Here is a 57671-nt window from a genome sequence, read left to right as displayed (position 1 = left end):
GACCATGATGTGCGTGACCCACGAAATGGGCTTCGCCCGCAAAGTGGCGGATCGGGTGATCTTCATGGACAAGGGTCAGATCGTCGAAGACTGCGAGAAGGAAGAGTTCTTCGGCGACGTCAACGCGCGTTCGGAGCGGGCTCAGCAGTTCCTCAACAAAATCCTGCAGCACTAAAAGCATTAGCCCTTCGAGGGCGTAAAAACCACCGGCCGCTCGTTCATGAATGATGAAACGAGCGGCTGGTCGGTCCAGGACGACTGTGATGAAATGCGACCCCCCTCTCTACCGCGCCGCGCCGCCATCACTCGCCGTGAAACCCCGACTGATCCGCCATCTGTTCGTGCCGCCGCTGATCATCCTGCTGATGATTGCGCTGGGTTACGTCACATATCTGTACAGCGAGAAGAACGCCATCAAGGCGTTGGGTGAAAACGGTCAGCGTCAGTTGGAGCTGCACGCGCGCACCGTCGAGAGCGAGATCAACAAGTACAACTACCTGCCCAGCGTGCTGGAGCTGGAATCCAATGTTTCCGACCTGCTCAACAATCCGTCTGCGGAGTTGCGCGCCAAGGTCAACGATTACCTCGAAGGCCTGAACCGGCGCAGCCGCAGTCGGGCCATCTATGTGCTGGACACCACCGGCCGGGTGCTGGCGACCAGCAACTGGCGCGATGCCGACAGCTACCTCGGTGAGGACCTGTCTTTCCGCGCCTATTATCAGGACGCGATTCGCGGTCTGCCGGGCCGCTTCTACGGCATCGGCAGCACCACCGGGGAACCGGGTTACTACCTGGCCCACGGGCTGGAAGAGAAAGGCAAGATTATCGGCGTCGCGGTGATCAAGGTCCGGCTCGAAGCCCTGGAAGAACGCTGGCAGCGCGCGCGCCTGGAAGCGTTTGTCAGCGACGAGAACGGCATCATCATTCTCTCCAGTGACCCGGCCCGACGGCTGAAATCAGTCCGCCCGCTGACCGCCGAGATCAAGGAGCGGCTGGCGCGCAGCCTGCAGTATTACTGGTGGCCGCTCAACGAGCTGGTGCCGCTGGAACGTGAATCGATTGCCGACGGGGTCGAGAAGCTGACCTTTCCTGCAAACACCAGCGTCGATCACGAGCACACGGTGGTGAGTTATCTGGCGCAGACCCGCGAACTGGCTGACACGCCCTGGCACCTGACCCTGCTGACGCCGCTGGAAGACTTGCGCCGGGAAGCCGCCAATCAGGGAATGCTGGTCGCCGTCGCCTGCGCGCTGGTGGCGTTTCTGCTGATTGCCTGGAACGAGCGCCGCAAGGTGATTTCTACCCGCCTCGCCGCCCGTGAAGCGCTGGAACAGGCGAACAACGAGCTGGAACGGCGCATCACCGACCGCACCGCCGACCTTCGCGCGAGCAACGAACGCCTGAAGGGCCAGATTCGTGAACGTCGCCAGGCCGAGGAAACCCTGCGCCAGGCCCAGGACGAATTGATCCAGGCCGGCAAACTCGCCGCCATCGGCCAGATGTCCACCAGCATCGCCCATGAACTGAATCAGCCACTGGCCGCGCTGCGCACGTTGTCGGGCAACACCGTTCGGTTTCTCGAACGGGGCGCGCTGGACACGGCGAGTGCGAACTTGCACACCATTAACGATCTGGTGGATCGCATGGGCCGCATCACGGCCAGCCTGCGTGCCTTCGCCCGGCGCGGAGAAGACAAAGGTCAGGCGTCGCTGACCAAGGCAGTCGAAGCTGCACTGCAGTTGCTGGCGGCGCGCCTGGACAATGCGTCATTGGAGCTGCATCAGCAGATCGACGATGTCGAACTGGCGATTGATCAGACCCGGCTTGAGCAGATTCTGGTCAACCTGATCGGCAACGCACTGGACGCCATGCAGGCGCAGCCGTTGCCGATTCTGTGGCTGGAAGGTGACGTGTTCGAGGGCCGCTATCGGCTGCGGGTGCGGGACAACGGCCACGGCATCGACGCCGAAGCGCGCAAGCATTTGTTCGAACCCTTCTTTACCACCAAGCCCGGCGAACAGGGACTGGGGTTGGGCCTGACGCTGTCAGCCAGCCTCGCCGCTGCGGCAGGCGGCACGCTCAACGCTGAAGACCCGGCCGAGGGCGGCACGATGTTCGTGCTGGTGTTGCCTCTGGTTGATCCCGGGGCGGCGGGTGTATGAGAGATCAACGCATTGCCGGACATTTTCGGAGCCTGTTTGCTCGGGAAAGCAGTGAGGCAGTCACCCTGTCCAAAAACCTGACACACCGCTTCGCGGGCACGCACTGGAATACACCATGAACACTGATCTGACGGTCCTCATCGTCGAAGACGACCCGCATGTCCTGCTTGGCTGCCAACAGGCGCTGGCGCTGGAAGACATTCACAGCCAGGGCGTAGGCAGCGCGGAAGAAGCGCTGGCGTTGGTCAGTGAGAACTTCGCCGGCATCGTCATCAGTGACATTCGCCTGCCGGGCATGGACGGGCTTGAGCTGCTCAAGCGCCTGAAAGAACGCGACCGGACCCTGCCTGTGGTGCTGATTACCGGCCACGGCGACGTGTCGATGGCCGTCGGCGCGATGCGCGATGGCGCCTACGATTTCATGGAAAAGCCCTTCTCCCCCGAGCGCCTGGTCGACGCCGCCCGCCGCGCCCTGGAGCAGCGCGGGCTGGCCCGGGAGGTCTGGTCGCTGCGCCGCCAACTGGCCGAGCGCAACTCCCTGGAAGGCAAGATCATTGGCCGCTCCCAGGCGATGCAGACCCTGCGCGCGCTGATCGCCAACGTCGCGGACACCTCGGCCAATGTGCTGATCGAAGGCGAAACCGGCACCGGGAAAGAACTCGTCGCCCGTTGCCTGCATGACTTCAGCCGCCGCCATGACCATCAGTTCGTAGCACTTAACTGCGGCGGCCTGCCAGAAAGCCTGTTCGAGAGCGAGATCTTCGGTCACGAGGCCAACGCGTTCACCGGCGCCGGCAAACGCCGCATCGGCAAGATCGAACACGCGCACAACGGCACGCTGTTTCTCGATGAAGTGGAAAGCATGCCCATCAACTTGCAGATCAAACTGCTGCGGGTATTGCAGGAGCGCACCCTGGAGCGACTGGGGTCGAACCAGAGCGTAGCGGTGGATTGCCGGGTGATTGCGGCGACCAAGTCGGAGCTGAACGCGCTGAGCAAAGCGGGCCAGTTTCGCAGCGACCTGTATTACCGGCTGAACGTGGTGACCCTCGAACTGCCGCCCTTGCGCGAGCGGCGCGAAGACATCCTGCAGTTGTTCGAACATTTTCTGCAGCAGTCGTCGCTGCGCTTTGACCGTGAAGCGCCGCAGCTGGATGCACAGACCCGCTCGGCCCTGCTGGCCCACGACTGGCCGGGCAACGTGCGCGAGCTGCGCAACGTCGCCGAGCGCTACGCATTGGGCCTGCCGGCGTTCAAGACCGCCGGTGCGGAAGTCGCCACCCAGAGCCTTGATTTCGCCGAAGCGGTGGAAGCGTTTGAGAAGAACCTGCTGGGCGAGGCGTTGCAGCGCAGCGGCGGGAATCTCAGTCAGGCCAGCCAGGAACTGGGCATGGCCAAGACCACGTTGTTCGACAAGGTGAAGAAATACGGGTTGGGGTGACTGCGTGGGCTCACCCCCAACTGCTGTCATCTAACGTGCCGACACTTCCGATCTTCCTGCCGATGCACGAACCGTGGGAGCGAGCTTGCTCGCGAAGGGGACGGGACATCCACCCCCTATGCAGCGGTTGTAATGGCCTCTTCGTGAGCAAGCTCACTCCCACAGAGTCCGCGTATATTCACCCATTCTTCAGTGGCTGAAATACCGTCTTCGTGAGCAAGCTCACTCCCACAAGGACCGCGTTATCTGCCCCACAAAGCGGCACATGGACGACCGGGTTTTAAAAGTCAGTGCGGCCCACTAGCGCATCCACCTCTGCCGCCGTCGGCGCAGTCGCCGGGCCCCAGCGGGTGACGGCAATGGCCGCAGCTGCATTGGCGCGCAGTGCCGCTTGCGACGCTGAAAGCCCTGATGCCAGCCCGGCCAGCAACACCCCCGCATGGGCATCACCGGCGCCGTTGGTATCGATGGCCGTCACCGGAAACCCCCGAACGTGTCGGACCTCGGAACCCTGACGGATCCAGCAGCCGTTCGGCCCGTCGCGCACAACAATCAGCGCGTCAGTGCGCAGCCAGTGCGCCAGCCTGTCGAGGGCTCCATCGATAGTCCCGCACCCGGTGAAGCGCAGCGCCTCTTCGGCATTGCTCGTCCACAGCGTGATCAATGGCAACACCGCCGGCATGCCGGACGCTTCCGGCGAATCGATCAGCGGCCCCGGATCGAACACCACGCCCGCCCCTGCCGGCAACTGCGCGAGCCAATCCAGCAGCGTCGACACCTTGCCTTCGTGCAGCAAGCTGTAGCCACTGACGAACACGAAATCCTCAGCCTGCACATCGACGCCGCGCAGATCCTCAGCCGACAAACCGCCCTCGGCACCAACGTAGGAAATGAACGAACGCTCGGCCGAAGGCTCGATGAGCGCTACCGACAGGCCCGTGTCCTGAGCCGTGGACGCCGCCGCCGCGATGTCGATGCCTTCCGCCGCCATGGCCTGCCGCGCCAGATCGCCGAAACGCCCCGCGCCGTGGCGACCGAGGTACACCGTCGGCATACCGCTGCGCCGTGCCGCGGCCATCACGTTGAATCCGCCGCCGGTTTCGAAAGCCGCCGAACGGGCGAGCACATCGCCGCCGGAACGTGGCAAAGCGTCAAGGGCCATGACCAGATCGACCACGACCTGGCCCGTGTAGAGCAATCTAGCGGGCATGAACAACCTCTTTTGCAACGACACGACGGTCACGGGCACCGCCGAGCAAGGCATACAGACCACCCGCCACCAGGAAGGTGACGATCCAGCCCAGCCCGTTATGGCCAAACCATGAGTCCGACAGCAAGCCCTTGAATATCACGTTCTGCGGCGTGGTGGCGACGGTGGTGAAACTGTAACCGAGCACGATGGCCAGGGCCCACGCACCCAGCGCACGCCACTCGATGCCGCCGCGATACCAATAGGCGCTGCGCGGCGAAACGTCCATCAAGTCAGCCGGTGAGTAGTAGTGGCGATGCATCAGGTCGACGACGAAGATCCCGACCCACGCGGTGATCGGCACGGCGAGCATCGAAATGAAGGTGATGAAGGGGCCGTAAAAACTGTCGGCGATCAACATGAAGTAAATCGAGCCGGCGAAGATGGCCACGATGTCGACAATCACTGCGTGTACGCGCTTGATCTTCAGGCCCAGGGTCAGCGTGGTCAGCCCTGCCGAGTACACCGACAGGTTATTCGAGAGCAGCAGCCCGCCGAACGCCGTGATCAGGTACGGCACGGCCATCCAGGTCGGCAGCAGCTCGCGGATCGCGATGATCGGATCGGTGGCCGACGCCAAGTGGTCGTTGCCTACCGACAGCAGCCCGCCCAGGGTGATCAGCAACACCAGCGGGATGCCGGCGCCGAAAGCCGCCGAGGCCACCAGCCGCGTCGCCTTGACGCTGCGATGCTGGTAGCGCGACATATCAGCGCCTGCGTTGGCCCAGCCGATGCCCGTGCCTGCCGCCATGGTGCCGATCCCGATGATCATCGCGCTCACCGGTGCAGGCGCAGCGTTGAACACAGCGGCCCAGTCGATGTGCGCGATCAGGAAGCCGCCGACGATGATGTTCAACGCGCCAAAGATGTACGTCGCCCATTTCTGGATGACCAGCAAAGTGGCATGGCCGAGGCCGGAAACGGTCAGCGTCATCAGCACGAAAATGGCGATGAACACCAGGGTCAGGCCCGGCGCACTCTTGGCCTCCACCGGTGTGGCGAAGAGGATCGAACACAGCGACAGCAGTACGAAAGCGGCGGTCGTGGTGTTCACGGTTTCCCAGCCCAGACGCGACATCAGCGAAACGATGGTCGGACCGATATTCCCGCGCACGCCAAAGATGGCCCGCGATAGCGTAAGACTCGGCGCCCTGCCCCGGCGGCCGGCAATGGAAATGACCCCGACCACCGCAAACGAGCCGCCCGCGCCGAGGATCGCCACGATGATCGCCTGCCCGATCGACAGCCCGCGAAAGGCCACGAGCGTCGCCCCCAGCGGCAGACCGAGGATGCTGATATTGGCCGCGAACCACACCCAGAAAAGCTGCAACGGGTGGCCGTTGCATTCGTTTTCCGGAACCGGTTCGATGCCGCGTGTTTCAAGCTGACCTGCGCCTTGAGCGGCGTTGGATGACGTCATGTGAATGCTCCTGTGCCATTTGTTCTGGTTGTGGGCAGTGCGCAAAGCAAACGACATCCGTGTCAGCGTGGGCTTTTGCAGGCTGCAAAAACCCTGGCTCGCCGCTGCATAAAGCCGCGAGGTAGGTCTTATTCGTTAAACGGGCTGGCGTTGGTCGGATCAGACCCCGCGCAGGGACAGCAACTGCTCGACAACCGGATACAGGTCGAGTCCGTTGACGGTCTGGATCTGTTTGATCAGCGGCTCAGGCCAGGCGCCCATGCCGGCGCAGGCACCGAGCATGGCCCCGAGAATGGCGGCGATGGTGTCGGTGTCGCCGCCCAGGCTGGCGGCCATGCACAGCGCATCGAATGCCGACACCTGCCCGCGAGCCACGTGATGCGCGAGGGCGAAGGCCGCGACCACCGATTCCTGGGAGGCGACCGATGTGCCGATCACGTCATAAATCAGATCGGGCAGCTGTTCGTTGCTGCACCCGGCACACAGGTCTCTGGCCCACTGGATGCGCGCGGCAATGCGGCCCCCGGCGATCCAGTAGCCGAAGCCCTCGGCCTCTCGGGCGATGCGCGCGCCGACCTCCAGGGCTTCGCCGAGGCTGGCACCGCTGATGCCCGCCGAGACCACCGCGGCCACCGCCGCTGCGCTGGAGATGCCGAGAGTGGTGTTGTGGGTGACCTGGCAGGCCTGTTTGACCGCCTCGATGAAGCGCGCTTCTTCGCGCACATCAAAGGCAATGCCCACCGGCGTGATGCGCATGGCGGCGCCGTTGGTGGTGCCGAAACGCCCGGCCTCCTCAGGGCTGTGCCCGGCCAGAATCATCTCGATGGCGCGCTTGGTCGACGGGCCCAGCAGGTCTTGCGACCCTTTGGCCTGCATCACCGCCTCCCAGTCAATCAGGTGTTGCGCCAGGTCCGAAGGCTCGATGCGCCCTTCTCCGGCAACCAGCAATTCGGCGACCAGGACCGCCTGCTCGGTGTCGTCGGTGATCGACCCGGCGGGCATGTTCGGCGCAATCGGCTGATCGGCACCGGCGGCCTGCAAGGTTGTGATGCGGTCGAATCGCTGCCTGATCTGCTCGCGACTGAGGGACTGCGTTGGCATGCCCAGCGCATCGCCCAGTGCCAGTCCGTAGAAAGCGCCGAGGCCTCGGTCGCGGGTGTCGATCAGTGCGGTCATGTAGACGATCCAAAAGCCAGATGCAGACGAAAATGCACGGGGTCCAGAAGACTTTCCACGTGCTCCATGAAACGTTCGCGGCGATCGAACGTGGTGCGCGTCGCCTTGAGAAACACCGAGCCCGGCTGCCGCAACATCAGTGCCGCGTCATCGTTGCTCAGGGGCTCGGCGCCGATCCACTGATCGCCCCGATCACCGACATAGCCGTGGGCGGCCAGCGTGACTGTCAGCGAATCTTCGATCAGCCCGTCGCGGGGCAGATTTTCCAGGCCGTCGCAGGCCGGAATCAGCACACGCTCCAGGGAAACCACGCTGCCATCCCCGGCAGTTCGACGGCGATCCAGCGCGATGAACTCGGCTGTGCCAAACCGGCCCGCCAGATCAGGCCGCTGCACCGCCACCAGACGCAGAATCTCGGTGCTGACCTTGGCGCCGGTGTCGGCCAGGGCCTGTGCCCACCCGGCACGCTGATCCAGCGAGATGCCGTCATAGGTCACGATCGAACCGACGCCGGTTTGCGTGGCGATGTAGTTGCGTCGCTTGAGCTCGGACAGCGCTTCCCGGAGCGTGCCACGGCTGACGTTGAATTCCTGCGCGAGCAAGTTCTCACCGGGCAACAATTCGCCCGACCCCATCTGGCCGCTCTCGATGCGTCGCGCCAGCTCATCCACCACGCGTTTTTTCTTGTCGAATCGAACCTGTCTAATCATGTACAAATTGATATCCGAAAGTGGCTGGGAGGAGCAAGTGTTTTTTGAAATGCAATGGTCGATGAGTAACAGCAGATGACGGTCAGCAGCGCGCGTGTTGATAAGTGTCCAAAGCCTGAGAGCCCGGAATACCCACAGGCGCGCTGCCCGTCATGGTCGACTACCCGCTTTAGTCGACCGGGTTAACCACGCTCGATTCTTCGCCCACGATCTGACGAATGGCGCTGACGAACACGTCGACAGGCTGCCCACCGGAAACGGCGTACTGGTCGTTGAAGACGATTGTCGGCACCGAGCTCACGCCCCGCGACACCCACAATTGTTCCAGTTCGCGAACTTCGCTGGCGTACTGGTCGCTGCCCAGCAAGGCCTCGGCGCGCACTCGATCCAGGCCCACTTTCTGCGCGACATCCGCCAGCACCTGATGGCTGGATACGTTGGCATGCTGGCTGAAATAGGCGGTGAACAGCGCTTCTTTCAGCGCGTGTTGCTTGCCTTCCAGCTCGGCCCAATGAAGCAGTCGATGGGCGTCGAAGGTGTTGAATATGCGTCGCTCGCCCTGCTTGAAGACAAACCCGAGTTCTGCGCCGCGCTCGCGAATGTTTTCGGCATTGGCCTGGAATTGCTCGCGGGTCGAGCCGTACTTTTCGGCTATGTGCTCGAAGATGTCCTGGCCTTCCGGCGGCATCTGCGGGTTGAGTTCGAAGGGCTGGAAGTGAATGTCGGCTTGAACTTCATCGCCCAGATGCTCGAGCGCCTGGTCCAGCGCGCGCAGGCCGACGATGCACCAAGGGCAGGACACGTCGGAGATGAAGTCGATTTTCAGCGGAATGCTCATGGCAGCCTCGTGCAAGAGAGGAAAAGCTGCACGATACGCCGATCACGACGGCGCTCACACCCTACACCGGCGCGCTTGTTCTCAAGCAGCGGATCAAGCCCGCCGCTGCATCAGAGCTGGGCGACGTGGGAAGCGTCCTCGCGATGCTCGCGTAAATACGGCAACACCGCCGCCAGCAACGGGGCTTTGAAGGCTTCCTGAAAACGGTGGGCCAAGCCGGGAATGAGCTTCAGTTGACTGCCCTGAATGTGCGCCGCTACATGAATGCCATGCATCACTGGCAACAGCGGATCCGCCGTGCCGTGCACGACAAGCGTCGGCACCCGCAGACGATTCAACAGCTCCACGCGGCTGGGTTCAGCGAGGATCGCCAGAATCTGCCGTTTCACGCCTTCAGGATTGAACGCCCGGTCGTAGGAAACCGCCGCCTGATGCAGCAGCATCTGTCGATCATCCTTGACCTCCGGGCTGCCCAACGCAGCCAGCAAATCAGCCTGCTGCTCGAGTGCGGTCTGCCGGTCCGGCGCGCCACGACGGGCGAGCAGTTGCAACAACGCCGGGCTGGGCATCGGCAGGCCGGGCGCGCCGGAGCTGGTCATGATCAGCGTCAGACTTTCCACGCGCTTGGGCGCCATGTCGGCCAGATGCTGCGCAATCATGCCGCCCATGCTCGCCCCCAGCACATGGAATTGCTGAACATGCAGCGCATCCATCAGGCCTAGCGCATCCTGAGCCATGTCGGTCAGGGAATACGGCGCCGACACCGGCAGGCCGATCTTGTAGCGCAGCACTTCATAGGTGAGGTTGGCGCTTGAGGGAGCCTGGACCCAGGTCGACAATCCGACATCCCGGTTGTCGTAGCGAATGACCCGGAAGCCCTGCTGACACAGGGCGACGACCACCTCATCCGGCCAGTGGATCAACTGCCCGCCAAGCCCCATGACCAGCAGCAGCGCCGGATCGGAATCACGGCCGATGCTTTGATACGCCAGGTGCACGTCATCGAGCTCGGCCACTTGCGTGGGAACGTCAACATCGCATCGAGAGGCCGCAAAAGACGGCAGGCTGCACAAGAGCGCAGCCAGAAAAAGTAAAACCCGCATGGAAAAACACCGACACACAGAACCCCAGTAGGCCGCGAGTCTGATGAAGTTTGCTCAAGCGCGCTGCCACAGTTGCGTGACAGTTTGATGAAGAGGGCTGAGCGGTAGCAAAACGGTCATCTGGGCCTGCATTCACGCGGCCGCTGTTGCCGGGGTGCTGATCGAATCCGAGACCCAGAGGTTGTCGGCGAAGCGCAACTGAGCTTCCTTCACAACTTCCAGCGCGGCTTCAGCGTTGGCGCTGGCCGCGTCCAGTTCACCCACAACGCCCAATGACAGCACTTTGTAGGTCGGCAGGCGGTCCAGCACCAAGGGCATTTGTTCAGGCGCACTGAGCACATCGACATGCAGCCCTTGCACGGGCAGGCACACCGCGAGGCCAAGGTTACTGCCCAGCCCAAGACCGCCACACGAAACCGCGAGCAGCTTTTTAAGCGGTGAGTATTGCAGGGCGTGGTAGGCGCGCTCGAAGGCGTTCTTCCAGTCCTGCGGCAAGTCCAGGGTCAGGATCGGCTCATCGATCTGCACCCACTCGACGCCCTTGCCCGCCAGCCGACCGAGGATCTCGCCATACACCGGCAGCAGACGATCCAGCAGGTCGAGCTTGTCGAAGCCCTCACCCTCCGCCTGCCCCAGCCAGAGGTACGTCAACGGCCCAATGATTTCCGGCCGGATCGTTTGGCCCTGCGCGCGGGCTTCATCGACCTCATCGAACAGCGGCGCCCAGTTCAGGTTAAAGCGTTGGTCCGGGGTGAACGTCGGCACTGAATCCACCTCAACGCCGTCACCCAGCGTCTCGAGGATGTGCTTGAAGCCCCTGGCCACGCCGATGTGAGGAAAATTAGAGTTGTTGACCTGGCCCATGCTGACTGCTTCCTTCAAAAGATGGCGCCATTGTCGACACTTCCCCATACATGAGACAAACTCATTAAATTCGTGTTGATCACAAAATTTACTCATGGAGCGCCATCGGTGCTGGAAATTCGCCACCTGAAAACCCTGCATGCATTACGCGAAGCAGACAGCCTTGTTGACGCGGCTGACCGATTGCATCTGACCCAATCGGCGCTGTCTCACCAGTTCAAGGAGCTGGAAGAGCGCATGGGCATGCCGCTGTTCGTGCGCAAGACCAAACCGGTGCGGTTCACCAGCGCGGGCTTGCGCCTGCTGCAACTGGCTGACTCGGTGCTGCCGCAACTGCGCCATGCCGAGCGCGATATCTCGCGGCTCGCCGGCGGTGTCGCCGGGCGCCTGCACATGGCCATCGAATGCCACAGTTGCTTTCAGTGGCTGATGCCGACGATCGATCAGTTCCGCGATGCCTGGCCGGAGGTAGAGCTTGATCTGGCGTCGGGTTTCGCTTTCGCGCCCCTGCCCGCCCTGGCCCGTGGCGATCTGGATCTGGTAGTGACCTCGGACCCGTTGGAACTGGCAGGCATTACCTATGTGCCGCTGTTCACCTACGAGGCCATGCTCGCAGTCGCCAACCAGCATCCGCTGGCAGCCAGGCCTTATGTGGTGCCGGAAGACCTGATCAATGAAATCCTGATCACCTACCCCGTCGAGCGCGACCGCCTGGACATCTTCACGCGTTTCCTTGAACCAGCCGACATCGAACCGGCGCAGGTGCGCACGTCCGAACTGACGGTGATGATGATGCAACTGGTCGCCAGCGGACGCGGCGTCTGTGGGATGCCGCACTGGGCGCTGCATGAATACAGCTCACGCGGCTACGTGAAGGGCAAGCGGCTGGGGGAAAAAGGATTGTTCGCCACGCTGTACGCGGCGATTCGCGCAGACATGCTGGACGCGCCCTACATGCGTGACTTCCTGCTGACGGCGAAGGACACGTCGTTTTCGACACTGGATGGAGTGAGCGCGGTTCGTTAATCCGCCCCGCTGCTTACCCCATGCAATGCGGTCCCTGCAAATCAGGCGTTTTGCAGGCTTCGGTACAGCGGCAGTATCGAATCCCGGGTCAGCGGCGCCAGATGCAACTGGTCGATATTCCCGCCGTCGACCCAGATTGCTTCCTCGATCTCGGCCGCCGGATTGACCGGGTCCTCAACCTGAACGCCATAGAGCTGGCAGTTCACTTCGAAGCCCGGTTCGTTCGCCGCTAACGCCGAAAACTCGCCCAGAAACCGCGCGTGTTCAGGCGCGATGACCAGCCCCAATTCCTCGTTCAGCTCACGGGCCAGCGCATCGAGCGCCGACTCACCGGCGTCGATCTTGCCGCCCGGCTGCATGAACGCTTCGGTCCCGCGTTTGCGCACCAGCAATGTTTTGCCATCGGCACGGGTCAGCAGCGCGGCGGCGATACGGAGCGTTTTCACCGTCACAGCACCACCTCGGTCTTCAGCGCGCGGGTTTCTTCGGCGCGTTCCAGCGCCAACGTGATCAACCGGTCGATCAGCTCGGCGTAGCTCAATCCGCTGGCCTGCCAGAGTTTCGGGTACATGCTGATGGAGGTGAAACCGGGGAGCGTGTTGACCTCGTTGATGATGATTTCCCGTGCCTCGGTGACAAAGAAATCCACCCGCGCCAGGCCGGCGCAGCCCAGCACGCGATAGGCCTGCAGCGCCACTTCACGCACGGCTTCACTCATGTCTTCGGGCATCTGCGCGGGGATCGCGATGCGCGCCTGACCGTCGTTCAGGTACTTGGTGTCGTAGGCATAAAACTCGTCATTGGCGACGACTTCACCGCACACGCTGACCTTCGGTTCGTGGTTGCCCAGCACGGCGCATTCCACTTCACGACCGACAATGCCCTGCTCGATCAGCACCTTGTTGTCGTAGTCAAAAGCCAGTTTCAGCGCAGCGGCATAACCGGCTTCGTCGACGACTTTGCTCACGCCGACCGACGATCCCTGACACGCCGGCTTGACGAAAAGCGGCAGCCCCAGTTGTGCCGAGACGCTGACAAAATCCACCGTCTCGCCACGGTGAAGGACCACAAACGGCGCAACCGAAATACCCGCATCGCGCAGCAGCCGTTTGGTCACGTCCTTGTCCATGCAGGCCGCGGAGCTCAGCACATCCGGACCCACGAACGGAATGTCCAGCAGGCGCAACATGCCCTGCAGGCAGCCGTCTTCCCCGAAACTGCCGTGGATCAACGGGAACACCACGTCGATGCGCGGCACCTCTGCGCCGGTCTGCACTTCCACGAACTGCGGCCCGCTGGCGCCTGGCATCAGCGAAAGAAGGCGGCCGGATTCACTGAGTTTGATGTGCGCAGGATCGGTGGGGTTCTGCAGGTAATCCTGCTCGTCGAAGCGCAGCCAATGGCCCTGCTTGTCGACGCCGATAAGGGTGATGGAGAAGTTGTTGCGATCAATCGCGTTGATCACGTTGCGCGCCGACTGCAACGACACTTCATGCTCGGAGGATTGCCCACCGAAAACGATGGCGACTGACTTTTTCAAAGGGGGATGCTCCTGAATTTCAGGCCGCAGAGCTAAAAGCAATTTGGCCCGATAGTCCAGTGCCAAGGTGGCCTGCAAGACGGAATACAGTGAAAAAACAGCAAAAAAATCCCGCGCCCGGGTGATCGACTGGCGATGCCCGGAGCGCGGGAAGTGCTGCTGTCATTCCTCTTTCTTGGCGCCGGAGCCAAAGGTGGCGAAGCGCTTGTTGAAGCCGGCGATACGGCCTTCGGTGGTGGTCTTGCGCTGTTGGCCGGTGTACATGGGATGCGACGCGCTGGACACGTCGAGGGCAACGTAAGGGTAGGAGTTGCCATCGGTGTGCGTGTGCGTGCGGTCGGTGTCAACCGTGGAGCCGATCAGAAAAAACACATCGGCAGCGGTGTCGTGGAACAGCACTTGGCGGTAGTCGGGATGGATGTCGGCTTTCATCGTCTTTCTCCAGAATGTAAGCAATCATGTAATACGTTATACAGTATCAATTCAGCAAAGTTCAATCGGAAACGATTTTGTAACCGTTACAACTTTCGGCTTTTCCGGCGCCTCCCCTGCCGCTAACGTTCGCGCCCTGACGACCCAGCCCCGTCACGGACGGGAACGGAATGAACAACACCAGGAGGTAGTGCCATGCACCTGATCGATCGATACGAAATGAGCGTCCCCGCACACATGAAGCTGATTGACGCCCGCAGCGCGTTGAATCATCTGCAGCGTCTGGTCCAGGCAACCGACGGCAAGCCTGACGCCGAGCAACTCGTCAGCCTGCTCGCCACGATCGTGGAGGCTTTTCACGAAGCCGCTGACGACGTCATGCCGGTCAACGACCACGACGTGTTCATGCGCCAGGCGTGCGAGTGGAACTACATCGGGCTGTCTCCCAAAGAGCGCGAAGTGCTCCACGAGATCCGCTGCTGCAATGACGACGGCAAAGAAGACATCTATCGAATGGTCAGCGAGACGCTGGACCGCAAGCCGATGCTGATGCCAGAAGCTCAGTAATCCAGGGTTGCGTTCAGGATCTGCTCGCACAAAAAGGGCGCCTGTGGATGGCGCCCGCGCTGCATCGCCCGCCGTGTCACTAGGCCGCTTCTTGAAAATCCATTTCCGGCGGCTGACGACGGAATCCGCCGGTCAGCCACGCCAGGTACACACAGCCGATGGCCAACCAGGCCAAACCCAGCATGATCGCCAGTTTGTCCAGGCTGATCATCAGCCACAGATCGGCAATCAGGCCAATCAGTGGGCAGATCAGGAACAGCAGCAGCTCGCGGGGCCCGCGTTTCTCGCCCGCAATCCAGTAGTGAAAAATGACCGACAGGTTGACCAGACTGAACGCCAGAAACGCGCCGAAGTTGATGAACGAGGTGGACGTGGTGACGTCCAGTTTCAGCGCCAGCAAGGCCACCACCGCGCACAACAGAATACTGTTGACCGGCGTGCCGAATCGTTCGCTCAGGCTGGCAAAGAACGACTTGGGCAACACCCCGTCGCGGCCCATCGCATAGAGCAGGCGCGAGCCGCTGGCCTGGGCGGAAAGCCCTGACGCGAACTGCCCGACGATAAGGCCAATGAGGAAAATCGTCACAAACACGTCGCCGCCGATGTTGCGCGCGATTTCATAGGCGGCCGAGTCGACGTTTTCGAACTGAGCCGAGGGATGGGCAAGCTGCACAAAGTACGACACGCCGACAAAGATCAACCCGCCGATCAGCGTGATGAGCATGATCGCCCGGGGAATGGTGCGACGCGGATCGCGGGTTTCTTCGGTCAGGGTGCTGACGGCGTCGAAGCCCAGGAAGGAATAACAGGCAATCGCCGCTCCGCTCATGATCAACGGCATCTGCATGTCACCGTTCAGGAAGGGCGACAGCGTCCACAACGGTTTGCTGGCATCGCCGCCGATGTAATGGATGCACAGCGCCACGAAGGCGGCGAGCACCAGGAACTGCACGATCATCAGCAAGGCGTTGATGGTATTGGCGAGCTTGAGGCCCACGATGTTGATCAGGCTGGTCACGACGATGAACGTCAGCACCCACACCGGCTGTGGCACATACGGGAACGCAGAGCCCAGATACGCGGCACCGATCAGCCAGATCGCCATGGGCAAGAACAGGTAATCCAGCAGCACCGCCCAGCCGGCAATAAACCCCAGCTTGGGGCTGATGGCTTTGCGCACGTAGCTGTAGGCAGAGCCGGCCACCGGAAACGCAGCCGCCATGCGGCCGTAACTCATGGCCGTGAAAAACATGGCAACCAGAGCGGCCAGATAAGACGCGGGGACCATGCCCCCGGTGGTTTGCGCAAGGATACCAAAGGTGCCGAGCACAATGATGGGGGTCATGTAGGCGATGCCGAACAGCACCACCGACCCTAATGAAAGGGTGCGTTGCAAGCGAGCCATGAGCGACTACTCCGAAATTTATAGGTTTTATGGCAGAGAAAAGTGCGGCAGAACAAAGGCGTATTTTTAGTTGGAGGGCGTGCATCCACTGCCGCGTTCGACGCAGCAGTGAGGGTTCATTCTTCTTATTAGGCTTGTTAGAGATGTCTCTTCTGACGCTTCAGGGAATGATCAGCTCGCGCACGCCGTTGGCATGTTCGACGACTTCGCCCGGCAGTCGCAGGCGCTGGTCATCCAGGTAGCGGTAATCGCGACGCGCAGCCTGTAGCTGCCCAAGGTCGAGTTCGGCGGTGAGTTGCGTGTCTTCCCGACCCGCCTCGTGCAACAAAGCCCCGAATGGGTCAACCAGTGCGCTGCCGCCCGCGAATACCAGCCCGCCCTCGCCTTCGCCGACGCGATTGACCATGAGCGCGAACGCCTGATTTTCCTGAGCACGGGCCATGATTGCGGTGCGGTGGGTCGGACCGTAGGGGTCCATGTTGCCGTTGGTGACGATGATCAGATCAACGCCGAGTTGCGCCAGCGCGCGGGCCGACTCCGGGAACTCGATGTCGTAGCAGATCAACAGGCCGACCCGCAGCCCGTTCCACTCACAGGTGGCGTATCGATCGCCCGCGCTGAACACGCCGCGATCGGACGCCCACAAATGCGTCTTGCGGTAACGCAGGGCGATGCCTTCGGGGGTAATGAGCAACGTGGTGTTGAAGAACGCGCCGTTGTCATTTTCGGCCATGCCGATCACGACGGAGACACCGCGCGCCCGCGCCGCTTCACGAATGGCGCTGACACTGGGGCCGTCCAGCGCTTCGGACACCCGGGCAACGGTCTCGCTGGAGGGGAAGCCCATCAGGTGCGTTTCCGGGAACACGATCAGCGCAGTGTCGTCAGCGCATGCCGCAATGGCATTCAGCGCGCGCTTGAGATTGTGGACGGTGTCGTTGTCCTGGCCCGTCAATTGGGCGAGTTCCACCTTCATGGGTTCTCCTTATAAGGTCGCGGGCCGGTCGGGCACAAAATGCTGGCCTGATGATTGGCTCTGCGGGCAGTATGCGCATCAGTAAGTGTTACGGGGAATTACGCAGCTGTAGTAACCCAATAGGGGTAGAGGATGACAATCGCACTTCAGGACATGGCCTGGCATCGCTCGGTCGGGCAGTTGATTGAAGCGCTGGACCGCCCCAATTTCTGGGCCCAACTGGTGCGGCTGCTTGATCAGTTCGTCAGTTTCGATAGCTGGGTCGCGCTGCAATTCAGCTCCGGGCAGCGCCCGCAGGTGTTCGCCGAGAGCCCGGCTGAAGATGGCAGCCCTGACCAACTGTTTCAGGATTACCTCAAAGGCCTGTACCTGCTCGACCCCTTCTACGTCGCCAGCCGCGAGCGCTCGCAAAGCGGCCTGTTCCGCCTTGCCGAAGTCGCGCCCGAGCATTTCGAACTCACCGAGTATTACCAGCGTTACTTTCGGCTGAACGTCGTCGCCGATGAAATTCAGTTCAATTGCCAGATCGACCAGGACCGCACCCTGTGCCTGTCCCTGGGCTCAACCCAACGATTCAGCGCCAAACAGATTGCCCTGCTGTCGATGATCCAGCCGTGGGTCATCGCCCTGTTACGCCAGCGTCTGCCCTTCGAAATTGAAGCTGCGGCAACCGACCAAGAGCTGCTCGATACGCCGTTGCCGATGAGCAACTGGCGCAAACAGCTCGAAGCATCGGCTCAGCACAGCCGTGGCGCGCAACTGACGGCTCGGGAGCTGGAGGTGGGTCGACTGATGCTCAGCGGCTGTTCGAGCAAGGAAATCGCCCGCAAGCTCGCCATCTCTGCGGAAACCGTGCGCGTCCACAAAAAGCACATGTACAGCAAACTTGGCATCAAATCGCAATCCGAGCTGTTTTCGATTTTTCTTCAAGCGCAGAGCGCTTGAGTCGCAGGACTGGCTTGCCCGATTGAAGCAATCGCGACGGTGCCAGCCAAGAAGGGTCTGTCTCGCTGTGTGAAGCGTCTCAAATCGAGACATCCTGCAACATCCACCCTTTGCTTTTACCCCGCAAACCCGCCACCCTGCGCGCCGCCGATCAGACCCTGCTGACGGCAAGGAACCACGGCCGCCACTGGCCCCTCTTCTTTAAACACCTTTGCAAGGCCCACCGTCATGACGAACGGACGCGACCATCGCATCGACTTCTTTCGGGGTCTGGCGCTGATTTTCATTTTTTGGGATCACGTGCCAGCCAACCCTTTCGCGCAACTGACGCTGCGCAATTTTGGTTTCAGCGACGCCGCCGAGGTGTTCGTGTTTCTCGCCGGCTACGCCGCCGTACTCGCTTATGGCCGCGTGGCGCAACGGGACGGTTACGTGGTGGCTTGCCTGCGTATCCTGCGGCGCACATGGGTGCTGTACGTCGCACACATTTTCCTGCTGACACTGCTGATGGGCATCGTTTTCGTCGCCAACAATCACGTCGAAACCCGCGACATGGTGCGTGAGATGGGCCTGGAGTATTTCGTCGGCAACCCGCAGCAGGCGCTGGCCGATGAACTGTTGTTGCGCTTCAAACCCAACCTCACCGACCCGCTGCCGCTGTACATCCTGCTGATGGGCGCGTTGCCGCTGATCCTGCCTATCATGCTGCGCAACGCAGCGCTGGCGATCGGCCTGTCGATTGCGCTGTACATGATGGTGCCGCTGCTCGGCTGGAACCTGAGCGCCTACGAAGGCGGCGGTTACTGGTATTTCAATCCGGTCGCCTGGCAGCTGATCTTCGTGCTCGGCGGCGCCTTCGCCCTGCATACCCAACGGGCGCCAATCGTAATCGCCCCTGCTCGGCCGCTTTGGCAACAGCCGCTGTTTTTCATAGCGGCGGCTTACCTGCTGATGGCCGGCGTCATCACCGTGCTGTGGAAATTTCCTGACGTGCATGACGCGCTCCTGCCTACCGCGCTCACTGAATTGATCTACCCGATCAGCAAGACAGACCTGTCTCCGGTGCGCCTGCTGCATTTCCTTGCGCTGGTGTATGTCGTCGCAAAAACGCTGCCGACGTCGATGACCTGGCTCGACAACTGGCCTGTCCGGCAGACCTGCCGAATGGGTCGCTATTCGCTGGAAATTTTCTGCCTCGGCGTCCTACTCGCCCCGCTGGCCGACATGGCGAACGCGCTGGCGGACGACGCCTGGCAAATGCGCGTGATCACCGCGTTGCTTGGCCTGGGGTTGATGCTGCTGTTGTCGAACTGGCTGGAGTTGAACAAGCGGTTGGGCAGCCCGAAGGCGGCGCGGGTGGTGAAGGTTTGATGAGGCTGTCGCGCACTGCCTGACGGACAGCCTCTCACCACGGTTCGTACCGTTCCGAGTCTCCATCCGCTCGTCAAACAAGCTCCACCTCGATCCGGAACCAAGGTTGCACATCGGAAAGATCTTACGCCCCTGCGCACAAAATCCCCTCCGTGCCCACCAGCGTCTACGCTTGTAACAAGTGCGATGTGCAGGTTTGACCGGGCCAACGATATGGGCGCTTTTTGGCATTCCGATACGAAGAAGGCTGCGGTCAAGGCTGACAGTCAGGGGAACGGATCAATGCCCGCCCATGCTCGCCCACGGCGTTACGTGTGGCGGTTTCTGCTGGTGGCGGTGCTGACGGCAGCGGTGATCCTGGGATTTGTGGTTTCGACCGAAGTGCGCAGCTCCCGTTTGCAGGCCCAGGAGTTCAGTCACCTGGCCCAAGGCCTGAGCTACCGCGTCGAAGCCGGTCCCAGCGACGCGATTGTGTATCCCGGTGACGGGCCTTTCGACAAGCGTCTGGGCTATTCCGCTCTGGGCGAATTTCTGCCGCGCTTGCTCAAGCGTGACTACCTGATCAGCGCCCAGGCGCGCTTCTCCCCCGATCTTATAGCCTACGCCAAGCGCGGTTTCTTCGTGCCGTATCAGGAGAAGATTCAGTCCGGCCTGACCATTACCGACTGCCGCGCCGAGCCTCTGTATCAGTACACCTACCCGCAGCAGCTGTACCCGACCTTCGCCGCCATCCCGCCTGTGCTGGTCAACAGCCTGCTGTTTATTGAAAACCGCGACCTGCTGGACGCTCAGCGCCCGCTCGCCAACCCGGCGGTGGACTGGCCAAGGTTTTTCAAAGCGGCGCTTTCCCAAGTGGCGAAGGTGGTGGGGTTGCCGGGGCAATCGGCCGGTGGCAGCACGCTGGCGACTCAATTGGAGAAGTACCGGCACTCGCCGGACGGCCTGACGCTGTCGGGCAGCGAGAAGATCCGGCAGATGGTGTCCGCCAGCGTTCGCGCTTATCAGCCGGGGCAGCAGACCTTTGAGGCGCGGCAACGCGTGGTGCGGGATTATCTCAACAGCGTGCCGCTGTCGGCGGTACCCGGTCATGGCGAAGTCCACGGTATGGCCGAAGGTTTGCGGGTCTGGTACGGCGCGGACTTCGACCGCACTAATCAGCTGCTGGCTTCGACAGCCAAGGACGATAAAACCCTGGCGGCGAAAGGGTTGGCGCTGCGCGAAGTCCTGTCGTTGGTGATCGCCCAACGCAGGCCCTCACACTTTCTGGCGAAGGGTCGCAAGGAGCTCGCGGATCTGACTGACAGCCATCTGCGCGTGCTCGCACAGAACAATGTCATCGATCAACCGTTGGCCGACGCCGCACTGGCGGCCAGCGTGACCTATCGCGACTGGGTGCAGCAGCCGACCGTGCAGCCGATTGAGAGCAACAAAGGCATCACTGTCGCGCGCACGCGGCTGTCGAACATGCTCAACCGTTCGCTTTACGACCTCGATCGCCTGGATCTGTCGGCCACCAGCACGCTGCAGAACGACCTGCAGATCAGCGTCGGTCAGTACCTGCGCGACCTTGCCAAACCCGAATTTGCCGGTCAGATGGGCTTGATCGGCGAGCACCTGTTGACACCCACCAGCACCCAGGCGGTGCGTTACAGCTTCACGCTGTTTGAGCGCGACCCGGATGGCTCGCGGGTGCGGGTGCAAACTGACAGCACCGATCAGCCGTTCGACATCAACGAGGGCAGCAAGCTGGAGCTGGGTTCGACGGCCAAGATGCGCGTGCTGACGACCTATTTGCAGGTCATCGCCGAGCTGCACGACAAGTATGCCGCTCAGCCCAACAGCGCCCTGAAGAAAACCCCGGTGGGGGATTCCGACCGACTCAGCCGCTGGGCCGTGGATTACCTGATTCAGAACACCGATCGTGACCTGTCGAAGATGCTCGCTGCTGCCCTCGACCGTCAGTATTCGGCCAGCCCCGGGGAGAGTTTTTTCACCGGCGGCGGCCTGCATCATTTCAATAATTTCCGCCGGGAGGACAACGCCCGCAACCCCACCCTTCGCGAGGCGTTGCGCGAGTCGATCAATCTGCCGTTCATTCGCCTGATGCGTGATCTGGTGCGCTACACCACCTATCAGGGGCCCAACAACAGTGCGGTGTTGCTCAAGGACGACAGCGACCCGAGGCGTCAGGAATACCTGGCCGATTTTGCCGACCGCGAGGGCAAGTCATTCCTGTTGCGCTTCTGGAAGCGCTATAAAAACAAATCCACCCAGGACCGGCTCGACACCTTTCTCGACGGGGTGCATCCCGCTGCGAGCCGGCTTGCCGCCGTGCACCGCTATCTGCTGCCGAACGCCACGCAGAGCGCCTTCAATGCGTTTGTTCGTGCGCACATGGCCGGGGAGAAAAGCAAAACGGCGCTGACCGAAAAGCGTCTGGACGAACTTTATTTCGCCTATGGCCCTGGCAAGTTCGATCTGCCGGATCAGGGCTACGTTGCCCGCGTGCACCCGCTGGATCTGTGGCTGGTGGGGTATCTGCTGCAGAACCCGGACGCCACGTTCAAGGACGCCGTCGCGGCCAGCCGTTTCGAGCGGCAGGAAGTCTACAGCTGGCTGTTCAAGAGCCAGCACAAGAGCGCTCGCGACAGCCGCATTCGCACGATGCTGGAGATCGAAGCGTTCCTGGATATCCATCAGCGCTGGCAGCGGCTGGGCTATCCGTTCGATCATCTGGTGCCTTCACTGGCGACCGCGATCGGCAGTTCTGGTGATCGGCCCGCCGCGCTCGCCGAACTCATCGGCATTATCCAGAACGATGGCATTCGCCTGCCGGTGTTGCGCATCGACAGCCTGCACTTCGCTGCGCAGACGCCTTACGAAACCCAACTGATCAACAACCCCGAGTTGGGCAAGCGGGTGCTGCCGTCGGAAGTCGCTGCGGCCATGCGCGAGGCGCTGTCACAGGTGGTCGATGCCGGCACGGCGAGGCGGGTGTCCGGCAGTTTCAAAACTCAGGATGGCAGCGTGCTGGCCATGGGCGGCAAGACCGGCACGGGCGACAACCGCATCGAAAGCATCGGCGCAGGTGGGCGAATCCTGGCGTCCAAGGCCATCAATCGGACCGCGACCTTCGTGTTTTTCATCGGCGACAACCACTACGGCACGCTGACCGCCTACGTCCCCGGACGCGCCGCCGAAAGCTTCAAATTCACCTCCGCCCTTCCGGTGCAAGTGCTCAAAGGCATGGCGCCGATTCTCAATCCCTACCTGGAGCCGGGCACTTTCACGCAGTGCAAGGCGCCCGTTCCTACGCAGGTGACAACGCGTCTGTAGCCGGTTTTTCATTGAAGTCATCGCGTTCGTCTCCTGAAAACCGGGAGACAACCGTTCGTCTTAACGCGTCTTGTGGAAACAATAAGATATATCTTAAGGTATATCTAACTTGTACCAAGAGATGAAAAAAATGAAAGACCACTCACACGATCACCCCCACCACCATCGTCCTCACTTCGGCGAACACGGCGACGGCCGCGATGGTTTCGAGAAACGTACCGGCCGTGAACGCGGCGGCCGCGGGCCTCGGGTATTTGCCCCGGGCGACCTGAAATTGCTGCTGCTGGCGTTGATCGCCGATCAGCCGTGCCACGGGTATGACTTGATTCGCCAGATCGAAGCGCTGTTCGACGGCGCCTACAGCCCGAGCCCGGGCGTGATTTACCCGACGCTGACCTTTCTGGAAGAGAGCGAGTTGATTCAGGGCGATTCCGATGGCGGCAAGAAGCGCTATGGCATCACTGAGGCCGGTCAGCAGTTCCTGACTGAACAGGCGGTGGCACTGGATGGCGTGAAAATGCGCATCGACGTCAGCAAGCGCTCGTTGCGCGGCCATGATCGTCCGCCGGAAATCCACGAGGCCGTGCACAACCTGCGTCATGCATTGCAGATGCACCACGGTCGCTGGAACCCCGAGGAAATCCTGCGGGTTCGCGACCTGTTGAACGACACCGCGAAAGCCATCGTCGACGGCCAACAACCTGCGTCGGAGAAATCGGAATGAATGCACCCCAGGGAATTCACCGCGTCAGCCACGAGATCAAACGTCGCAAGCTGCAAGTGCTGAAGATCACCGACATCACCCCGCGCATGCGCCGCATCACCTTGCACGGGCCGGAGCTTGCGGGGTTCATCAGTCTGGGCACGGATGACCACGTCAAACTGTTGTTCGCCACCACGCCCGAAGAGCAGGCGGCGCTGGACAGCGATGCGCCGCTGCAAAACGCTGAAGGCCCGCGCCCGACGATGCGCGATTACACCCCCCGTCGCTACGACCCGCAAACCGACGAGCTGGACATCGATTTCGTGCTGCATGGCGACGGTCCGGCGGCAACCTGGGCGGCTCAGGCCGAAGCCGGGCAAACGCTGAATATCGCCGGGCCTCGGGGTTCGATGATCGTGCCGGACATGTTCGACAGCTATCTGCTGATCGGCGACGAAACCGCCCTCCCCGCCATTGGTCGTCGGCTGGAAGCATTGTCGGCCGGTCGACGTGCGCTAGTAGTGGTTGAAATCGATAACTTGGCGGAGCGTCAGGCGCTGACCAGCGATGCGAAGATTGAAGTGATCTGGGTGGTGCGTGGCGAGCAGGACCTGCTTGAGGTCACGCGCCAACTGACCCTGCCGCAAGGCAGCTTGTACGCTTGGGTCGCGACCGAGTCGTCCCTGTCACGCAAAGTGCGGCGCGTGCTGCTGGATGAGTTCAAGCTGGACGAAGCGGCCGTCAAGGCAGCAGGCTACTGGCGCGCGGACGGTTCGGACGAGGAGTGAGGTGTACGAGATCCTCGGGATGATTGAGTGCTGCAGGCGCGCCAGATTCGGGGCGTCTCAGCATGATTGAGGTTTACGACTGCCCTCTGCGGCCCGAAATCCTGTCTATCCCATACACGACTGACCCAATCACCACAAAACCTGCCAGCACGCCCAACGCATTGGTCAGCGCCTTGGCCACTCCAAGCGTGCCGATGTCCAGGAATGGATAAAGATAGTCGCCGAAGACATTCCCGCGCAGCAGCAAATAGCCGAAGTACACAACGGGATACAGCGTCCAGATCAGCACATGTCGAGGTCTCAACAGACCTTTGGGCACGAAGAACAACCAGTAGCCGAGGAACAGCAGCGGCATGATGTCGTGCAGCAATTCATCGGCGATCCACTGCCATCCTTCGGGCGTCCACAGATGGCGCAGCAGCAGGTTGTAGGCGAGGCTCACCAGAATGATGCAAGTGGTGATCCCGGCGCAGACGACGGGCGAACGGAAGAACCGATACCCCGCCGAGTGCCGGTCGATGACCGCGCAGCTCAGTGCCACCGCCACCAGCGTGTTGGTCACCACGGTGAAGAAGCTGCAGAAGCGGACCAGTCCACCGAGGAGGCTGGCGTGGTCGATCCATCGCCCCCAGAGAATCAGGTACAGCTGCACCGCGAGCCCGAACCAGCCCAGCATGGCGGCCGTGATGACAAAACGGCGCCGGCCTGGAGACAGGTGCAACGTGGGGCTGGGCATCTCGATCAAATCCTTGGCAGGCCGCAAGTCAGCTCGGGCGCTTGGTACGCGCCAGCTTGATGTACAACCCTTCGACCTTCTCCCGCGCCCAGGGTGTTTTGCGCAGAAACGTCAGGCTGGACTTGATGCTCGGGTCGCTCTTGAAGCAGCGAATGTCGATCCGCTCAGCCAGCCCCGACCACTCGTAATGCTCGACCAGCGCGATGAGGATCTGCTCCAGCGTCACGCCGTGCAGCGGGTTGTTGTTGGGTGTGGTCATGGCGGGCCTATGGACGCTGATGGGACAGGACAGTTTCGCGAGCTGCGCACCTTAGCGGACGCACCGGCGGGTGTGAAGGGTTGGGTGATTTTCAGGATTTTAGTGGGACCGGCTTCAGCCGGGAAAGCGTCATTCACCACACCGCGACATTTATGGTGCTGACACGGGCCTCTTCCCGGCTAAAGCCGGTCCCACATTTGGATCGCGTGCATTCACTCCATTCTCGCTGGCACGGCGCAGGCTCTTAGTGGGACCGGCTTCAGCCGGGAAAGCGCCAGCCGCCATGTCGCAGAATCCTGCGGATTGGATGCCCCTGACTAAACACTCATCCATGCGCTGCCTGCAAAGGTCAGCGGCAAATCGCCCTTCCCCGCAGCACCGTAAACAGGCGGGTTGAACAGTGGACAGCGCTGCCCTGCCTGCCCGCCACTGTTACGTCAATCGCAACGATCCATGTCGCAATTTCGACTTTTTAAAAAATTGTTAGGGCCCTATCATCGCCGCCCTAAACGCTGAAACGGTTAATTCGTCATTTGTTAAGACCTTGCAATGCGCCTTCAAAGCGTTGCGAGCGGCATCGCCTTTTGCTCTCGAATAACTCAAAAAGACCTCCCGCCCTATGTCCAGTCATCTGAAACGCCTGACCTGCACCCCGACCTGCAAATCGTCCCGAGCCTTTCGTCACGCCAGCGCGCTGAGCCTTGCGGCGCTGGGGTTCGCGACCTGCGCCCACGCAGCGCCGGCGTTCGACAGCACGTCGCCGTGGATGCTGGGTGACTGGGGCGGCAAGCGCAGCGAGCTTTCCGAACAGGGTTACGACTTCAAGCTCGATTCAGTCGTGGAAGTGGGCTCCAACCTGCACGGCGGCTACAACCATGACAAGGCGACCCGTTACAGCGACCAGTTCGCCCTCGGCGCGCACATGGACCTGCAGAAAATCCTCGGCTGGCACGACGCCGAATTTCAGCTGACCCTGACCAATCGCAACGGCGACAACATCAGCAACGACCGCGTGGGCGATCCGCGCACCGGCACCATTTCGTCGTCCCAGGAAGTCTGGGGCCGTGGCAACGTCACGCGCCTGACCGACCTCTGGTACCAGCAGAAATTTCTCGACCAGACGCTCAGCTTAAAAGTCGGCCGGTTCAATGAAGGCGAAGACTTCAACACCTTCCCGTGCGACTTCCAGAACCTGGCGCTGTGCGGCTCGCAGGTCGGCAACTGGGGCGGCGGCATCTGGTACAACTGGCCGATCAGCCAGTGGGCGATGCGCGTCAAATACCAGCTCAATGCTGAACTGTTCGTGCAGGTCGGTGCGTTCGAGCAGAACCCGTCCAACCTGGAAAACGACAACGCCTTCAAACTCAGCGGCAGCGGCACGAAGGGCGCGGTATTGCCGGTCGAGGTGGTCTGGTCGCCGAAGGTTAACGGCCTGCCGGGCGAATACCGCGCCGGTTACTACTACAGCGCCGCCGACAGCAGCGACGTTTACAAGGACAGCAACGGTCGATACGCCGCCCAGAGCGGCGATGACTACGCCTCGTCGTCCAGCAAACACGGCATGTGGCTGACCCTGCGCCAGCAAGTCACCAGCGAGGCCAGCGATAACAGCCGCGGCCTGAGCCTGTTCGCAAACGGCACGCTGCACGACAAGAAAACCAACATGATCGACAACTTCGTTGCCCTCGGCGCGACGTACAAAGGCCCGTTTGATGCGCGCCCCGAGGATGACATCGGCGTCGGCATCAGCCGCATCCACGTCAACCCGGCGTACCGCAAGAACATCAACCTGCGCAATCAGGCCGAAGGCGTCTCGGACTACAACGACCCGGCCTTCCTGCCCCTGCAGGACACTGAATACAACGCCGAAATCTACTACGGCGTGCACGTCGCCAACTGGCTGACCGTGCGCCCGAACCTGCAATTCATCCGTCATCCGGGCGGCGTGAATCAGGTCGATGACGCACTGGTCGCGGGGTTGAAAATCCAGTCCTCGTTCTGATCAGCCCCACTCGTCCGTCTGCACCCAGGCATCGGCATTGAAGGCATGGCTAAACGGCCGCGCCTTCACGCCAACACGCGTTAACCACCACATCGTACGGAGTACAACACTTATGAGCACTGAGGGTGCTTTCGGTAAGGGTCGCCTGCTTCCGAGCTTGCTCGGGCTGGTGATTCTGATAATGGGTCTGGCCTTGCTGGTCGGGGGCATCAAACTGCTGACCCTGGGCGGGTCGCTTTACTACCTGCTGGCCGGCATCGGCTTTGCCATCACCGGCGTCCTGCTGATGATGGGTCGCAGCGCGGCCTTCGGCCTGTACGCACTGGTGTTGTTTGCCAGTACGGTATGGGCGCTGTGGGAAGTGGGCCTGGATTGGTGGCAACTGGTGCCACGTCTGGCACTCTGGTTTGCCCTGGGCATCGTGATGCTGCTGCCATGGTTCCGTCGTCCGGTCCTGCGTGGCCAGGTCGGCGATACCGGTACGCGCGCATTGGGCGCCGCCGTGATTGTCGCGGGCATCGCCGCGCTGGCCAGCCAATTCACCCACCCCGGTGAAATCAAAGGCCAGCTGGACCGCGAAACCGCCGGCACCACCAGCGCCGCGCCGGCCATGCCTGACGGCGACTGGCAGTCCTACGGCCGCACGGCCTTCGGCGATCGCTACTCGCCGCTGTCGCAGATCACCCCGGACAACGTCAGCAAGCTGGTCCCGGCGTGGACCTATCGCACGGGCGACATTCCGGGTCCGAACGATCCGGGTGAAACCACGGCCGAAAACACCCCGCTGAAAGTCAACGGCATGCTCTACGTCTGCACGCCGCACAGCCAGGTCATCGCACTGGACCCGGACACCGGCAAGGAAATCTGGCGCTTCGATCCGAAGATCAGCAGCGGCAAAGCAGCCAACTTCAAGGGTTGGGCGCACATGACCTGCCGTGGCGTGTCGTATCACGATGACGCCGCCTACGCTGCCGCCACTCCGACCGACGCTGCTGCCCCTGCGCAAAGCCCGGCCGCTCCGGCAGTTGCTGGGGCAGCCAATGCCTGCCCGCGTCGCATCTTCCTGCCGACCGCCGACACCCGTCTGATCGCACTGAACGCCGACACCGGCAAAATGTGTGAAGACTTCGGCACCAACGGTTCGATCGACCTGAGCGCCAACATCGGCACTTACGCACCGGGCGGTTACTACTCGACGTCGCCACCGGCCGTGACCAAAGACCTGGTGGTCATTGGCGGTCACGTCACCGACAACGTGTCCACCGATGAGCCTTCGGGCGTGATCCGTGCGTTCGACGTCCACACCGGCCGTCTGGTCTGGAACTGGGACAGCGGCAATCCGGACGACACCACGCCGATTGCCGAGGGCAAGACCTACACCCGCAACTCGCCCAACATGTGGTCGATGTTCAGCGTCGACGAAAAGCTGGGCCTGCTCTACCTGCCGATGGGCAACCAGATGCCTGACCAGTGGGGCGGCAACCGCACCGAGGCGTCGGAAAAATTCAGCGCCGGTCTCGTCGCGCTGGACATCGCCACCGGTCACGTGAAATGGAATTTCCAGTTCACCCACCACGATCTGTGGGACATGGACGTCGGCGGTCAGCCAACGCTCATGGACATGAAAACCGCTGATGGCGTGAAGCCTGCTGTTCTGGCCTCCACCAAGCAGGGCAGCATCTATGTGCTGGACCGCAGCAACGGTCAGCCCATCGTGCCGATCAACGAAATTCCTGTTCCACAGGGCGCGGTTGCCGGCGATCACACGTCGCCTACCCAGCCGAAGTCCGACCTGAACTTCATGCCGCCGCCGCTGAAAGAGCGCGACATGTGGGGCGTGACGCCGTTTGATCAGATGCTCTGCCGGATCGACTTCAAATCCCTGCGTTATGAAGGCCCGTTCACCCCGCCGTCGCTGCAAGGCACGTTGGTGTATCCGGGTAACTTCGGCGTGTTCGACTGGGGCGGCATTTCGGTCGATCCGGTGCGTCAGATTGCTTTCGTGAACCCGAGCTACATGGCGTTCCGTTCCAAGCTGGTACCGGCAGCAGAAGTTGAAGGCGGCCCGGGTCGCAAGAGCGAAACCGAAGGCGTGCAGCCGAACAAAGGCGCGCCGTACGGTGTGATCCTCGAAGCGCTGTTGTCGCCGATGGGTCTGCCTTGCCAGGCGCCAGCATGGGGTTACGTGGCGGCGGTCGATCTGACCAACCACCAGACCATCTGGAAGCACAAGAACGGCACAGTGCGCGACAGCTCGCCGGTTCCGATCCCGCTGACCATGGGCGTTCCAAGCCTGGGCGGCACGTTCATCACCGCCAGCGGTGTGTCGTTCCTCAGCGCCACACTGGACCAGTACCTGCGCGCCTACGATGTCCGTAACGGCAAGCAGTTGTGGGAAGGTCGTCTGCCAGCAGGCGCCCAGACCACGCCGATGACCTACACCGGCAAGGACGGCAAGCAATACGTGCTGGTCGTTGCAGGCGGTCACGGTTCGCTGGGCACCAAACAGGGCGATTACGTGATTGCCTACAAACTGCCGGATTGACCAGTTTCACTGATTAGCGTCGTGCAGTAACAGAAAAGGCGGTCCCGTGAGGTGACCGCCTTTTTTGTGCGCGCTGAACGGATGCCAGGAGTGAGGCGCGAGAGGCTACTTCTCGATCACTTCCCCACGCTGAGGCGCCAGCCGGGCAATGAACCGGTTCTGCGTCGTGACCGGAATGTGCTGCTCGTTCATCGCATCGATGAGGTCCTCGACCAGCGCATTGAAATCGCTGCGGCTGAGTTTCATGCCCTTGTGCACTTCTTCCAGGGAGTCACCCGTGTACGTGCACGGGCCGCCTGCCTCGACGCAGAATCTCTCCACCAGCTTGTCGCGCACCCGGACGATGTCGACCTTGGCGAAGTATTTATAGATGCGGTCATCCTGGGCGATGTGCAGCAGCATGCCTTCGACGATTTTCTGGATGCCGGCGCGCTGGCCCAGGTCCTGATAAAGGCTGTCGTCCTTGGGCGGCTGTTGGGCGCACCCCACCAGCAGCGACAGACTGAGCCCGACTATCAGCCGCAAAAACCGCCTCATCAGAAACTCCCCTGCACGGAAAGGTAGGTGCCGTTCTGGTTGTCCAGCGTGGCGATTTCACCGAGATGCGCGTAGGCCAGCACCACGGAAACATGCTTGTTGGGGAACCAGCCGACAAAGAAGTCTGCCCAGTCGCTTTCGCCGGCGAACGACAGGTTGTCGGGCTTCTCGCGGTAGTCCATGCCCACCGCCCAGTGCGGGTTGAACAGGATGGCTGCGCCGCCCTCTTTCAGCACGCTGCGGGTATCACGCCGGTCGCCGCCGAAGCCCATCAAACCGGTTTCGTTGGCGCGGCTGTAACGCAAACCGGCATTGACCACCACGTTGTAGCCAAAGGCCGCGCCCATGAACAGACGGCTCGCCGTGACGTAGCCCTCGACATCCGAATCCCGCTTCGCGCCCACCAGGCTGGGGATGAGGAAATCGTTCTGGTGTTTGTATTCCAGCCCTGCCGAGACCTGCGGCAGCTGATCGTAGATCAGGTCGCCAAACAGGCGAACCTTCACGCCGAAGATGTCCTGAGTGAGGTTGTCCTCCGGCAGATTGAGTTTGCTGACCAGTGACCCCAGATCGAAGCGTTGATGGGCGTAGGAAACCTCCACGCGATTGCCATAGGACGCCGCTGCGCCGACTACATCCAGGGTGTAGTCCGGCAAGTCGACGTGGGTCGCGAAAGCGTTGCCGCCCCACTCGCCCTGCTCGTCATACCCGGCGAGCATGGCCCAGGGAATGATCCCGCCCCCTGCGCCGCCTTCAATGCTACTGGCGCCGCCGGTCGCGATCAGCCGGCCCTGTTCGGCTTCAGCCGCTGGCGCAACCCACGCTGCGCAAGCTCCCACCACACTGGCCAGTACCACGGGGCTAAAACACGTCGAAAGATTTCGTGCCATAAATCTCTGTTCCATCAGTGCATCGTCATGCGGGGTGGGAGCTGGGCCTGCGCGATCCAGGCTTCGAAGGCGATCGCATTCAGCGGCCGGCTGATCAGGTAACCCTGCGCGGTGTCGCAGTGCCAGCGCTCCAGCAGACGCAGGCTATGTTCGTATTCGACGCCTTCGGCGACCACCTTCAGGCCCAGGTTGTGGCTCATCTCGATGGTCGAGCGCACGATCACTGCGTCTTCACTGGTTTCGTCCAGGTCGCGCACGAAGGACTGATCGATCTTCAATTCCTGCACCGGCAGCCGCTTGAGGTGGGCCAGCGAGGAGTAACCGGTGCCGAAATCATCCACCGACAGACTGATGCCGAAATCACGCAGGCGATTGAGCACTTTCAACGACTGCTCGGGCTCGCGCATGATCGCGCTTTCGGTGATCTCGAAAATCAACTGTTCAGCCGGCACGCGGTAGAGCTTGAGCAGCGCAGCAACGCGGTCAGCCAGATCGTTGCCCAGCAGGTCGTCCGCCGAGATGTTCACCGAGACCTGCAGAATGAGACCGCGCTGCGCCCACTCGGCGAGCTGGCGCAGCGCATCTTCGATGACCCAGTTGGTGAGGATCTGAATGCTGCCGGTGCGCTCCGCCAGCAGGATGAACTCGGCGGGCGATACCGAGCCGAATTGCGGGTGCTGCCAGCGCAGCAAGGCCTCGGCCTGAGTGACCCGGCCGTTGCGAATGTCCAGTTTCGGCTGGTAATGCAGTGAAAGTTCGCCGTTGCGGGCGGCCTGGCGCAAGTCGCGGATCAGACTGATCTGGCGCAGGTGAGCCACGTCGCGACCGTCCACATAGACTTGCAGACGGCCCGGCAACTGCGCCGCGTCCTGCCGCGCAATGGAGGCACGCCTGAGCAGCTCGGTCGCCGAATCGCCATTGGCCGGATAGGCCGCGATGCCGATGCAGGCATCCATCGCGATGTCCTGCTCGCCGATGCGCTGGGGCTTGACCAGTAAACGCTGCAGCCGGTCAGCCACCGCGACGGCGCTGTCGGTCTCGGCGTTTTGCACCAGCAGTAGAAATTCGTTGTCGGAGAGCCGCGCCACCGTGTCGCCGGGACGCAGCGGCTCTTGCAGTTGCCCGCTGATAATCCGCAGCAGTTGCTCAACCCCCTCCAGACCGACGTTGGTGCTGATCGCGCGGAAGTTATCGATGCCCAGATAAAGCAGGGCCACTGGCCGTTGAGCCACGACCGCGCTGCCGAGGCGCTCCATCACCAACGCGCGGTTGGGCAGCCCGGTCAGTGGATCATGCAGGGCATTGTGCGCCAGTTGCAGCTCACGCTCGGCGATCCCGCTCTGCATCGAGTTGATGGCGCTGGCGAGCAGGCCCAGTTCGTCCCTGCGATCCAGCACCACGGGCGTTGCGTAATCACCTTCGCCAATACGCCGGGCGGCCTGAGCCAGGGCATTCACCGGCCGCGACAGGCTGCGCGCCAGTAACAACGCGCCGACCAGCGAACACGCCAACGCCACGACGGTGATCCAGAACAGCGTCTTATCCAGCGGCGCGAATGCCTGCATGGCTTGATCCAGCGGGCTCTGCAGCAGGGCCACGACCTCGCTGTCGCTGTTGCTGCCCAGCCGCAGTGTTTTGCTCAGAAAACTCTGGCTGTGGTGCTCGGTCATCTGCATCTCGTTGCTGGGCGGATTCATCATCACGCTGCGCAGGCTGTCAAACAGCGTCTCCGGCTGGGTACTGATCATCTGACCCGGCTGCTTTTGCACGAGCGACAGAAAAGACACCTGCAAACCACTCAACGAGCGCAGTTCTTGCGCCAAGTCACCGTCCATGCTGAAACCCATCACCACGCGGGCAATCGGCAGCGGTGCGAGCACGGTGCTTTCGACCAGCAAGTGCGGCTGCCCCTGCAACGGCACGATCAGCATCGATTGATTCTTGCCCTTGAGGTCACGCAACGCCTGGATGTAGGGGAACGGCGAACCTTCGGGGATCTGCGCGACGGTGCTGGCCATGACCGTGCCGTCCATGCCCAGCAGAAACATGTCATTGGCGTTGATTCGGGCGCCGTGGTTGAGCAGCACCGAACGAATGGTTGCCGAGTCCGCGGATGCCACGGCGTCACGGAAACCGAAGTCGGTGGACAACAACTGCACGGCGTCGCGCAGCCGCTTGCCGCGCATTTCCAGCAAGCCTTCAAACACCCGGGTGCCGACTTCGAGCTGCGCCTGGGCCTGTTTGCGCACAGCGTCCTGGGTGGCGGCTTTCACCGCAATAAACACGGCGAAGACCACGATCAGCAGCAGCATGATCAACACGCCGGCAATCCGCGCCTGAAAGCTGATGCGCACCTTCATTCGTGGGCCGCTTTATGGAAGGCGTCGCCGAACGCACTGGAGGGCGGCGCGGCGGGGGTGTTCTCGGCGTTGGGCTGTACGGCGATGCTGAACCGCTGCTTGAGGCCACCGGCCGGAATGTCGATCTCGCCGCCGGACACCGGCAGCATGTCGGGGGCCTGCGGGTGCCAGAGGGTGACGGTGTAGTGACCGGCGGGCACTTGATCTAGGGTCAGCGCACCTTTGTCATTGCTGACGCCGAACCAGCCATCGTCAGTGACGTACACGTAACCGAGCATGTTGTCGTGCACGTTGCAGCCGAGCACCACCACGCCCGGCTTGTCGAACAGCACGGGGGCCGACGGCGTGCCGCCATACAACCGCAGTTCGAAACGCTTGGGCGTCGAGAACGAATACACCTGATGGCGGATCTGATCGCTGTTGGGAAAACTGATTTGGGTACCGGTGCGCACCGCCAGCACGTGGGGGGCAAATTGCACATCGCGCTGGTCCATGTCGGCTTTCAGCGACCCGGCAGGCGGCGTAGTTGTACCGCGCAAGGTGAGCACCGCGTCGGGAAGCGGCTTGCCCTGGCCATCGACGAACTCGGCGGTCAGGCTGGCCGCATGGGCGAAGGTGCCATACAGAGCGGTTACAACCAGCAACAACGAAATAAAAACACGGCGCATGACAGATGTTCCAGACAGCGAGGCCCGCAAAGAGAGCCTACTTGGCGATGATTTCCAGCGTAGCCCACGGATCGGAGGTCGGCGATATCAGACGGACTTCCGGCAAAGCACATGGCCACCACCTATTGGAGGCCACGGCCTGGCGCAACGCCACATATGCTTTTAAATCGGCCTGCTTAGTCATTGCTATCGACCGGCGCTATTGAAACCTGAGGCCTTGCGCCCCATCTAAGGCTCATCTCCATTTATGCAGGTGCCCCATGAGCGACCAGCAGTCCGACGCCAACCAGCCGCACCCCGACGACGATCATGAGCACGAAATCCTCGGCTCCGACAACAAGCGCCTCGCCCTGCCCGGCCAGAACCTGCCGGATCAGGTGTACATCATCCCGATCCACAACCGTCCGTTCTTCCCCGCGCAAGTGCTGCCGGTCATCGTTAATGAAGAACCCTGGGCCGAAACGCTGGAGCTGGTCAGCAAGTCTGATCACCACTCGCTGGCGCTGTTTTTCATGGACACCCCGCCCGACGACCCCCGACATTTCGACACCAAGGCGTTGCCGGAGTACGGCACGCTGGTCAAGGTGCACCACGCCAGCCGTGAAAACGGCAAGCTGCAGTTCGTCGCCCAGGGCCTGAGCCGTGTGCGCATCAAGACCTGGCTCAAGCACCATCGCCCGCCGTTTCTGGTGGAGGTTGAATACCCGCACCAGCCCAACGAGCCGACCGACGAGGTCAAGGCCTACGGCATGGCGCTGATCAACGCGATCAAGGAGCTGCTGCCGCTCAACCCGCTGTACAGCGAAGAGTTGAAGAACTACCTCAATCGCTTCAGCCCCAACGATCCTTCCCCGCTGACCGACTTCGCTGCGGCCCTGACCTCCGCCACGGGCGTCGAATTGCAGCAGGTGCTCGATTGCGTGCCCGTGCTCAAGCGCATGGAAAAAGTCCTGCCGATGCTGCGCAAGGAAGTCGAAGTCGCGCGCCTGCAGAAAGAAATCTCCGCCGAAGTGAACCGTAAGATCGGCGAGCACCAGCGTGAGTTCTTCCTCAAGGAACAGCTGAAGGTCATCCAGCAGGAACTGGGGCTGACCAAGGACGACCGCAGCGCTGACATCGAACAGTTCGAAGAGCGTCTGGTGGGCAAGACCCTGCCGCCCCAGGCGCGCAAGCGCATCGACGAAGAGATCAACAAGCTCTCGGTGCTGGAAACCGGTTCGCCGGAATACGCCGTCACGCGCAACTACCTGGACTGGGCAAGCTCGGTGCCATGGGGCGTGTTTGGTGACGACAAGCTCGACCTGAAACACGCGCGCAAGGTGCTCGATCAGCACCACGCCGGCCTTGATGACATCAAGAGCCGTATTCTCGAATTCCTCGCCGTGGGCGCCTACAAAGGCGAAATCTCCGGCTCCATCGTGCTGCTGGTCGGCCCGCCGGGCGTGGGTAAAACCAGCGTTGGCAAATCGATCGCGGAATCCCTGGGCCGGCCGTTCTACCGTTTCAGCGTTGGCGGCATGCGCGACGAGGCCGAGATCAAGGGCCATCGTCGCACCTACATCGGCGCCCAACCGGGCAAACTGGTGCAGGCGCTGAAAGACGTGGAAGTGATGAACCCGGTGATCATGCTCGACGAGATCGACAAGATGGGCCAGAGCTTCCAGGGCGACCCGGCCTCGGCGCTGCTGGAAACCCTGGACCCTGAGCAGAACGTCGAATTCCTCGACCACTACCTCGACCTGCGTCTGGACCTGTCGAAGGTGCTGTTCATCTGCACCGCGAACACCCTGGACTCGATCCCCGGCCCATTGCTGGACCGGATGGAAGTGATTCGCCTGTCCGGCTATATCACCGAAGAAAAGCTCGCCATCGCCAAGCGCCATCTGTGGCCCAAGCAACTGGCCAAGGCCGGCGTGTCGAAAAACAGCCTGATGATCAGCGACAGTGCGTTGCGCGCGGTGATTGAAGGCTATGCGCGGGAAGCCGGTGTGCGGCAGTTGGAAAAACAGCTGGGCAAACTGGTGCGCAAGGCCGTGGTCAAGCTGCTGGACAACCCGGACACCGTGGTCAAGATCGGCCCGAAAGAGCTGGAAGCTTCGCTGGGCATGGCGGTGTTCCGCAACGAGCAAGTGTTGTCGGGCACCGGCGTGATTACCGGCCTGGCCTGGACCAGCATGGGTGGCGCGACACTGCCAATCGAAGCGACCCGCATCCATACGCTCAACCGCGGCTTCAAGCTCACCGGCCAGCTGGGCGACGTGATGAAGGAATCTGCCGAAATCGCCTACAGCTACGTCAGCTCCAATCTGGCGAAGTTTGGCGGCGACAAAACCTTCTTCGACGAAGCCTTCGTTCACCTTCACGTGCCGGAAGGCGCGACGCCGAAAGACGGGCCAAGTGCCGGTGTGACCATGGCCAGCGCGCTGCTGTCGCTGGCGCGTAACCAGGCGCCGAAAAAAGGCGTGGCGATGACCGGAGAACTGACCCTGACCGGGCACGTACTGCCGATTGGCGGCGTGCGGGAGAAGGTGATCGCGGCGCGGCGCCAGAAGATCTACGAGCTAATCCTCCCGGAAGCCAACCGTGGCAACTTCGAAGAACTGCCGGATTACCTGAAAGAAGGCATTACCGCGCACTTCGCCAAACGCTTTGCGGATGTGGCGAAGATATTGTTCTAAGACTGACCTCGCCTCAACGTGTGGGGGCGCCACCCTGGCCGCCCTCACACGTCTTGTGCGGCCCACCTGATTAGCATCTCTCCCGTCTTCGGTTATGCTCCGCCCATGTTGCCTATGACCGGAGCCTTCATGACCGCTGCCCGCTTGCTCGTCCCGCTCAGCCTCACCCTGCTTGCCGCTTGCGCCCAGGCGCCAAAACAGATCGTTTCCCTGGACGATCAGCAAGACTGTCCCCTTTCTCTCAAAACCGGCCAGACCCTCATGCTGATGCTGCCCAGCAATCCCACGACCGGGCACCGCTGGCTGATGCAAAACCCCGCGCCGTCGATTCTGAGCAGCCTGGGGCCCGAGGTGTTCAATGCCTCCAAAGAAGTAGGTTTGGTCGGTGAAGGTGGTCAGTCAGTCTGGCGCTACCGAGCCGCCAATCCGGGCACGGGTCACCTGATGATGGTCTACCAACAACCCTGGGCGCCGGAAGTGGCGCCAGCGCGCACCTTCGACTGCGTCATTACGGTGAACTGATCGCCCGCTCATTCCACGGCCGCCCCCCCCCCGCAGGAACGTCCTTGCCGGCGAAGGGCTGATCAGTCGCTGAGCACTGGCGTGAGCCTCTGTCACTCGGCCAGTAATTGCGCAGCGTCGAAGCCCATGCGCAAGTTGCCCCAATGACGGCCTTCGAAGAAGAACGGCACGTCAATTTCGGTCATGATTTCGCCGGTGTCGCGCAGGTAGGTTTGCAGCAGGAAGCGCTGTTGGTTAGCGGCTGCGCGCAGGCCGATGGGGTCAGCGAACATGCGCTTGTTCCGGCACACCGGAAGGTCGATAGCTCGGTCGCCCGTAGGTTTTTTCGACACCCAGCTGTTGTTCACCGGGCAGTAACCCTTGCTGTCGACGATGAAGGTGACCTTTCCGCCCCGCGTGCCTTTGGTGAGCGCGTCGCACTCTTCCTGACAGATCTGCGCAAAGCGTTCGGTGTAGCTGGTCGTGTATTGCTTGGGATCAGTCCCGGGAATCAATTTGTAGTTCTGATCGAACAGGTTGACGCCCTCACGTTGCAGCGCGGCCAGACGCACCTGGAGCCGGTCGCGGCAATGACTGGCGCGGGTAATGCCAGCGTCCAGCGCGCCATGCCCGAGGACAAACCGGCCCAGCAGCGCCTGAACCTTTTCCGCCACGCCCGAGAGGTCTCGGGTGGCCGTGGCCGAATGCTGCATGCGCTGGTCGATGGACTGGCTGTCCGCATGAATCTGCGTGACGCGGTCGTTGATGCCGGTGTTGCTGTCGGCAAACTGCTGGATGTGCGAGGCGATGTCCTCAAGCTTCGTGTGGGTGGATTCGAAGTCGCCGATCATGCTCTCGAAATGCCCAGACGCGCGCTCGACCACTTTCTGGGTCTCCCGGGCGCTGTGGCTGATCTGGGTGGTTTGCTCGTGGGTCGAGCTCACCTCCAGCAACATGGCGTCGATGTTCTGGGAAATGTCCTCGGTGGCGCGGCTGACGTTCTGGGCGAGGGTCCGGACTTCGTCGGCAACCACCGCGAAACCACGCCCGCTCTCCCCTGCACGCGCCGCCTCGATCGCCGCGTTGAGCGCCAGAAGATTGGTCTGGGAGGAGATTTGTTGAATCAATCCGACAATGGATTTGATGCTCGACGAACGTTGGTTCAGCGCCGAAACCAGGGTGCCGAACTCATTCAGGCTGCTGGAAATCTCACTGATGTTGCCGGTCACTTCCAGCAGTTCAGTGTAGGAGTCGCGGGCCATGCTGAGGTTCTGCGCGGTGGTCCCGGAAATGCCCTGAGTCTGCCGGGACACTTCGGCAATCCGACCCACTGCGTCGTTGCTCTGCTCCATGACTTCCTTGGCGAAGCGCGCCTGATGGGTCGCGCTGTCGCTGGAATCGCTGATATTTTTCAGCGAGCGCGCGGACTCCACGGCAATGTGCACGGTCAACGCCTGAACGCTGCTGATGATCTCCCGCTGTTTGGCCAGAAACCGGTTGCAGGTGCTCGCCAGCACGCGAATTTCATCGTGGGTCAACAGCGGCAAGTCCTTGGACAGGTCGCCCTCGCCGTTGGCAATGCCTTCCAGCGCCAAGCTCATCTGGGTCACCGGCCGCACGATCAAGTGCCGGAAATACCAGACCATGAAGCTGACCAGACACAGGGTAAACAGCGTGCTGCCCAGAATGGCGTTGCTCAGCACATCGAGTTTCCCCTCGATCATGCTTAGCGTCTCCGCTGGCAACTGCGCGCTGCGCAACTGCAGAAGGATGTCCGCACGCAGGCTCACGGCCACCCAGTACACCACGGCGCTCACCAACACGATCAGAAAAAGGCTCGACAGCTTCTTGGTCAAAGAATTGAAAAACTGCCTTTCGATGGACTCGTACAACGCCTTGAACGCATGCATGCCACGGTTCCCTGTGCCAGTAATGAAATGAGTTGCGAATTAAGGTGTTTCGACTGCCGGGGGGAAAGCTTTAACGCTGCGGGGGGAAGGCACCCGGTCATGGCCAGCGTTGCAGCCAACACCGACGAATGGAATAAATGACATTGATTCTCAATTGTAACTTACCGATAATTGAGAACCATCACCATTTGTTACATTCGCCGGAGCGTTGCCCGCCATGCGTCACTCGATCCCCTTTTGCCCAAAGGCCCTTTCGTTAATCGCCCTGAGCGTGCTCAACACAGCGAATGCCGAAGAGACAGCGCTCAGCCTGCCGGCCACTGACGTGACGTCAACCGCCACCTACGGCGACACCGGCAACCCGCAGGGCTACCAGGGCAAGCCCAGCAGCACCACCACCCGGCTGGACCTGACCAACCAGGAAACGCCCCAGGGTGTGACCAACATCAAACGCGAGCAAATGGATGACTTCAAGCTCAACAGCATCCGCGATGTGTTGACCAGCACCCCCGGCGTCAACGTGCAGAAAGTCGAAACAGACCGCACCTATTTCACCGCGCGCGGTTTCGACATCAACAACTTCCAGTACGACGGCACGGCGATGCCGATGACCAATGGTTTGCTGGTGGGCGATATCGACCTGGCGCCCTACGAACAGGTCGATATCGTGCACGGCGCCAACGGCTTGATGTCCGGGGCCGGCAACCCCTCGGCCACGGTCAACTTCATCCGCAAACGCCCGACTTACGATCCCCAGGCAAAGATCGACGTGACCGCCGGTTCCTGGGACAAACGCCGGGTGGACATCGACGTCTCCGGCCCCCTGACCGACTCGGGCAACGTACGCGGGCGGGTCATCTACGCCAACGAAAACGGCAACTCATACCTTGATCGCTACTCCCGCGAGAAGAACATCTTCAGCGGTCTGCTGGCATTCGACCTGAGCGACAGCGACACGCTGACCCTTGGTTACGAGGACCAGAAAACCAACGCCAATGGCTCAAGCTGGGGCGCACTGCCGCTGGTCGACGGCAATGGCAACGCCATTCATTACAGCAGCACCCATTCCAATATTTCCCAGCCGTGGGTGCATTGGGACGTTCACACGCAACGTGCGTTTGCCGAGTGGGAGCACACCTTCGCCAACGACTGGAAGTCGAAGCTGACCGTCGCCGGCGCCGAGCACCGCGAAGACACCGAGATGTTCTACATGTACGGCGACAGCACTTCACCCACCGGTTACACCGGACTGGGCTCCAAGTACAAAGACAAGAACCTCGAACTCAGTGGCGATTACTCGCTGAGCGGCCCCTTCATGCTCGGCGGTCGGGAACATCAACTCACGCTGGGGGCGAACGCTGCACGCCAGCGCAATCGCGAATCCTCGCAGTACGGTGACGTCCTCAACTACTCGCCTGTGACCCTTGAAGATGCGCTGCATGGCTACCTGCCGCAGCCGAATTACGTCGCTGCGTTACCCGCTGCGACCTCGAACTACACCGATCGCCAGAAGAGCGTTTACGCCGGCGCGCGTTTCAGCCTGACCGACGATCTGCATGTGATCACCGGCGCCCGCATGCTCAGCGCGGACAGCAATGGCGACAACTACGGCTCGGCGCGGGAGGTGCGCATTCACGGCAAAGTCACGCCGTATGCCGGTATCGTCTACGACCTGACCCCCGAATACGCGCTGTACGCCAGTTACACCGAAGTCTTCAATCCGCAGTATTACCTCGACGGTCAAGGCCGGGTGCTCGATCCGCTTGAAGGCAAAAGCTATGAAGCGGGCATCAAGGGCCAGTTGCTGGACAAGAAGCTCAACGTCAGCGCAGCGGTGTTCCATGCCAAGCAAGACAACGTGCCGGGCAGTTCGACCTATGACGCCAACCTGGGCGGCTATGTCTACGAGGCGATGTCCTACGACAGCAGCGGCCTGGAGCTGGAAGCGTCGGGCGAAGTGGCGCCGGGGCTGCAAGTCAACGGCGGGTACACCTACGTCTATATCACTGACAACAACGACAGCCGTGCGCGCAAGTTCATCCCGCGCCACGCCCTGACGTCGTCGATGACCTACCAGTTGCCAATGGCGCCGAAGGTCAAGGTCGGCGGCAGCCTGAGCTGGCAGAGCAAGACTCAGAACGACGACTCGCCGGCGGCCCGCCAGGACGCCTACGCGCTCATCGGCCTGATGACCCGCTACGACATCGATCAGCACTGGAGCACCCAGCTCAACCTCAACAACCTGACCAACGAGAAATACCAACAGAGCCTTCGCTACAACCAGAGCAACTTCGGCGATCCACGTAACTTCACCGCGTCGGTGAGCTGGAGATACTGAGTTCACTGCTCGTGTATCGGCCGCGTGCGGGCAATCGGACGCGGCTTTTTTATGGGCGGACCAGACGTCAGCACACGAGCGATGAGATGAGGTTCCAGCCGAGGGACGGAATTGGCTAAAATGCCGCACTTTTCGCTTCGTACCCCGGAATCGCCGTGAGCCCAGAACCCGACCGCCTATTCGCCCAGCCGCTGCCCCAGGTGCCCGACTTCGCCTTCAACGAAGACGTGGTGCGGGTGTTCCCGGACATGATCAAGCGCTCGGTGCCGGGCTATCCGACCATCGTCGAAAACCTCGGCGTGCTCGCGGCGCAATTCGCCCAGCCCCACAGCGTGCTCTATGACCTGGGCAGTTCACTGGGCGCCGTCACTCAGGCATTGCGTCGGCATGTGCGCACTGAAGATTGCCGGGTGATCGCCATCGACAACTCGTCGGCCATGGTCGAACGCTGCCGCGAGTACCTCAACGCTCAGGACTCGATGTATCAGGAGTTGTTGCCGGTGGAGGTCATCGACGGCGATATCCTGAATCTCGAGTTTCAGCCCGCCTCGGTGGTCGCGCTGAACTTCACCCTGCAATTCATCGCGCCGGAACAACGCCTCGCTCTGCTGACGCGTATCCGCCAGTCGCTGCTGCCCGGCGGCGCGCTGATCGTGTCGGAGAAGCTGCGCTTTGATGACACCGAAGAGCACGCGCTGCTCACCGATCTGCACGTCGCCTTCAAACGCGCCAACGGTTACAGCGAGCTGGAGATTGCGCAGAAACGCAGCGCCATCGAAAACGTGATGAAACCCGACAGCCTTGAGCAGCACCGCGAACGCTTGCTGGCTGCCGGATTCAGCAAAGTCATGCCCTGGTTTCAATGCCTTAATTTCGCCTCGTTGATTGCCCTGCCATGATTGATCTCGCTCCCCTGGTCCGCCGTCTGGCGGGCACGCCACTGTATGCCTGGGCCCAAGGCCTGCAGGCGCAACTCGACGCGAAGATGGAAAAGGGTCATGGCGACCTCGAACGCTGGCAAGGCGCGCTCAATGCCTTGCCAAACCTGACGCCAAGCCGCATCGAGCTGAAGAACGATTTCATCCTCGACGCCGACTGCGATGACGCCACCCGCGAGCAGACTCGCGCCGCGCTGATGGGCCTGTCGCCGTGGCGCAAAGGGCCCTTTGATGTGTTCGGCGTGCACGTCGACACCGAATGGCGCTCGGACTGGAAATGGTCGCGGGTCTCGCCGCACCTTGATCTGAGAGGCAAGCGCGTTCTTGATGTGGGCTGCGGCAACGGCTATTACCAGTGGCGCATGCTGGGCGCAGGCGCCGACAGCGTGATTGGCGTCGATCCCAACTGGCTGTTCTTCTGCCAGTTCCAGGCCATGCGGCGCTACCTGCCGGACTTGCCGGCATGGCACCTGCCGTTCACCCTGGAGGATCTGCCGGCACGGCTCGAAGGATTCGACACGGTGTTTTCCATGGGCGTGCTCTATCACCGCAAATCGCCCATCGATCACCTTCTGGCGCTGAAGGACTGCCTGGTCAAAGGCGGAGAGCTGGTGCTGGAAACCATGGTGGTGGAAGGCGACGCGAATCAGGTGCTGGTGCCGGAAGACCGCTACTCCCAGATGCGCAACGTGTGGTTTCTGCCGTCAGTGCCCGCGCTGGAACTGTGGCTGCGCCGCGCGGGCTTTGTGGATGTGCGCTGCGTTGACGTCAACACCACCACGGTGGAAGAACAACGCGGCACCGACTGGATGCGCTTTCAGTCGTTGAGCGACTTCCTCGATCCGGCGGACCACAGCAAAACCGTAGAAGGCCTGCCGGCGCCGCGGCGTGCGGTGATTGTGGGGCGCAAGCCGTAACCCGACAAAAGCGCTATTGCGCGCGCTCATTCAGCATGACAACACCGCAGATGTCAGTGCGGACAAATCACCCTTGGGAGCGACCGGGGTGGCGCTCCACCTTGCTCGCGAAGGCATTCTGTCTGCCGACATAGTGAGTGAGAGTGCCGGCCTCTTCGCGAGCAAGCTCGCTCCCACAAAGTTTGTGTCTGCTGCACGAAAGCGGAGTGTCAAGACGATGCGCAATCCCCTATCTGTCATTTGTCCTGAGCAGAACCCGCCGCCGCCAGTATCAACGCCTTCATCTCTGACACGGCCGACTTGAAGCCGACAAACAAAGCATGGGCCACCAGCGCGTGGCCGATGTTCAGCTCGTTGATGCCCTTGATCGCCGCGACGGCTTCAACGTTGTGATAGTGCAAGCCATGGCCGGCGTTGACGATCAGGCCCTGGGCCAAACCGAAGGCGACACCATCGGCAATGCGCTTGAGTTCTTCGGCCACAGCGGCCGGGGTTTCAGCGTCGGCATAACGGCCTGTGTGCAGTTCGATGGCCGGCGCGCCAACCCGGGCCGACGCTGCGATCTGGCGCTCATCGGCGTCGATGAACAACGAGACTTCGCTGCCGATGGCCGACAACCGCTCCACCGCCACCTTGATGCGCGCTTCCTGACCGGCGACATCCAGCCCGCCCTCGGTGGTCAGCTCCTCACGGGTTTCCGGTACCAGGCAGATATGCGCAGGCCGAATGCGCTCGGCAAACGCCATCATCGCTTCGGTGACGCCCATCTCGAAGTTCATGCGCGTTTGCAGCACGTCTTTCAGCAGCAACACATCGCGCTCCTGAATATGCCGACGGTCCTCCCGCAAATGCACGGTGATGCCGTCGGCGCCTGCTTCTTCAGCATCCAGCGCGGCCTTGACCGGATCGGGATAGCGCGTCCCGCGGGCCTGACGCAAGGTAGCAACGTGGTCGATGTTCACGCCGAGCAGAATGCGAGTGCTGTGGGTCACGGGGTTCTCCTGATTACTGTGGCGGTGCCAGCCAATGGGTGGCTGATTACGCACGCGAGGAAGGATTTTCTAGGTTTGCGCCGCCGGACGCTAGAGTTTGCGAAACAATTCACGGCTGACCAACGGGCGCCCGCCCAGATGCACGGCCAGGGCCTGGCGCATCAGACGCTTGGCCGCAGACAGCGCCCCCGGCGAACTCCAGTCCGCTTCAGACATCGCCTGCAATTCGGCGCCCTGAAACAATCCTGGCTGAAACAGATAAACCCGCTCAAGGCCGGCATCCACCTGAAGCCGGTACAGGCCGTCGCTGGCCAGTGGATCGCCGTTGACGTCCGCGTCCAGCGCAAAACCGTAACCGAGATCGTCCAGCAGCCGCCATTCGAACGAGCGCAGCAACGGTTCCAGCGCGCGCCCCTCGGCCAACGCCACAAGCGTCGCGGCGTAATGTTCGAACACGCCCGGGTGCGGGTCTTCGGCGGGCAGCAGGCGAATCAGCAGCTCATTGAGATAAAGACCGCTGAACAGCGCCTCGCCTTCCAGCCACGTGGCGACGCCAGCGCCTTCCATTCGCCCCACATTCTTCAACTCGCCCCGCCCGCGAAACTCGACTTCCAGCGGCACAAACGGCCGCGCCATCGTCCCCGCCTTCCCCCGCGCGCTGCGCAACACCGCACGCAAGCGACCCTGCGGGGTAATGAAGTCGACCAGCGCGCTGTTTTCGCGGTACGCACGGCTGTGCAGCACATAGGCGAGCTGACCGACGGGAGGGGTTTGTGACATGGCTATCTCGATGAAAGAACGCGGCCGGACGGGCAATCTTAAACGACTGTGGGAGTGAGGTTACTCACGAAAACCCGGCTCCATCCGCTGAATAGTCAGCGGCTGAAATACCGTCTTCGTGAGCAAGCTCACTCCCACAAGGTTGGATCTGCTGCGCGGCAGTGTGGGATTTCCCCACAGAGCAGCGGTGTCGATCGGCGTCTTACAAGTCGCCGTAACCCAGTGAACGCAACGCGCGCTCGTCATCAGACCAGCCGCCTTTGACCTTGACCCATAGGTTGAGCATGACCTTGGAGTCGAACAGCACTTCCATGTCGCGGCGCGCATCCGAGCCGATACGCTTGATGCGCTCGCCCTTGTCGCCAATGATGATTTTCTTCTGCCCGTCGCGCTCGACCAGAATCAGCGCGTGGATGTGCAGCGTCTTGCCTTGCTGTTTGAATTGTTCGATCTCGACAGTGATCTGATACGGCAGCTCGGCGCCGAGCTGACGCATGATCTTCTCGCGCACCAGTTCCGCGGCGAGAAAACGGCTGCTGCGGTCGGTGATCTGATCTTCCGGGAAGAAATGCTCATTCTCCGGCAGTTGATCGGCGATGACCTTTTCCAGTGCTTCCAGGTTATGCCCCTGCTGCGCCGAGATCGGGATGATCTGTGCGTTCGGCAGTTGCTCCTGCAGCCAGGACAGATGCGGCATCAGCGCGCTCTTGTCTTCGATGCGGTCAGTCTTGTTCAAGGCCACGATCAACGGGCCGGTCACGTACTGCACGCGCTCGAGGACCATCTGGTCTTCTTCGGTCCACTTGGTGCGATCGACCACGAAGATCACCACGTCGACGTCTTTCAACGCTGCCGAAGCGGTCTTGTTCATGTAACGGTTAAGCGCTTTGTCGCTGTTTTTGTGCATGCCGGGCGTATCGACGTAAACCGCCTGTACGGCGCCTTCAGTCTTGATCCCGAGCATGTTGTGCCGGGTCGTCTGCGGCTTGCGCGACGTGATCGCCAGTTTCTGGCCGAGGATGTGGTTCAGCAGCGTCGACTTGCCCACGTTTGGCCGGCCAACAATGGCAACATAGCCACAGCGTGTTGCAGGTGAATCAGTCATTGCCATTCTCCACACCCAGGGCGATAAGGGCTGCGGCCGCTGCTACCTGTTCGGCGATGCGACGGCTGACACCTTGTCCCCGGCTTTTTTCATTCAATAAAGAGATCTCGCATTCGACGAAAAAGATTCGGCAATGCGGCTCGCCCTGGATGTCCACCACTTCATAGCGCGGCAGGTCACAGGCGCGTGACTGAAGGAATTCCTGCAGCCGTGTTTTCGGGTCTTTGTTGGTGTCGACCAGCGTCAGGGTTTCGAACTCGCTGGCCAGCCAGGCCAGCACGCGATCCCTTGCCATGTCCATGCCGGCGTCGAGGTAGATCGCACCGATCAGGGCTTCCAGCGCGTCGGCCAGAATCGACTCACGGCGAAAGCCGCCGCTCTTCAGCTCACCCGAGCCCAGGCGCAGGTACTCACCCAGATCAAAACCACGGGCCAGCAGCGCGAGGGTCTCGCCTTTCACGAGGCGGGCACGCAGGCGGGACAACTGACCTTCGCGCGCCTGGGGGAAACGCTCGAACAGCGCTTCGCCGGCGACGAAGTTGAGAATGGCATCACCGAGGAATTCCAGACGCTCGTTGTTGCGTCCGGCAAAGCTGCGGTGGGTCAGGGCCAGGATCATCAGTTCCTGATCCTTGAAGGTATAGCCGAGCTGACGCTCCAGGCGACTTAATGAAACGCTCACGGTTTACCCACGCTGAATTCGTGGTCGAACTTGACCACCAGATCGATGTTCTGGATCAGTGGTTCACGTTTTTCATACTTCAAATGGGCGAGGAACCTGTTGTTCTCCGTCGTCACAGTTAACGCCTTGTTCAAATCCAAATCCCGAATGTTATTAACCAGCATGCCTTTGGCCACGTAGGCGTTAAGGTCACCGGCGTTGGTGATGTCTGCCGTGCGATCAGTGCCGGCACTTTCGATGATTTTCTTCATCGACAGGTAGTCCATGTAGTGCGGCACGATCTTGGCGGCAGCACTTCCGACAAAGGCCAGAATCGCCAGCAACACCAGCCAGCCGATGAACGACAGGCCTTTTTGCGGACCGGCAGACGTCATGGTTGCTTTCAAGAGTAGCCCTTCCCTGTCACCTGCGAGATCGGCCACGCAACATGGCCCTGAATGACATACGGCGCTGCCAGTGGCAGCGCCGCATCGATTACTTGATCAGACCGACTCGCGAGAAGTTCGGAAAGTGGCTGAGCTTGGGTTCAGGCCAGCTCATCCAGACCGCGAAGGCCTTGCCGACGATGTTCTTGTCGGGGACCATGCCCAGCTCGTCCTTGGGAATGTTGGGGTCATCCCAATAACGGCTGTCGTTCGAGTTGTCGCGGTTGTCGCCCATCATGAAATAGTGGGCGGCCGGAACGGTCCATTCATGGTCGGGCGGCGCGCGGTAGCGGCTCATCTCCTGACGGATCTGGTGTTCCACCTCGCCCAGCTTCTCGTTATAGAGTTCTGCGCTACCCAGCGTGCCCGGCTCCGAACCGATCAGCTGTTTGGCCACCAACTGACCGTTGATGAACAACTGCTTGTCGTTGGTGTAGCGGATCACATCCCCCGGCAGGCCGACGACTCGCTTGATGTAGTTGACGTTGGGGTCGCTTGGGTAGCGGAACACCATCACGTCGCCACGCTGCGGGTCGCCGACCGGGATGATCTTGAGGTCGATCACCGGCAGGCGGATGCCGTACGAGAACTTGTTCACCAGGATGAAATCGCCCACGTCCAGCGTTGGCTTCATCGAGCCCGAAGGGATCTGGAACGGCTCGACCAGAAACGAGCGAAGCACCAGAACGATGAACAACACCGGAAAGAACGACTTGCCGTACTCGACCAGAAACGGCTCCTTGTTCAACCGCTCCACGACCGCGACATCAGGCTGGCTCACGCTGCCTTGATAGTTCGCAATCGCGTTGCGGCGACGCGGCGCCAATATGACCAGATCGAACAGGGCCAGCAAACCGCAAACAAACACGGCGACGACCAGCAACAGCGGGAAATTTAGTGACATAGGGCCTGACTATTCCAACCTGAGCACTGCAAGGAAGGCTTCCTGTGGAATTTCCACGTTGCCGACCTGCTTCATGCGTTTCTTACCGGCCTTCTGCTTCTCGAGCAGCTTGCGCTTACGGCTGACGTCGCCGCCGTAACATTTGGCCAGTACGTTCTTTCTGAGCGCCTTGACGGTTGTACGCGCGATAATCTGGCCGCCAATCGCAGCCTGGATTGCCACGTCGAACATCTGACGAGGAATCAGTTCTTTCATCTTTTCAGTCAACGCGCGGCCTTTGTAGGCAGCGTTGTCACGGTGCACGATCAGCGCCAGAGCGTCGACCTTGTCACCGTTGATCATCACGTCCAGACGTACCAGATTGGCCGACTGATAACGATCGAAATGGTAGTCCAGCGAGGCATAGCCACGGCTGGTCGACTTCAGACGGTCGAAGAAGTCCAGAACCACTTCGTTCATCGGCAAATCGTAGGTCACTTGCACCTGCGTACCGAGGAACAGCATGTCGTGCTGAATGCCACGCTTCTCGATACACAGCGTAATGACGTTGCCCAGGTGCTCTTGAGGCACAAGGATGTTCGCCCGCACGATCGGCTCACGCATGTCCTCGATCGTGGACAGGTCTGGCAATTTCGACGGGTTGTCGACGTAAATGGTTTCACCGGTCTTTAACAGCAACTCGAAGATTACCGTCGGTGCGGTGGTGATCAGGTCCAGGTCGTACTCGCGCTCGAGGCGCTCCTGGATGATCTCCATGTGCAGCATGCCGAGGAAGCCGCAGCGGAAGCCGAACCCCAGCGCGTCGGAGCTTTCCGGCAGATATTGCAGAGACGAGTCATTCAGCGTCAGCTTCTGCAGCGCGTCGCGGAAATCCTCGAAGTCATCGGAGCTGACGGGGAACAGACCGGCGTAGACCTGCGGCTGGATCCGCTTGAAGCCGGGCAGCACCGGAACGTCCGGCGTAGTGCTCAGGGTCAGGGTGTCGCCCACTGGCGCGCCGTGAATATCCTTGATGCCGGCAATGATGAAGCCCACTTCACCGGCTTTCAGATCGGCGGTGGCACTGTGCTTGGGATTGAACACGCCTACGCTGTCGACCAAGTGCATCTTGCCGGTCGACTTGACCAGGATTTTGTCGCCCTTCTTGACGCGGCCATGACGCACACGCACCAGGGAAACAACGCCCAGGTAGTTGTCGAACCATGAGTCGATGATCAGCGCTTGCAGCGGGTCTTCGATGTTGCCGGTCGGCGCGGGAATGGTGTGGACCAGACGCTCAAGCACTTCGTCGACACCCAGGCCGGTCTTGGCGCTACAGACCACGGCGTCGGTGGCATCAATGCCGATGATCTTTTCGATTTCTTCCTTGACCCGGTCCGGATCGGCCTGGGGCAGGTCAATCTTGTTCAGGACCGGCATGACTTCCAGGCCCTGTTCGATCGCGGTGTAGCAGTTGGCAACGGACTGGGCTTCGACGCCCTGACCGGCATCGACCACCAGCAGCGCGCCTTCACACGCCGCCAGCGAACGGCTGACTTCGTAGGTGAAGTCGACGTGGCCCGGGGTGTCAATGAAGTTGAGCTGGTAGGTGATGCCGTCCTTCGCCTTGTAATAAAGGGTGACGCTGTGGGCTTTGATCGTAATCCCGCGCTCACGCTCCAGGTCCATGGAATCAAGGACCTGAGCTTCCATTTCGCGCTCGGTCAGGCCGCCGCACATCTGGATGAACCGGTCAGCCAGCGTCGACTTGCCATGGTCAATGTGGGCGATGATGGAGAAATTGCGGATATGACTCAAATCACTCACGGATCAACACTCGAAAAAGGTCGCAGGCAGACTGCCCGCCAAAAATAGCCGGGAATTGTACCTGAAGGAACGATCAGGCGTCACGTTCACGCGCAGAGCCTGCGCGCCATGCCCTTCGGGCCACAAAAAAAGGAGCGGTTAAACCGCCCCTTTTTTTATTCCCGACGGGTTATTCCGCCAGCTTGAACGTGATGAACGTCGCACGGCCCTGACGCAGCACGCGCATGGAGACAGAGCGATTCTTCGGCAGGTCCTTGGCCACTTCGGTGAACTGCTTCGACGAAGTGATCGCCTGATTGTTCAGGTGAGTGATGACGTCACCCGCCTGCAAGCCGATCAGCGAAGCCGGACCGTCCTGGACTTCCTTGATGACGACGCCGCCCTTGAGATCCAGCGACTTCATCTGCTCGGCGGTCAGATCGACGACCGAAACGCCCAGACGGTTGCTGCTGCGCTCGACACCGGTGTCGGCTGCGCCCATCTCTTCGCCTTCGGCCGGCAAGGCACCCACGGTCACGGTGAGCTTCTGACGCTTACCATCACGAATCACTTCAAGCTCGGCCTTGCTGCCGTCCTTCAGATTGCCGATCAGGTGAGGCAGGTCTGCGGACATAACGATCGGGGTGCCATTGGCGCTCAGGATCACGTCGCCAACCTGCAGACCGCCTTTGGCGGCGGGGCCATCTTCAAGCACTTGAGCCACCAGCGCACCGGCCGGTTTGTCCAGACCGAAGGATTCGGCCAGGTCTTTGTTCACTTCCTGGATCACAACCCCCAGCCAGCCACGGTTGACCTTGCCGCTGGCCTTGAGCTGGTTGGCAACGTCCATCGCCACGTCGATCGGAATTGCGAACGACAGGCCCATGAAGCCACCGGAACGGGTGAAGATCTGCGAGTTGATCCCCACCACTTCGCCCGCCATGTTGAACAGCGGACCGCCCGAGTTACCCGGGTTGATCGCAACGTCGGTCTGGATGAACGGCACATAAGTGTCATTCGGCAGGCTGCGGCCCTTGGCGCTGACGATGCCTTTGGTGACCGAGTGATCGAAGCCGAACGGCGAACCGATCGCCAGCACCCACTCACCCACTTTCAGCTTGTCGGAGTTACCCAGCTTGACGGTTGGAAGGTCCTTACCATCGATTTTCAGAACCGCCACGTCGGTCCGTGGATCGGTGCCGATCAGTTTGGCTTTCATCTCACTGCGATCTGAAAGACGCACAAGGATTTCGTCGGCACCGTCAATCACGTGGTTGTTGGTCAGGATGAAACCGTCCGCGGAAATGATGAAGCCCGAGCCGAGTGACTGCGCCTCACGCTGGCGATCACCCTTGCCGCCTCCTGGCGCACGGGAGCCTGGCGGCGTGCTGCGCTCGAGGAATTCGCGCAGCATCGGTGGCAGGCCTTCCAGATCAGGCATCTGACCCTGGGCAACCGCGCGGTCCGGCAGCTTCTGCCGCGTACTGATGTTGACGACTGCGGGGGAAGCCTGCTCCACCAGAGAGGTGAAGTCCGGCAAGGCTTCGGCCTGAGCGGTGACGACCTGTCCGAGCATCAGCACAGCGGCCATCCAGGCCAGGTAAGGTTTCAAGCGTGGTATCGACATATGGCTCCCGTTTACAACGAGCATGGTTAAGCGGTACGAGCCCGCAGGCTCGCGAAGCATCTGTGCGTCGCGACTTCCCGCGACACCTGTATCTGCTCCAGTTTCCTGGACCCTGAAACAACAAAGGCCACAGCTGTGAAGCTGTGACCTATAGAAAAAAACACATCCGATTGCAACCGACAAAGCGCACCAATCATTTCAGCAGTACCAGTGAAGCCCATATTTAAAGGCTTGTGAACGTGAAACGACCAAATGAAACCTTTTTCATCGTGGCCATCACCGGTGCGCCGAATCAGTTTTTGCTCGTAGCCGCAGCATCGTCCCGCATGGACAGCGCGATGCGCTCGGCCGTCCCGATCGGGATCTCGCCCACCACAGTCACCATGGCATCACCCTTCTGCGTGGTTACGCGACGGGAAACAGCAACGGTCGGGCCCAGCTGAGTACGAATATCGGTCACGGCCGCACCGCTGACCGGCTCGACGAATACCGAGAATCGAGCCAGGCCATCGTCATACATCAGACTCGTTACCAGACTCTTGGAATCCGGGTCCTTGCGTGCCGCAGCGCTGCTCAAGTCAAAACCCGGCGGCAGCCAGTCGGACCGCCACGCGACCTTTTGCTTGGGCGCATCAGTATTTGCTTTGACCACTTCGACCGGCTTGCAGTCAGCACCGGCGGCGAGCATCTGATCGGTCAGCGACTGCGAGGTATTGAGGTCAGTGAACTGAAAACGCTCGAGCAACTGGCCCTTGTCGCTGAGCAACAACGACTTCAGGGGCAAGCCGGTTTCACTGTCGAGGTGCAGTTCAATGCCGTAACGGTGCTGATCCCGGGGAGTCAGCGTCACGACATTGGCGAGACGTCCAGCAACACGCGAAGTGCCTGCCGATTTGATGTCGTACCAGGATGACAACCTGGCAGCATCGAACGCTCGGGCCGGAGAGTCAGGAACGCTGGACACCCCTTCTTCGAGGGTACCGCTAACGCATTGGGTTACCCCATTGACGCGCAGCACTTCCTGAGGAGAGCCATCCAGTTGCAGAAGATGCTCACGAACCTTGCCGTCGGCGACCCGCTGCCAGATTCGGTGAGTGGAGAAACTGCCGTTACGCTCGTAAACGAATGTGCCGGTGTAGCTTTGCTGCTGCTCAGCCTGCGCAAGACGTTTCAGCTGGTCTTGCGCGTCATCGGCATGAGCGGGAAGGACCAGCCATCCACACAGCAGAAGCGGCAGTAGAGGGATGGCGCGCATGATCCTCCTTAACGGTTTTCCAGGCTTGCAGCGCGAGCGTACGGCAGAGCGCCTTCAGCGCCTTTCATCGCCGCTTGCTGAGCATGTTGACGCAAGTAACCTGGCAGACGCTGGTCATGCCAGCCGGCCTGATTCTGCAGCACACCGCTTGCCATCGGACCCGGGGACTGTTCGCCCTCGGTGTAGCCCGCCAATACTGCCGGCCCTTTGGCCTGCGGCATTGCGACGTTGCTCGGCTGGGATTGCTGAGCCAGTTGCGCCCCTGCAATTTCGTCCTGATTGTACAGACGTACACCGGCCAGCACGGCAACCGTTACCGAGGCGGCTACGGCCAGACGGCCCAAGGTGCGCCAAGGACCGCGGCCGGCCTTCAGCGGGCTGACTTCATCAGCGATCCCGGCAGCAACAGCGGCCGAAATATCCAGATGAGGCATCAGTAATTCTTTATGCATCGCCGCACGGGCAATCTGATAACGGGACCAGGTGGCTCGTGTGTCCGCATCTTCAATAGCGCTAAGCACGCGACGCAGTTCCAATTCGTCCGCTTCGTTATCCATCACCGCGGACAGCGATTCCTGCAGGGCTTCACGACTCATGGCGGTTCCTCTCTTGTGGCTATCGCCGCTGTCTCAGGTTTCCTGCAACAGAGGTTGCAAGGCTTTGTCGATGGCTTCCCGAGCGCGGAAAATGCGAGAGCGCACGGTACCAACGGGACATTGCATGACGCTGGCAATGTCTTCGTAACTCAGACCGTCGAACTCACGCAACGTTAAAGCTGTACGCAAATCTTCTGGCAGTAGCTGGATGGTTCGGTGGACGGTGCCCTCGATCTCATCCCGCAGCAATGCCCGCTCTGGCGACTCGATGTCCTTGAGGCCGTGATCGCCGTCATAGAACTCCGCGTCTTCCGATCTGACATCGCTATCCGGCGGCCGCCGACCTCGCGACACCAGATAGTTCTTCGCCGTGTTAATGGCGATACGGTACAGCCACGTATAAAACGCACTGTCACCGCGGAAGTTACCAAGTGCGCGATAGGCTTTGATGAACGCCTCTTGCGCAACGTCCTGGGCTTCGTGGGTGTCGTGAACGAATCTCACGATCAACCCAAGAATCTTGTGCTGATATTTCACCACTAGCAGATCAAAGGCTCGCTTGTCGCCGCGCTGTACGCGTTCAACCAGCTGCTGATCTTCTTCCTGGGTTAGCATGAACACTCCTCATAAAGCTTAAAGGAGCATCGCATCGGCTCTTTCGCAGGCTTGCAAACATAGACTCGGGCTTTAAGCAAAAGTTCTCCCCCCTTCAAGCAAGTTTCCGGCGAGCGTCTGCTGCCCGCACGGAAAACGCCGCTCGAACCAGGTCGGCTGCGTAAATAATCTTGTCGTCAGAAGCGTTCGTACTGGCTGAAAACCGCCATTGCGTAACGTCGACGCTGTTCCTTTATGGGCAACCCACTATTGAACGTGCGGGTTCGTGAAAAGTTCCCACCGTTCATTATTGGGTGTAAGACACACGTCCCGTCAGCTGTAGGACTCAATCCGTATGAAGCTGTAGGAAAGATCGCGTCCATCAAGCGGGGTGCAGGACGTCGCAGGGTGGCGCACACTCCGCTCCCACTGTGATTCACCGTTGCCATAAAGCGCGGCCATTGTGCCGTTCCACCCTTGCTTATACTAGTGGCCATTTAGATACCGGAAGCAGAGATGAGTCAGCATTTCCAGCACGACGTATTGGTAATAGGCTCCGGCGCAGCCGGTTTGAGCCTTGCGCTGACATTGCCCGGGCATCTGCACGTGGCGGTCCTCAGCAAAGGCGATCTGGCGAACGGTTCGACTTTCTGGGCCCAGGGCGGCGTTGCGGCGGTACTGGATGACACCGACACCGTTCAGTCCCACGTCGAAGACACCCTGAACGCAGGCGGCGGGCTGTGCAACGAGGACGCAGTCCGGTTCACCGTCGAACACAGCCGCGAGGCCATTCAGTGGCTGATCGACCTTGGCGTGCCCTTTACCCGGGATGACCCATCAAGCGGTGTGGACGGCGGGTTCGAGTTTCACCTCACCCGCGAGGGCGGGCACAGCCACCGCCGGATCATTCACGCCGCCGACGCCACCGGCGCAGCGATCTTCCGCACATTGCTGGCGCAGGCCAAGTCGCGTCCCAATATCGAACTGCTGGAACAACGCGTGGCGGTTGATCTCATCACCGAATCGCGGCTGGGTCTGGAGGGGGAGCGTTGCCTGGGCGCCTATGTGCTGGATCGCTCGACGGGCGAAGTCGACACCCACAGCGCACGCTTCACCATTCTGGCGTCCGGCGGCGCGGCGAAAGTCTATCTGTACACCAGCAATCCAGACGGCGCCTGCGGCGACGGTATCGCGATGGCCTGGCGCTCGGGCTGCCGCGTGGGCAACCTGGAGTTCAACCAGTTTCACCCCACGTGCCTGTATCACCCGCAAGCCAAGAGCTTTTTGATTACCGAAGCGCTGCGCGGCGAAGGCGCCTACCTGAAGCTACCCAATGGCGAGCGCTTCATGCAGCGTTTTGACCCACGGGCCGAACTGGCGCCCCGTGACATCGTTGCCCGCGCCATTGACCACGAAATGAAACGCCTGGGCGCCGATTGCGTGTTTCTGGACATCAGCCACAAGCCCGAAGCCTTCATCAAGAGCCACTTCCCGACCGTGTACGAGCGTTGCCTCACGTTTGGCATCGACATCACGCGTCAGCCGATTCCTGTGGTCCCGGCGGCGCACTACACCTGTGGCGGCGTTCTGGTTGACCAGCAAGGCCGCACCGATGTGCCCGGCCTTTACGCCATCGGCGAGACCAGCTTCACCGGCCTGCACGGCGCCAATCGAATGGCCAGCAACTCGCTGCTGGAATGCTTCGTTTATGCCCGCTCCGCTGCGGCGGACATCGTGACTCAGCTCGAGCAAATCCCGCAGCCGCAAAATCTGCCGGCATGGGACTCGAGTCAGGTGACCGATTCCGACGAAGACGTGATCATTGCCCACAACTGGGATGAGCTGCGACGCTTCATGTGGGATTACGTGGGGATCGTTCGCACCAACAAGCGTCTGCAGCGCGCCCAGCATCGGGTGCGGCTGTTGCTGGATGAGATTGACGAGTTTTACAGCAACTATAAGGTCAGCCGCGATCTGATCGAGCTGCGCAACCTGGCCCAGGTGGCAGAACTGATGATTGCGTCGGCGATGGCGCGCAAGGAAAGCCGCGGGTTGCATTACACGCTGGATTATCCGGATATGCTGCCCGAAGCGCTGGACACTATTCTGGTGCCGCCCACCTACGCCGGCTGAACTTCAGGCGTAGACGCAGGCGCCGGTGGCTGTCCGGCCCCATGGCGTCTGCCGGGATGCACAGACTCCGAACCCACAAGCGGCTCAGCCAAGAGCCCTTCGCAACCTTGAAGCGCAACACGACCACCTTAGGAAGCGCCAGGCTGTCCGGGCGTAGCTGCACCGGTTGCCAGCCGCCCTCTTCACTCCACAACGCCCAACCGCTGCTGTCACGCCGCAGCCCGGTGAGCGACTGCGGCTGATCGAGCAGAATGAATGGGCGAAGACTGCGGGATGCGTGCAAGGCGCACAGCAGGACGCCGATGGCTTTCGCCCACAGGGGAATTAAGGAGGACTATTGACGCCAGCGCAAGGATTTGCGTGACGAGGTACGCCGTTAGCAGCACCCGCGAGGGTTGCCAACGGCATTCGAAACGATCACTTCGGCTGGACACGGTCCAGAATCATCCGAACCATGCGCTGCAGCTCCGGGTCTTCCGACTCCGCGCGCTGCATGAACCAGCCGAACATGTCCTGATCTTCGCAGGTCAGCAGGCGCACATAGAGGTCGCGATCGACCTGGTTGAGCGTCGGATAGACTTCTTTGACGAACGGCACCAGCAATACGTCCAGCTCGAGCATGCCGCGACGGCTGTGCCAAAAGAGGCGATTGAGTTCAACATCTTCGACCATGGAGGGCTCCTCGAATTTGCCGGCGAGTATACAGGCGCATCGTCCCGGGGCGTACTTGCAGTTGGTCGCAGCTTTTTGCGTATACCCATTAACGACACGCGGCACTATGATGGTGCCCCAGACTTCTACCCTGCGATGACTCATGGCCGCTCCAGCATTTTTCTGCCCCCTGTCCCATGAAGGTGTGCTCGCCGTTCGCGGCGTGGATGCCGGCAAATTCCTGCAAGGCCAACTGACTTGCAACCTCGATTACCTCAGCGAAGCCAGGGCCACCCTCGGTGCGCGCTGCACGCAAAAGGGCCGTATGCAATCCAGCTTTCGCATCCTGCTTGAGGGTGACGGGGTGTTGCTGGCAATGGCCAGCGAGCTGATCGAAGCGCAATTGCTGGACCTGAAAAAATACGCCGTCTTCTCCAAATCCAAATTGACCGACGAAAGCGCCTCCTGGGTGCGATTCGGCCTGCAGGACAGCGACGGCGCACTTGTCAGCCTCGGCCTCGACCTGGCGCAGGAGACAGACTCGGTCGTCCGTGCCAACGACCTCATTGCCATTCGCGTCTCCCCGGCCCGCGCCGAATTGTGGGTACGTGCCGAGCAGGCCGATGACGTGCGCAGCCGGCTGATCGCCCACGTCCCGGAAGCACCGCTCAACGACTGGCTGCTGGGGCAGATCCGCGCCGGCATCGGCCAGGTGTTCGGGCAGACCCGCGAAGAATTCATCCCGCAGATGATCAACCTGCAAGCCGTGGGCGGGGTGAGTTTCAAGAAAGGTTGTTACACCGGCCAGGAA

The 57671-nt window shown here is 61.2% G+C and carries 49 protein-coding genes and 2 pseudogenes (2 of these 51 cut by a window edge); 19 read left to right on the top strand and 32 right to left on the bottom strand.

Annotation, left to right across the window (positions count from 1 at the left end):
• From QMX88_RS03240 to QMX88_RS03230, 3 genes are all read left to right on the top strand, one after another.
• Window positions 1–175, top strand: partial view of an amino acid ABC transporter ATP-binding protein gene (locus tag QMX88_RS03240; RefSeq protein WP_037012313.1) — the end only. Its footprint begins 560 nt before the window's first position; the window shows 175 of its 735 coding nt (coding positions 561–735); its start codon lies off the left edge, out of view; it ends in the stop codon at window positions 173–175.
• Between the two features lie 88 nt (window positions 176–263).
• Window positions 264–2162, top strand: a complete 1899-nt coding sequence (locus QMX88_RS03235; RefSeq protein ID WP_282366239.1) for a sensor histidine kinase — start codon at window positions 264–266, stop codon at window positions 2160–2162.
• A 115-nt stretch (window positions 2163–2277) separates the two neighbouring features.
• Entirely contained in the window at window positions 2278–3603 is a 1326-nt protein-coding gene (locus QMX88_RS03230; protein WP_192171598.1) for a sigma-54-dependent transcriptional regulator, read from the top strand.
• Window positions 3604–3883: 280 nt separating this feature from the next.
• Here the strand turns inward: QMX88_RS03230 and QMX88_RS03225 are convergent, their stop codons facing one another.
• The 7 genes and pseudogenes from QMX88_RS03225 to QMX88_RS03195 all read right to left on the bottom strand — a co-directional run.
• Complete coding sequence (locus tag QMX88_RS03225; RefSeq protein WP_282366236.1) at window positions 3884–4813, bottom strand: PfkB family carbohydrate kinase; 930 nt, start codon at window positions 4811–4813, stop codon at window positions 3884–3886.
• Window positions 4803–6272, bottom strand: a complete 1470-nt coding sequence (locus tag QMX88_RS03220; protein WP_282366234.1) for a purine-cytosine permease family protein — start codon at window positions 6270–6272, stop codon at window positions 4803–4805. Before QMX88_RS03220 ends, QMX88_RS03225 begins: the two co-directional genes overlap by 11 nt.
• 159 nt (window positions 6273–6431) lie before the next feature.
• Complete coding sequence (locus QMX88_RS03215; protein WP_282366232.1) at window positions 6432–7448, bottom strand: ADP-ribosylglycohydrolase family protein; 1017 nt, start codon at window positions 7446–7448, stop codon at window positions 6432–6434.
• Entirely contained in the window at window positions 7445–8158 is a 714-nt protein-coding gene (locus tag QMX88_RS03210) for a GntR family transcriptional regulator (RefSeq protein WP_192171602.1), read from the bottom strand. Before QMX88_RS03210 ends, QMX88_RS03215 begins: the two co-directional genes overlap by 4 nt.
• A 169-nt stretch (window positions 8159–8327) precedes the next feature.
• The gene (locus QMX88_RS03205) at window positions 8328–8996 is read right to left on the bottom strand and encodes a DsbA family oxidoreductase (RefSeq protein WP_192171603.1); all 669 of its coding nucleotides are present in this window, start codon (window positions 8994–8996) and stop codon (window positions 8328–8330) included.
• A gap of 110 nt (window positions 8997–9106) precedes the next feature.
• Window positions 9107–10099 (bottom strand): alpha/beta fold hydrolase, encoded by a 993-nt coding sequence (locus tag QMX88_RS03200; protein ID WP_282366226.1) that lies wholly within the window; start codon window positions 10097–10099, stop codon window positions 9107–9109.
• Window positions 10100–10255: 156 nt separating this feature from the next.
• A pseudogene (locus tag QMX88_RS03195) lies at window positions 10256–10864 on the bottom strand (5-methyltetrahydropteroyltriglutamate--homocysteine S-methyltransferase); the annotation flags it as partial.
• Window positions 10865–11071: 207 nt separating this feature from the next.
• Between QMX88_RS03195 and metR the strand changes: the two are divergent.
• On the top strand, window positions 11072–11989 hold the full coding sequence (gene metR / locus QMX88_RS03190; RefSeq protein WP_282366225.1) for a transcriptional regulator MetR: 918 nt from the start codon (window positions 11072–11074) through the stop codon (window positions 11987–11989).
• Between the two features lie 41 nt (window positions 11990–12030).
• On the opposite strand, the gene QMX88_RS03185 is transcribed toward metR, so the two are convergent.
• The 3 genes from QMX88_RS03185 to QMX88_RS03175 form a co-directional block, all read right to left on the bottom strand.
• Complete coding sequence (locus QMX88_RS03185) at window positions 12031–12435, bottom strand: NUDIX hydrolase (protein WP_282366224.1); 405 nt, start codon at window positions 12433–12435, stop codon at window positions 12031–12033.
• A 2-nt stretch (window positions 12436–12437) separates the two neighbouring features.
• Window positions 12438–13529 carry a D-alanine--D-alanine ligase gene (ddlA, locus tag QMX88_RS03180; protein ID WP_192171607.1) on the bottom strand — a complete coding sequence of 364 codons (1092 nt, stop codon included), beginning with the start codon at window positions 13527–13529 and terminating at the stop codon, window positions 12438–12440.
• A gap of 162 nt (window positions 13530–13691) precedes the next feature.
• Entirely contained in the window at window positions 13692–13961 is a 270-nt protein-coding gene (locus QMX88_RS03175; RefSeq protein ID WP_122536087.1) for a type B 50S ribosomal protein L31, read from the bottom strand.
• A 195-nt stretch (window positions 13962–14156) separates the two neighbouring features.
• Here QMX88_RS03175 and QMX88_RS03170 point away from each other — a divergent pair, with 195 nt between their 5' ends.
• The gene (locus tag QMX88_RS03170) at window positions 14157–14528 is read left to right on the top strand and encodes a hypothetical protein (RefSeq protein WP_282366220.1); all 372 of its coding nucleotides are present in this window, start codon (window positions 14157–14159) and stop codon (window positions 14526–14528) included.
• A gap of 79 nt (window positions 14529–14607) precedes the next feature.
• On the opposite strand, the gene QMX88_RS03165 is transcribed toward QMX88_RS03170, so the two are convergent.
• The gene (locus QMX88_RS03165; RefSeq protein WP_282366218.1) at window positions 14608–15933 is read right to left on the bottom strand and encodes an APC family permease; all 1326 of its coding nucleotides are present in this window, start codon (window positions 15931–15933) and stop codon (window positions 14608–14610) included.
• A 160-nt stretch (window positions 15934–16093) separates the two neighbouring features.
• A complete protein-coding gene (locus tag QMX88_RS03160) occupies window positions 16094–16909 on the bottom strand; it encodes a carbon-nitrogen hydrolase family protein (RefSeq protein WP_192171610.1) in 816 nt (271 codons plus the stop codon).
• Between the two features lie 132 nt (window positions 16910–17041).
• Between QMX88_RS03160 and QMX88_RS03155 the strand changes: the two genes are divergently transcribed.
• From QMX88_RS03155 to QMX88_RS03135, 5 genes are all read left to right on the top strand, one after another.
• Window positions 17042–17854 carry a response regulator transcription factor gene (locus QMX88_RS03155; protein ID WP_282366214.1) on the top strand — a complete coding sequence of 271 codons (813 nt, stop codon included), beginning with the start codon at window positions 17042–17044 and terminating at the stop codon, window positions 17852–17854.
• A 228-nt stretch (window positions 17855–18082) separates the two neighbouring features.
• The gene (locus tag QMX88_RS03150; RefSeq protein ID WP_282366212.1) at window positions 18083–19225 is read left to right on the top strand and encodes an OpgC domain-containing protein; all 1143 of its coding nucleotides are present in this window, start codon (window positions 18083–18085) and stop codon (window positions 19223–19225) included.
• A gap of 213 nt (window positions 19226–19438) precedes the next feature.
• Window positions 19439–22561 (top strand): transglycosylase domain-containing protein, encoded by a 3123-nt coding sequence (locus QMX88_RS03145; protein ID WP_282366211.1) that lies wholly within the window; start codon window positions 19439–19441, stop codon window positions 22559–22561.
• 130 nt (window positions 22562–22691) lie between these two features.
• Window positions 22692–23285 carry a PadR family transcriptional regulator gene (locus QMX88_RS03140; RefSeq protein WP_282366209.1) on the top strand — a complete coding sequence of 198 codons (594 nt, stop codon included), beginning with the start codon at window positions 22692–22694 and terminating at the stop codon, window positions 23283–23285.
• Window positions 23282–24052, top strand: a complete 771-nt coding sequence (locus tag QMX88_RS03135; RefSeq protein ID WP_282366207.1) for a siderophore-interacting protein — start codon at window positions 23282–23284, stop codon at window positions 24050–24052. Before QMX88_RS03140 ends, QMX88_RS03135 begins: the two co-directional genes overlap by 4 nt.
• A 73-nt stretch (window positions 24053–24125) precedes the next feature.
• Here QMX88_RS03135 and QMX88_RS03130 read toward each other — a convergent pair whose 3' ends face one another.
• Together QMX88_RS03130 and QMX88_RS03125 are read right to left on the bottom strand one after the other, a co-directional pair.
• Window positions 24126–24788 carry a Pr6Pr family membrane protein gene (locus tag QMX88_RS03130; RefSeq protein WP_282366205.1) on the bottom strand — a complete coding sequence of 221 codons (663 nt, stop codon included), beginning with the start codon at window positions 24786–24788 and terminating at the stop codon, window positions 24126–24128.
• A 28-nt stretch (window positions 24789–24816) separates the two neighbouring features.
• On the bottom strand, window positions 24817–25047 hold the full coding sequence (locus QMX88_RS03125; protein WP_192135192.1) for a VF530 family DNA-binding protein: 231 nt from the start codon (window positions 25045–25047) through the stop codon (window positions 24817–24819).
• A gap of 619 nt (window positions 25048–25666) precedes the next feature.
• On the opposite strand from QMX88_RS03125, the gene QMX88_RS03120 reads away from it, so the two are divergent.
• Window positions 25667–27049: a carbohydrate porin gene (locus tag QMX88_RS03120; RefSeq protein ID WP_282366196.1), complete on the top strand. Its 1383-nt coding sequence runs from the start codon at window positions 25667–25669 to the stop codon at window positions 27047–27049.
• Window positions 27050–27161: 112 nt separating this feature from the next.
• Window positions 27162–29594, top strand: a complete 2433-nt coding sequence (locus tag QMX88_RS03115) for a glucose/quinate/shikimate family membrane-bound PQQ-dependent dehydrogenase (RefSeq protein WP_282366195.1) — start codon at window positions 27162–27164, stop codon at window positions 29592–29594.
• 105 nt (window positions 29595–29699) lie between these two features.
• Here QMX88_RS03115 and QMX88_RS03110 read toward each other — a convergent pair whose 3' ends face one another.
• From QMX88_RS03110 to QMX88_RS03095, 4 genes are read right to left on the bottom strand one after another with little or no spacing between them, the layout of a single operon-like run.
• Window positions 29700–30131: a group I truncated hemoglobin gene (locus QMX88_RS03110; protein WP_282366194.1), complete on the bottom strand. Its 432-nt coding sequence runs from the start codon at window positions 30129–30131 to the stop codon at window positions 29700–29702.
• A complete protein-coding gene (locus tag QMX88_RS03105) occupies window positions 30131–31021 on the bottom strand; it encodes a DUF3034 family protein (RefSeq protein ID WP_282366192.1) in 891 nt (296 codons plus the stop codon). The genes QMX88_RS03110 and QMX88_RS03105 overlap by 1 nt, the downstream gene beginning before the upstream one ends.
• 14 nt (window positions 31022–31035) lie before the next feature.
• Window positions 31036–33381, bottom strand: coding sequence for an EAL domain-containing protein (locus tag QMX88_RS03100; protein WP_282366191.1), 2346 nt, complete (start codon window positions 33379–33381; stop codon window positions 31036–31038).
• Complete coding sequence (locus QMX88_RS03095; RefSeq protein WP_282366189.1) at window positions 33378–34049, bottom strand: methylamine utilization protein; 672 nt, start codon at window positions 34047–34049, stop codon at window positions 33378–33380. Before QMX88_RS03095 ends, QMX88_RS03100 begins: the two co-directional genes overlap by 4 nt.
• A gap of 260 nt (window positions 34050–34309) precedes the next feature.
• Here QMX88_RS03095 and lon point away from each other — a divergent pair, with 260 nt between their 5' ends.
• Together lon and QMX88_RS03085 are read left to right on the top strand one after the other, a co-directional pair.
• Window positions 34310–36727, top strand: coding sequence for an endopeptidase La (gene lon, locus QMX88_RS03090; RefSeq protein ID WP_282366187.1), 2418 nt, complete (start codon window positions 34310–34312; stop codon window positions 36725–36727).
• Window positions 36728–36856: 129 nt separating this feature from the next.
• Window positions 36857–37249, top strand: a complete 393-nt coding sequence (locus tag QMX88_RS03085) for a protease inhibitor I42 family protein (protein WP_282366185.1) — start codon at window positions 36857–36859, stop codon at window positions 37247–37249.
• Between the two features lie 92 nt (window positions 37250–37341).
• Here QMX88_RS03085 and QMX88_RS03080 read toward each other — a convergent pair whose 3' ends face one another.
• Window positions 37342–39138: a methyl-accepting chemotaxis protein gene (locus QMX88_RS03080; RefSeq protein WP_282366183.1), complete on the bottom strand. Its 1797-nt coding sequence runs from the start codon at window positions 39136–39138 to the stop codon at window positions 37342–37344.
• Window positions 39139–39355: 217 nt separating this feature from the next.
• Between QMX88_RS03080 and QMX88_RS03075 the strand changes: the two genes are divergently transcribed.
• The 3 genes from QMX88_RS03075 (at window position 39356) to cmoB (ending at window position 43331) form a co-directional block, all read left to right on the top strand.
• On the top strand, window positions 39356–41476 hold the full coding sequence (locus tag QMX88_RS03075) for a TonB-dependent siderophore receptor (protein ID WP_282366181.1): 2121 nt from the start codon (window positions 39356–39358) through the stop codon (window positions 41474–41476).
• Window positions 41477–41631: 155 nt separating this feature from the next.
• Entirely contained in the window at window positions 41632–42375 is a 744-nt protein-coding gene (gene cmoA / locus QMX88_RS03070; protein WP_282366180.1) for a carboxy-S-adenosyl-L-methionine synthase CmoA, read from the top strand.
• The gene (gene cmoB, locus QMX88_RS03065; protein ID WP_282366179.1) at window positions 42372–43331 is read left to right on the top strand and encodes a tRNA 5-methoxyuridine(34)/uridine 5-oxyacetic acid(34) synthase CmoB; all 960 of its coding nucleotides are present in this window, start codon (window positions 42372–42374) and stop codon (window positions 43329–43331) included. The genes cmoA and cmoB overlap by 4 nt, the downstream gene beginning before the upstream one ends.
• Window positions 43332–43567: 236 nt before the next feature.
• Here cmoB and pdxJ read toward each other — a convergent pair whose 3' ends face one another.
• The 11 genes from pdxJ to rpoE form a co-directional block, all read right to left on the bottom strand.
• A complete protein-coding gene (pdxJ, locus tag QMX88_RS03060; RefSeq protein ID WP_282366178.1) occupies window positions 43568–44323 on the bottom strand; it encodes a pyridoxine 5'-phosphate synthase in 756 nt (251 codons plus the stop codon).
• A 90-nt stretch (window positions 44324–44413) separates the two neighbouring features.
• Complete coding sequence (gene recO, locus QMX88_RS03055) at window positions 44414–45103, bottom strand: DNA repair protein RecO (protein WP_282366177.1); 690 nt, start codon at window positions 45101–45103, stop codon at window positions 44414–44416.
• 202 nt (window positions 45104–45305) lie between these two features.
• Window positions 45306–46208 (bottom strand): GTPase Era, encoded by a 903-nt coding sequence (gene era, locus QMX88_RS03050; protein ID WP_065992456.1) that lies wholly within the window; start codon window positions 46206–46208, stop codon window positions 45306–45308.
• Window positions 46201–46890, bottom strand: a complete 690-nt coding sequence (rnc, locus tag QMX88_RS03045; protein WP_037014347.1) for a ribonuclease III — start codon at window positions 46888–46890, stop codon at window positions 46201–46203. Before rnc ends, era begins: the two co-directional genes overlap by 8 nt.
• Entirely contained in the window at window positions 46887–47264 is a 378-nt protein-coding gene (locus QMX88_RS03040; protein ID WP_192171633.1) for a DUF4845 domain-containing protein, read from the bottom strand. The genes rnc and QMX88_RS03040 overlap by 4 nt, the downstream gene beginning before the upstream one ends.
• A 100-nt stretch (window positions 47265–47364) precedes the next feature.
• Window positions 47365–48219, bottom strand: a complete 855-nt coding sequence (gene lepB, locus QMX88_RS03035; RefSeq protein WP_282366168.1) for a signal peptidase I — start codon at window positions 48217–48219, stop codon at window positions 47365–47367.
• Window positions 48220–48228: 9 nt separating this feature from the next.
• Entirely contained in the window at window positions 48229–50025 is a 1797-nt protein-coding gene (gene lepA, locus QMX88_RS03030) for a translation elongation factor 4 (RefSeq protein ID WP_065992448.1), read from the bottom strand.
• Between the two features lie 169 nt (window positions 50026–50194).
• Entirely contained in the window at window positions 50195–51631 is a 1437-nt protein-coding gene (locus tag QMX88_RS03025; RefSeq protein ID WP_197983661.1) for a DegQ family serine endoprotease, read from the bottom strand.
• 292 nt (window positions 51632–51923) lie between these two features.
• On the bottom strand, window positions 51924–52886 hold the full coding sequence (locus QMX88_RS03020; RefSeq protein ID WP_282366165.1) for a MucB/RseB C-terminal domain-containing protein: 963 nt from the start codon (window positions 52884–52886) through the stop codon (window positions 51924–51926).
• Window positions 52887–52894: 8 nt separating this feature from the next.
• Window positions 52895–53482, bottom strand: a complete 588-nt coding sequence (locus tag QMX88_RS03015; RefSeq protein WP_282366164.1) for a sigma-E factor negative regulatory protein — start codon at window positions 53480–53482, stop codon at window positions 52895–52897.
• A gap of 33 nt (window positions 53483–53515) precedes the next feature.
• Window positions 53516–54097 (bottom strand): RNA polymerase sigma factor RpoE, encoded by a 582-nt coding sequence (gene rpoE, locus QMX88_RS03010; protein WP_037014368.1) that lies wholly within the window; start codon window positions 54095–54097, stop codon window positions 53516–53518.
• Window positions 54098–54592: 495 nt separating this feature from the next.
• On the opposite strand from rpoE, the gene nadB reads away from it, so the two are divergent.
• On the top strand, window positions 54593–56209 hold the full coding sequence (gene nadB, locus QMX88_RS03005; protein ID WP_282366155.1) for an L-aspartate oxidase: 1617 nt from the start codon (window positions 54593–54595) through the stop codon (window positions 56207–56209).
• On the opposite strand, the pseudogene QMX88_RS03000 reads toward nadB, so the two are convergent.
• Both QMX88_RS03000 and QMX88_RS02995 read right to left on the bottom strand, forming a co-directional pair.
• Window positions 56178–56643 (bottom strand): annotated as a pseudogene (locus tag QMX88_RS03000) (protein YgfX). The gene nadB and the pseudogene QMX88_RS03000 overlap by 32 nt on opposite strands.
• Window positions 56627–56881, bottom strand: a complete 255-nt coding sequence (locus tag QMX88_RS02995) for an FAD assembly factor SdhE (protein ID WP_065992433.1) — start codon at window positions 56879–56881, stop codon at window positions 56627–56629. The pseudogene QMX88_RS03000 and the gene QMX88_RS02995 overlap by 17 nt, the downstream one beginning before the upstream one ends.
• Window positions 56882–57023: 142 nt before the next feature.
• Between QMX88_RS02995 and ygfZ the strand changes: the two genes are divergently transcribed.
• Window positions 57024–57671: the 5' portion of a CAF17-like 4Fe-4S cluster assembly/insertion protein YgfZ gene (ygfZ, locus tag QMX88_RS02990; protein ID WP_282366151.1), read on the top strand. Its footprint extends 294 nt past the window's final position; the window shows 648 of its 942 coding nt (coding positions 1–648); it begins with the start codon at window positions 57024–57026; the stop codon falls past the right edge of the window.

This window comes from Pseudomonas sp. PS02290, from assembly GCF_029960075.1.
GTDB lineage: Bacteria > Pseudomonadota > Gammaproteobacteria > Pseudomonadales > Pseudomonadaceae > Aquipseudomonas.
Note: the sequence above shows the minus strand (reverse complement) of the source record. Positions and strands in the feature narration are given on the sequence as shown.

Excerpts from the sequence above, each read along its gene's own strand:
- QMX88_RS03235 (WP_282366239.1), top strand. The coding sequence starts at position 264 with ATGAAATGCGACCCCCCTCTCTACCGCGCCGCGCCGCCATCACTCGCC.
- QMX88_RS03230 (WP_192171598.1), top strand. The coding sequence starts at position 2,278 with ATGAACACTGATCTGACGGTCCTCATCGTCGAAGACGACCCGCATGTC.
- QMX88_RS03225 (WP_282366236.1), bottom strand. The coding sequence starts at position 4,813 with ATGCCCGCTAGATTGCTCTACACGGGCCAGGTCGTGGTCGATCTGGTC.
- QMX88_RS03220 (WP_282366234.1), bottom strand. The coding sequence starts at position 6,272 with ATGACGTCATCCAACGCCGCTCAAGGCGCAGGTCAGCTTGAAACACGC.
- QMX88_RS03215 (WP_282366232.1), bottom strand. The coding sequence starts at position 7,448 with ATGACCGCACTGATCGACACCCGCGACCGAGGCCTCGGCGCTTTCTAC.
- QMX88_RS03210 (WP_192171602.1), bottom strand. The coding sequence starts at position 8,158 with ATGATTAGACAGGTTCGATTCGACAAGAAAAAACGCGTGGTGGATGAG.
- QMX88_RS03205 (WP_192171603.1), bottom strand. The coding sequence starts at position 8,996 with ATGAGCATTCCGCTGAAAATCGACTTCATCTCCGACGTGTCCTGCCCT.
- QMX88_RS03200 (WP_282366226.1), bottom strand. The coding sequence starts at position 10,099 with ATGCGGGTTTTACTTTTTCTGGCTGCGCTCTTGTGCAGCCTGCCGTCT.
- QMX88_RS03175 (WP_122536087.1), bottom strand. The coding sequence starts at position 13,961 with ATGAAAGCCGACATCCATCCCGACTACCGCCAAGTGCTGTTCCACGAC.
- QMX88_RS03170 (WP_282366220.1), top strand. The coding sequence starts at position 14,157 with ATGCACCTGATCGATCGATACGAAATGAGCGTCCCCGCACACATGAAG.
- QMX88_RS03165 (WP_282366218.1), bottom strand. The coding sequence starts at position 15,933 with ATGGCTCGCTTGCAACGCACCCTTTCATTAGGGTCGGTGGTGCTGTTC.
- QMX88_RS03160 (WP_192171610.1), bottom strand. The coding sequence starts at position 16,909 with ATGAAGGTGGAACTCGCCCAATTGACGGGCCAGGACAACGACACCGTC.
- QMX88_RS03155 (WP_282366214.1), top strand. The coding sequence starts at position 17,042 with ATGACAATCGCACTTCAGGACATGGCCTGGCATCGCTCGGTCGGGCAG.
- QMX88_RS03150 (WP_282366212.1), top strand. The coding sequence starts at position 18,083 with ATGACGAACGGACGCGACCATCGCATCGACTTCTTTCGGGGTCTGGCG.
- QMX88_RS03145 (WP_282366211.1), top strand. The coding sequence starts at position 19,439 with ATGGGCGCTTTTTGGCATTCCGATACGAAGAAGGCTGCGGTCAAGGCT.
- QMX88_RS03140 (WP_282366209.1), top strand. The coding sequence starts at position 22,692 with ATGAAAGACCACTCACACGATCACCCCCACCACCATCGTCCTCACTTC.
- QMX88_RS03135 (WP_282366207.1), top strand. The coding sequence starts at position 23,282 with ATGAATGCACCCCAGGGAATTCACCGCGTCAGCCACGAGATCAAACGT.
- QMX88_RS03130 (WP_282366205.1), bottom strand. The coding sequence starts at position 24,788 with ATGCCCAGCCCCACGTTGCACCTGTCTCCAGGCCGGCGCCGTTTTGTC.
- QMX88_RS03125 (WP_192135192.1), bottom strand. The coding sequence starts at position 25,047 with ATGACCACACCCAACAACAACCCGCTGCACGGCGTGACGCTGGAGCAG.
- QMX88_RS03120 (WP_282366196.1), top strand. The coding sequence starts at position 25,667 with ATGTCCAGTCATCTGAAACGCCTGACCTGCACCCCGACCTGCAAATCG.
- QMX88_RS03115 (WP_282366195.1), top strand. The coding sequence starts at position 27,162 with ATGAGCACTGAGGGTGCTTTCGGTAAGGGTCGCCTGCTTCCGAGCTTG.
- QMX88_RS03110 (WP_282366194.1), bottom strand. The coding sequence starts at position 30,131 with ATGAGGCGGTTTTTGCGGCTGATAGTCGGGCTCAGTCTGTCGCTGCTG.
- QMX88_RS03105 (WP_282366192.1), bottom strand. The coding sequence starts at position 31,021 with ATGGCACGAAATCTTTCGACGTGTTTTAGCCCCGTGGTACTGGCCAGT.
- QMX88_RS03100 (WP_282366191.1), bottom strand. The coding sequence starts at position 33,381 with ATGAAGGTGCGCATCAGCTTTCAGGCGCGGATTGCCGGCGTGTTGATC.
- QMX88_RS03095 (WP_282366189.1), bottom strand. The coding sequence starts at position 34,049 with ATGCGCCGTGTTTTTATTTCGTTGTTGCTGGTTGTAACCGCTCTGTAT.
- lon (WP_282366187.1), top strand. The coding sequence starts at position 34,310 with ATGAGCGACCAGCAGTCCGACGCCAACCAGCCGCACCCCGACGACGAT.
- QMX88_RS03085 (WP_282366185.1), top strand. The coding sequence starts at position 36,857 with ATGACCGCTGCCCGCTTGCTCGTCCCGCTCAGCCTCACCCTGCTTGCC.
- QMX88_RS03080 (WP_282366183.1), bottom strand. The coding sequence starts at position 39,138 with ATGCATGCGTTCAAGGCGTTGTACGAGTCCATCGAAAGGCAGTTTTTC.
- QMX88_RS03075 (WP_282366181.1), top strand. The coding sequence starts at position 39,356 with ATGCGTCACTCGATCCCCTTTTGCCCAAAGGCCCTTTCGTTAATCGCC.
- cmoB (WP_282366179.1), top strand. The coding sequence starts at position 42,372 with ATGATTGATCTCGCTCCCCTGGTCCGCCGTCTGGCGGGCACGCCACTG.
- recO (WP_282366177.1), bottom strand. The coding sequence starts at position 45,103 with ATGTCACAAACCCCTCCCGTCGGTCAGCTCGCCTATGTGCTGCACAGC.
- era (WP_065992456.1), bottom strand. The coding sequence starts at position 46,208 with ATGACTGATTCACCTGCAACACGCTGTGGCTATGTTGCCATTGTTGGC.
- QMX88_RS03040 (WP_192171633.1), bottom strand. The coding sequence starts at position 47,264 with ATGACGTCTGCCGGTCCGCAAAAAGGCCTGTCGTTCATCGGCTGGCTG.
- lepB (WP_282366168.1), bottom strand. The coding sequence starts at position 48,219 with ATGTCACTAAATTTCCCGCTGTTGCTGGTCGTCGCCGTGTTTGTTTGC.
- QMX88_RS03025 (WP_197983661.1), bottom strand. The coding sequence starts at position 51,631 with ATGTCGATACCACGCTTGAAACCTTACCTGGCCTGGATGGCCGCTGTG.
- QMX88_RS03020 (WP_282366165.1), bottom strand. The coding sequence starts at position 52,886 with ATGCGCGCCATCCCTCTACTGCCGCTTCTGCTGTGTGGATGGCTGGTC.
- QMX88_RS03015 (WP_282366164.1), bottom strand. The coding sequence starts at position 53,482 with ATGAGTCGTGAAGCCCTGCAGGAATCGCTGTCCGCGGTGATGGATAAC.
- rpoE (WP_037014368.1), bottom strand. The coding sequence starts at position 54,097 with ATGCTAACCCAGGAAGAAGATCAGCAGCTGGTTGAACGCGTACAGCGC.
- nadB (WP_282366155.1), top strand. The coding sequence starts at position 54,593 with ATGAGTCAGCATTTCCAGCACGACGTATTGGTAATAGGCTCCGGCGCA.
- QMX88_RS02995 (WP_065992433.1), bottom strand. The coding sequence starts at position 56,881 with ATGGTCGAAGATGTTGAACTCAATCGCCTCTTTTGGCACAGCCGTCGC.